The organism is Kitasatospora sp. NPDC030952, from assembly GCF_055571335.1.
The window spans coordinates 1-57,671 of sequence record NZ_JBVIFM010000026.1 but is presented as its reverse complement, the minus strand read 5'-3'; the positions used below and the strand labels follow the sequence as shown (position 1 = coordinate 57,671).

Genomic DNA, 57,671 nt, shown 5'->3' with positions numbered 1-57,671 from the left:
GCCACCCGGGCCCGCTTCGGCGAGTTCAGCGCCCAGGTCTCGCAGACCATCGCGGGGATGGAGACCGTCGACGCCACCGGCCGCCGGGCCGCCGAGCAGCGCCGGTTCATGGCGAAGGCGACCGCCTACCGGGACGCCTCGGTGCGCCAGGCCAAGGAGCAGGCGCTCTACCTGCCCACCCTGCTGCTGGTGGCCGCACTGGCGGCCGCCCTGCTGCACGGCGCCCACCTGGTCTCCACCGGCGAGCTGACGATCGGTCAGTTCGTTGCCTTCCTGGGCCTGATGAGCGCCCTGCGGGCACCCACCCAGCTGGCCTCGTTCAGCGTCGGCCTGATCTTCCTCGGCATCGCCGGCGCCCGGCGGATCCTGGAGGTGATCACCGACCGCTCCGGCACCGAGGACACCGAGGCCGGCCACCGGGCCGAGATCACCGGCACCGTGGTCTTCGACCGGGTCTCCTTCGGGCACGGCGACCAGCCGGTCCTGGCGGACGTCTCCTTCACCGTGCGGCCGGGCATGACGGTGGCCCTGGTCGGGCCGACCGGCAGCGGCAAGTCCACGCTGCTGCACCTGCTCAACCGCACCTACGCGCCGGACTCCGGCGAGGTGCTGGTCGACGGGGTGGCCACCACCGCCTGGCACGCCCAGACGCTGCGCTCGCAGATCGCGGTGATCGAGCAGGACGTGGTGCTGTTCTCCCGGTCCATCGCGGACAACCTGGCCTTCGGCGCGGACCGGGACCTCACCCGGGACGAACTGGAGCGGGCCGCGCGGGCCGCCCACGCCCACGAGTTCATCACCGGCACCGAGCACGGCTACGACACCATGGTCGGCGAGCGCGGCGCCACCCTGTCCGGCGGCCAGCGCCAGCGCATCGCCATCGCCCGCGCCCTGCTGGCCGACCCGCGGATCCTCGTCCTGGACGACTCCACCAGCGCGGTGGACAGCGCCACCGAGGAGAAGATCCAGCAGGCCGTGCGGCGGGCCGCCGCGGGCCGCACCACCTTCATGGTCACCCCCCGGCTGTCCCGGATCCGCAGCGCCGACCTCGTCCTGGTCCTGGACCGGGGCCGGATCGTCGGCCAGGGGCGGCACGAGGACCTGCTGGAGAGCTGCGAGCTGTACCACCGGATCTTCGCGCCGCACCTGCGGGAGACGGCCGGCCGGTCCGGAGAGGAAGTCCACTGATGGCAGACATACTCGACGGGATCACCGCCGACGACTACGACCGCGCCTACGGCGACCGGGAGTTGCTGCGCCGGATCCGTCCGCTGTTCGCCGCCAAGGGCGGCACGGTCGCGCTGATCGCGCTGGCCGTGGTCGGCGCGGCGGTGGCCGGGGCCGCGTTCCCCCTGCTGGTGGCCTCCATCGTGGACGACGCCGCCCGCGAGAGCGTCGGCGCGGCGGTGCTGCCGCTGGCCGCGGCCGCGCTCGGCACCGGCCTGGTCTCCTGGCTGCTGACCTTCTTCCAGCAGCGGGCCGTCGGCGTCCTGGTCGGCGACGTCGTCCTGGAGATGCGCCGCCGGGCGTTCGAGGCGGTGCTCCGGCAGTCCATGGCCTTCCACGACGCCCAGGCCTCCGGCTCGGTGGCCAGCCGGATCACCGCCGACACCCAGGCCTTCGGGACCCTCGCCACGCTCACCCTCGGGCTGGTCGGCCAGGTCCTGATGATCGGGCTGCTGCTGGTCGCGATGTTCGTCATCAACGTCCCGCTGGCGGCGGTCACCGCGGCCACCGCCGCCCTGATCGTGCTGGTCAGCCTGGGCTTCCGGTGGGTGTCGCGGCGCGCCTCCCAGCAGCAGCAGCGCTCGCTGGCGCAGATCAGCGGCTATGTGCAGGAGACCCTGCGCGGCATCGCGGTGGCCCGCAACTTCCAGCGGGAGGAGTCCACCCACGCCGGGCTGGTCGAGGTGAACCAGCGCTGGTTCCGGGCCACCGTCCGGCTGAACCGGCTGTTCAGCGGGATCTTCCCGCTGCTGCTGACGCTCACCGGGCTGGGCACCGTCGGCGTGGTGGTGCTCGGCGGGAGCCTGCTCACCGACGGCTCGGTCACGGCGGGGGAGTGGTCGCTGTTCCTGGAGGCCCTGATGCTGTTCTGGTTCCCGCTGACCAGCATCGCTTCCTTCTGGAACCAGTTCCAGCAGGGCCTGGCCGCCTCCGAGCGGATCTTCGCCCTGGTCGACGTGGAGCCCTCGGTGCGGCAGAGCGACGCCCGCCCGGTGCCCCGGCTGGAAGGCACCATCGAGTTCCGCGCGGTCGACTTCGGCTACCGCGCCGACCGGCCGGTGCTGACCGGGCTCGACCTGAAGATCGACGCCGGCGAGACGGTCGCCCTGGTCGGCCACACCGGCGCCGGGAAGTCCAGCGTGATCCGGCTGATCACCCGGGCCTACGAGTTCGGCGGCGGCGAACTGCTCGTCGACGGCCAGGACATCCGCACCCTGGACCTGGACGCCTACAAGAGCCACCTGGGCATCGTCCCGCAGGCGCCGTTCCTGTTCACCGGCACCGTCGGCGAGAACATCGGCTTCGGCCGGGCCGACGCCACCCCCGAGGAGATCCTGGCCGCCGCCCGCTCGGTGGCCGGCGGCGACTGGCTGGACGTCCTGCCCGAGGGCATCGACACCCCGGTCAGCGAGGGCGGCGGCACCCTGTCCGCGGGCCAGCGGCAACTGATCGTGCTGGCCCGGGTGATGCTCGGCAACCCGTCCCTGCTGGTCCTCGACGAGGCCACCGCGAGCGTGGACCCGCTGACCGAGGCCCAGGTGCAGGAGGGACTGGACGCGGTCTCCGCGGGCCGCACCACCGTGGTGGTCGCCCACCGGCTGCCCACCGTCCGCAAGGCCGACCGGATCCTCGTCGTCGACGCCGGCCGGATCGTCGAACAGGGCACCCACGAGGCCCTGTTGGCGGCCGGCGGCCGGTACGCGGAGCTGTACGACCACTACTTCCGCCACCAGGCGCTCGACTTCCAGGCCGCCGAGGAGGACGCCGATGCCGTCCGCAGCTGACACCCCGCGCACCCTGGGCGGCCTGCTGGCCGCCGCCGCCGAGCGCTGGCCCGACCGCACCGCCGTCGAACTCGCCGGCACCGCAATGGACTTCGCCACCCTGCACCGGCAGACCGAGCGGGCCGCCGCCCGGCTCGCCGAGGCCGGCGCGGCCCCGGGCGCCACCGCCGTCCTGCTGTTCGACAACACCCCGGACTGCCTGCTGGCCTTCCTGGCCGCCGCCCGCACCGGCGTCCGGCTGGTGCCCGCCGAGCCCGGCGCCACCCTCTCCCAGCTCACCGGGCTGGCGCCGGACGCCGCCGAGGCGGTGCTGATCGGCCGCTCCGAGCGGCTCACCGCGCTGGCCGGGGCCGGCGGCTGGCCCGGTCAGGCCGTGCCGACCGACGCACTGCCCGAGGCCGGTCCGGCCGACCGGCCGGCCCCGGCCGAGCCGGACGGCGACGCCCCGTTCCTGCACCAGTTCAGCTCCGGCTCCACCGGGGAGCCCAAGGCGGCCGTGCACACCCAGCACAACCTGGTGCAGGGCGGCCTGATCTACCGCGCCTCCTTCGGCTACGGCCCGCAGGACACCGTGCTGACGGCCGTACCGCTGCTGCACTCCTTCGGGATGGTCGCCGGCCTGGTCACCTCGCTGCTGACCGGCGCCCGGCTGGTGCTGCTCGGCCGCTTCACCCCCGGCCGGCTCGTCGCCGAACTCGACCGCACCGGCGCCACCGTGCTGGTCGCCACCCCGCTCGCCTGCGACCTGCTGACCCGCTCGGCCGGCGCCACCGCCCCGGCCGGCCCGCTCCCGCTGCGGCTCTGCCTGTCCTCCGGCGCGGCCCTGCACCCGGACACCGCCGACCGGTTCGCCGCGCGCTTCGGCGTCCGGGTCAGCGAGGTCTACGGCTGCACCGAGGCCGGGATCATCGCCTGCCGCCGACCGGAGGCCGACGCCCCGGGCGCCCCGGCCACCGCCGACGGGGTCGGCCGGCCCGTCCCCGGCGTGGACCTGCGGCTGGTGGACGACGCCGACCAGGACGTCGCCCCCGGCGCGGAGGGCCTGCTGCTGGTCCGCACCCCCGCGATGTTCCTCGGCTACCTGGACCGCCCGGAGACCACCGCCGCCGTACTGCACGACGGCTGGTACCGCACCGGCGACCTCGCCCGGCTCGACCGGGCCGGCCGGCTGCACCTGATCGGCCGCAAGGACACCTTCGTCAACGTCGGCGGCAAGAAGGTCAACCCGGTGGAGGTCGAGCGGGTCCTGCTGGACCACCCGCTGCTGGCCGAGGCCGCCGTGTGGGGCGAGACCCTCGCCGACGGCGGCCAGCGGGTCCGGGCCACCGTGGTGGCCACCGGGCCGCTCACCGCGGCCGAACTCAGCGCCTGGTGCCGGGACCGGCTCCAGCCGCACCAGGTGCCCGGCGGCGTCGAGTTCACCGCCGCACTCCCGAAGACCTCGTCCGGCAAGATCCGCCGCGCCGAGGTGGCCGCGGCCGCCGGCCGCCCCGGCCCGACCACCCACCAGGGGGGACCCCGCCGATGACCTCGACCCTCGTCGGGCTGCTGCGCGGCCGGGCCGAAGCGGCCCCGGAGCGCACCGCCTACCGCTTCCTCGGCGACGGCGACGCCGCCGAGACCATCAGCTACGCCGAACTCGACCGCGACGCCCGTACGGTGGCCGGCCTGCTGCGCGAACAGGGCGCCGCCGCCACCGACCGCGCCCTGCTGCTCTACCCGCCGGGCCTGGACTACATCAGGGCCTTCTTCGGCGCCCTCTACGCCGGCGTCGTGCCCGTCCCGGTCTACCCGCCGCGCTCGCTGCGCAACGCCTCCCGGCTCGGCACGATCGCCGCCGACGCCCGGGCCGGCTTCGCCCTGACCGTCACCCCCGTGCTCGACCTGCTCGGCCGCGACGGCGACGGCCTCGGCCTGGACGGGCTGCGCACCGCCGCCACCGACGGACTGGACACCGGGCTCGCCGAGCGGTGGAGCGGCCACCGGCCGGACGCCGACAGCCCCGCCTTCCTGCAGTACACCTCGGGCTCCACCGCGGCGCCCAAGGGCGTGGTGCTCAGCCACGGCAACCTGCTGCACAACCTCGGCACGATCAGCGCGGCCTTCGACTGCCACGAGTCCACCAGCGCCGTGGTCTGGCTCCCGCCGTACCACGACATGGGCCTGATCGGCGGCATCCTCACCCCGCTGTACGCGGGCTTCCCGGTCACCCTGATGTCCCCGATGAGCTTCCTGCGCCGCCCGATGCAGTGGCTGCGGGCCATCTCCGCCGAGGGCGCCGAACTCAGCGGCGGCCCCAACTTCGCGTACGAGATGTGCGCCCGGCTGGCCACCGACGCGGACCGCGCCGAACTCGACCTCAGCAGCTGGCGGGTGGCCTTCAACGGCGCCGAGCCGATCCGCGCCGCCACCCTGGACGCCTTCGAGGCGGCCTTCGCCGACTGCGGCTTCCGCCGCAGCAGCTTCCTGCCCTGCTACGGCATGGCCGAGGCGACCCTGTTCGTCACCGGCACCCCGGCCGCCGCCGAGCCGACCGTCCTGGCGGTGGACGCGGCCGGCCTGGAGGCCGGCCGGGCCGAGCAGCCCGGCACCGACCGCCCGGCCCGCGCCCTGGTCGGCACCGGCCGGCCCGCCGCCGACCAGCAGCTGCTGATCGTCGAGCCCGACTCCCGGCAGCCGCTGCCCGAGCGCCGGGTCGGTGAGATCTGGGTGCACGGCCCCAGCGTCGCCCAGGGCTACTGGGACAACCCGGACACCACCGCCGAGGTCTTCGCCGCCCGCCCGGCCGGCCAGGCCGACGGCGACCCGCGCACCTGGCTGCGCACCGGCGACCTCGGCTTCCTCGCCGACGGCGAGCTGTACGTGACCGGCCGCAGCAAGGACCTGATCATCGTCCGCGGCCGCAACTTCTACCCCACCGACGTCGAACTCGCCGTCGAGGGCGCCCACCCCGCCTTCCGCTCCGGCTGCGGTGCCGCCGTCGCCGCCGAGCACGACGGCGAGCAGGTGCTGGTCGTCCTCCAGGAGGTCGAGGGCCGGGCGCTGGCCACCCTCGACGTCGCCGGGGCCACCGCGGCCGTGCGCGCCGCGGTGATGGACCGCTGCGACGTCGCCGTCCACGAGGTGCTGCTGCTCCGGCCCGGCACCGTGCCCAAGACCACCAGCGGCAAGATCCAGCGTTCGCTGAGCCGGCAGCGCTACGCCGCCGGGGAGTTCGAGCCGCTCGGCGGCGGCCCGGCCGAGCCGGCCGCTGAGACCCTGCCCGGCCCGGCCGAGGTGGCCGCGCTGGCCCCCGCCGAGCGCACCGCCCTCGTCCGCCGGGTGCTGCGGCAGCGGATCGCCGACGCGCTGGGCGGCGCCGCCGGGCAGGTCGCCACCACCGGGGTGCCGCTGACCAGCCTGGGCATCGACTCGCTGGCCGCCGTGCTGCTCGCCAACCGGATCCGCGAGGACCTCGGCGTCGAACTGCCGCTCAGCCTGATGCTCGGCGGCGCCGACCTCGACGCCCTGGCCGCCGCGGCCACCCCGCTCGACGAGCCGCGCCCCGACGCCGACGGCGCGCAGGACGAGAACCCCGGCATGACGCTGGGCCAGCGCTCCATCTGGCACGTCCAGCAGCAGGACCCGGCCGCCTCCGCCTACAACATCCCGGTCGCCCTGGAACTCACCGGCCCGCTGGACCGGGAGGCGCTCGGCACCGCCCTGCGCCAGGTCGCCGACCGGCACGAGACGCTGCGCACCCGCTACCGGGTCAGCGGCGGCGAGACCGTCCCCTTCCTCAGCGCGGACCCGGTCGAGCTGAGCGTCACCGACGCCACCGGGGACGACCCGGAGCAGCTGTCCGAGCGGCTCTCCGCGCTCGCCCGCCGCCCGTTCGACCTCGCCCACGACCCGGTGCTCCGGGCCGACCTGCTGGTCCGCGCCGAGGACGCCCACGTCCTGCTGCTGACCGTCCACCACATCGCCGCCGACCTCTGGTCGATGGTCAACCTGACCGCCGAACTCGGCCGCCGCTACACCGCGCTGGCCGCCGGCGAGGCCCCCGAGCAGAGTGCCCCGGCCGGCCGCTACGCCGACCAGGTCCGCCGCGAGCGCCGACTGCTGGCCGGCCCCGCCGGTCAGGCCCTCCAGGCCTACTGGCGGGAGGAACTCGCCGGGCCGCTGCCGCTGCTCGACCTCCCGCTGGACGCGCCCCACCCGGCCGCCCCCAGCTACCGGGGCGCCCGGATCCCGTTCCGGGTCGACGCCGAGCGGACCGCCCGGCTGCGCGCCCTCGCCCAGGAGACCGGCACCACCCTCTACACCGTGCTGCTGGCCGCCTTCCAGATCGCCCTGCACCACGCCAGCGGCCGGCCGGAACTGATCGTCGGCACCGCCGCCGCCAACCGGGGCGCCAAGGAAGCCGAGTCCACCGTCGGCTACTTCACCAACATGGTCGCCGTCCGGGCCGCCTTCGAGGACGGCGTGACGCCCCGCGCCTTCACCGGCCGACTGCACCGCACCGTGCTGGCCGCCCTGGACCACCAGGCGTACCCGATGTCCCTCGTCCTGGAGACCGTCCAGCCGCGCCGCGAGCCCGGCCGCAACCCGCTGTTCCAGGCGGTGTTCGTGCTGCAGCGTCCGCACGCCCACGCCGAGACCGCCGGGTTCGTCCTCGGCACCGCCGGCGACGCCGCCGTCCAGTGGGGGCCGCTGCGCCTGGCGCCGTACCCGCTGGCGCACCGCACCGCCCAGTACGAGCTGATGCTCACCCTCGTGGACGCCGGGCCCGAACTGCACGCGGCCCTGGAGTACAGCACCGACATCTTCGCCGCGGCCACCGCGGAGCGGCTGGCGGCGCACTACCGGACCGTCCTGGACGACCTCCTGGAGCGGCCCGACACCCCCGTCGCCGAGCTCTGCCCGGCCGAACTGCTGACCCGGCGCGCGGCCCGCGACGCCGCAACCGAGGAGGAAGCCCTGAGCGGCTACGTGGCACCCCGCACCGACACCGAACGCGCCCTGGCCAAGATCTGGTCCGAGGTGCTCGGCGTCGAACCCATCGGCATCGAGGACGACTTCCACGACCTGGGCGGGCACTCGCTGCTCGCGGTCCAGCTGATCTCCGGAGTCCGGGACGCCCTCGGCGTCGACGTCCCGGTCCGCAGCGTGATGCAGACCCGCACCGTCGCCCAGGGCGCCGCGATCATCGACGCGCTGCTGTGGGCCAAGGAGGGCGCCGCCGCCGACGCGTCCCGAGAGGACGGCGAGCTGTGACCGACCCCGGCGGCCACCTGGTGCCCCTGCCGTCCGGCGACTGGCGGATCTGGCGGACCATGGGCCTGCGCGGCACGGGCTTCCCGGCCGGGCAGGTGCTCGACCTGGCCGCGCCCGGCGCGGCCGAAGCCGCCGACCGGCTGCTGCGGGTCCGCGACCGCGCCGCGGCCGCCCGGGACGGCGCGCTGGACGCCCTGCGGACCGCGCTCGACGAGCTGCGCGCCGCCGGGCAGTGGGACGACACCGCCCTGCGCCGCCCGCTGCTGAAGGCGATCAGCCGGCTCAACAAGGGCGGCCTGCCGGGGCCCGAGTTCGCCGCACTGCCCGCGGTGACCGCGCTGGTCGAGGCCGAGGAGCGGGTCGCCGACGCCGAACGCGAGCTGGACAAGGTCTTCGCCGAGGACCTCGGCCGGCTCTCCGCCGTGCTCGACCGCACCGCCGCCGACCCGCGCTTCCGCGAGGCCGTGATCTGGCAGAACCGCAAGGCCTACGCCGACGGCGTGCGCAAGGTCGGCGGTGACGGCCGGCGCAACTCCCGCCGGCGCGAGCACGAGGCGCTGGTGGCCGGCTACCTCCAGCGCTACACCGTCAAGAACGACTCCATCGGTTTCTTCGGACCGGTCGGCTGGGCCGAGGCCGTCCCCGCCGGGCCGGCCCTGGCCGTCACCCCCGGCGAGGGCCTGGTGGCCCGCCGCGAGGTGTACTTCGAGCAGTGGTGCCTGGACGCCCTGGTGCGCTCCCTGGGCACCGGCCCCGAACTGCGCCGCTGGTTCCCGCCCCGGCGGCTGCCCTCGGCCGCCCTGGAGGGCGCCACCCTGCGCCTGCCGGGCCGCACCGTCGACCTGCCGCCGGCCAAGGCCGCCGTGCTGCGCGCCGTCCTCGCGCTGTGCGACGGCAGCCGCACCGCCGTCCAGGTCGCCGCCGACCTCGGCCTGGCCGAGGCGGAGGCGGTCGCCCTGCTGGAGTCGCTGTGCGCCACCGGGCTGATCGCCTGGGACCTCGAACTCCCGGTGCAGCCGCGCCCGGAGCTGGCCCTGCGCGAGCAACTGGAGCGGATCGGCGACCCGGCGCTGCGCGCCGACGCCCTGGCGCGGCTCGACCGGCTCACCGGCGCCCGCGACCGGGTGGCCGCCGCGGCCGGGCGGCCCGACGAACTGGACCGGGCGCTGGCCGACCTGGAGTCCGTCTTCACCGAACTGACCGGCGCCGCCGCCACCCGTGCCCACGGCGAGACCTACGGCGCCCGCACCCTGGTCTACGAGGACTGCCGGCGGGACGGCCGGGTCGAGGTCGGCCCCGAACTGCTCGCCGAACTCGGCGGCCCGCTCTCCCTGATGCTGGACTCCGCCCGCTGGCTGACCGCCCGGGTCGCGGAGGCCTACCGGGAGGAGTTCCGGCGCACCTACGACCGGCTGGTCACCGACCGCCCGGACACCGAACCCCGGCTGACCGACATCTGGGCCCGGCTGCAGACCGCCCTGCTCGGCCCCGACCAGCGGATCGTCGACCAGGCCGTCACCGAACTCCAGGAGCGCTGGAGCAGCGTGCTCGGGCCGCTCGACGGACGCCGGGTCGACTTCACCACCGAGCAGCTGCGCCCGTTGGTGGACCGCGCCTTCGCGGCCGATGCCCCCGGCTGGCCCGGCGCCCGCTACCAGGCGCCCGACGTGATGATCGCGGCGGCGAGCCCGGAGGCCGTCTCGGCCGGCGACTACCAGCTGGTCATGGGCGAGCTGCACGTCGGCGTCAACACCCTGCGCAACCTGCTCTTCGTCGACCAGCACCCGGACCCGCAGGCGCTGGAGCGGGCCACCCTGGCCGACATGACGGCGCCCAGGGTCCAGCCGGTGCTGCCCAAGGAGTGGTTCTACTCCACCCGCACCACCACCCGGCTGTTCACCGACCGGGACCACCGGCTGCTGCTCGGCGACGAGGCCTCCTGGCTCACCGGCCACCCCCGGGCGCTGAACGCCGCCGAGGTCCGGATCGGCCTGCGCGACGGCCGGGTGGTGGCCCGCACCGGCCCCGGCACCGGCCCCAGTACTGGCACCGACGGCACCGACGGCACCGACGGCATCGAGCTCGACCTGGTCGAACTCCTCGCCGAGGCCATCGGCTTCAAGGTGACCAGCCGCTTCCAGCCGATGCCCGCCCGCCGGCACACCCCCCGGGTGACCGTCGACCGGCTGGTGGTCGGCCGCGAGTCCTGGCGCTTCAGCCCCGCCGAACTCGCCTTCGCCCGGGAGAAGGACGAGGCGGCCCGGTTCACCGCCGCCCGCGCCTGGGCCCGCGAGCACGGCATCCCCCGGTTCGTCTTCGTCAAGGCCGCCCACGAGAGCAAGCCGTTCTACGTCGACCTGGACAGCCCGCTGTTCGTCAACGCCTTCGCCCACGTCGTCCGCGGCGCCCCGGAACAGCCGGACGGCCGGCTGACCATCTCGGTCGGCGAGATGCTCCCGACCAGCGAGCAGACCTGGCTGAAGGACCGTCAGGGACACAGGTACACCAGCGAGTTCCGCGTCATCGCGGTGGACAAGTAAGGAGTGCGACGCACCATGTCGCTGATCGATCTGCTGGCCCGCCTGCGTGAGCAGGACATCCACCTGCGGGTGGAGGACGGCAAACTGCGCTACAGCGCCCCCGGCGCGGGACTCCCCGACGGGCTGCGCGCCGAGATCACCGCGCACAAGGGTGAGCTGATCGCCTTCCTCGCCGCGGGCACCGCCACCGACGGGCCGCGGCCGGTACCGCGCCGCCCCGACGGCACCCTGCCGGCCTCGCCGGTCCAGGAGCGGCTGTGGCTGCTCGACCGGATGGAGCCCGGCAACCCCTCGTACCACATGCCGGCGGCCGTCCGGCTGACCGGCGAGCTGGACGCCGCCCTGCTGGAGCGGGCCGTCAACCTGATCGCCGCCCGGCACGAGGTGCTGCGCACCTCCTTCGAGGACCACGGCGGCCGCCCCCGCCAGCGGGTCGACGCCGAACGGCACATCCCGCTGGTCCGGCACGACCTGCGCGACCTGCCCGAGCCCGAGCGCACCGCCGAGGTCACCCGCCGCTCCGAGGCCGAGGCCGCCGCTCCGTTCGACCTCGCCGCGGAGCCGCTGCTGCGCACCACCCTGCTGCGCACCGGCGACGACGAGCACGTGCTGCTGCTCACCCTGCACCACATCGTCGCCGACGGCTGGTCGGTGTCCGTCCTCGCCGACGAACTCGCCGCCCACTACCGGGCGTTGACCGAGGACCGGCCCGCCGAACTGCCGACCCTGCCGGTCCAGTACGGCGACTACGCCGCCTGGCACGCCGAGTGGCTGGACAGCGACGCCTGCGCCGCCCAGCTGGACCGCTGGCGCACCCGGCTCGGCGGCGAACTGCCCGACCTCAACCTGCCGCTGGACTTCCCCCGGCCCGCCGTCCGGAGCTTCCGGGCCGGCCGCGCCGAGCGCGGCGTCCCGGCCGCGACCGCCGACGCCCTGAACCGCCTCGCCCAGCAGACCGGGGCCACCCGCTTCACCGTCATGCTGGCCGCCTTCAAGGTGCTGCTGCACCGCCTCAGCGGCCAGGACGACCTGATCGTGGGCATCCCCGAGGCCGGCCGCACCCGCTCCGAGATCGAGCCCCTGGTCGGCTTCTTCGTCAACACCCTGGCGCTGCGCACCGACCTCTCCGGCGACCCGGCCTTCCGCGAACTGCTCGGCCAGGTGCGGGACACCGCCTACGACGCCTACGCCGACCGCGACCTGCCGTTCGAGCGGATCCTGATCGACCTCCAGCCGAAGCGGCGGCTCGACCGCACCCCGGTCTTCCAGGTCTTCTTCAACATGGTCCCGTTCGCCGAGCAGCGGCTCGAACTGCCCGGCCTGACCGCCCGGTTCCTGCACGTCCCGGACGCCGGCGCCAAGTTCGACCTGACCCTCTACGCGGGCCTGGACGGCCGCGACCTCACCCTCGTCCACAACGCCGACCTCTTCACCGAGGAGCGGGCCGCCCAGCTGCTGGAACAGTACGTCGCCCTGGTCGAGCAGATCGCCGCCGACCCCGACCGGCCCGTCTCGGCGTACAGCCTGGTCACCGACCGGGCCCGCGCGGTGCTCCCCGACCCGGCCCGCCCGCTGGCGGCCGACTGGCACGGCGGCCTCGCCGAGGCCTTCGCCGAGCGGGCCCGCACCGCCCCGGAGCGGATCGCCGTCGAGCAGCCGAGCGGCCCCTGGACGTACCGGCAGCTGGCCGAGCACGCCGACCGGCTGGCCCACCGGCTGCGCGCCGCCGGGGTCGCCCCCGGCGAGGTCGTCGCCCTGTACGGGCCGCGCGGCGCCGAACTCGCCTGCGCCATGCTCGGCACCCTCGCCGCCGGAGCCGCCTTCCTGGTCCTGGACACCGCCGAGCCCGCGGCCCGGCTCGCCGAGCAGCTGGCCCTCGCCGCCCCGGCCGCCCTGGTGCACACCGACGGCGCCCAGGCCCCGGCCGAACTCCTGGCCCGGCTCGGCGCCGCCCCGGTGCTGCCCTGCCGCGACGAGCTCGCCGAACCGCCCGCCGAGGCACCGCGGTTCACCCCCGGCCCGGACTCGCCCGCCTACCTGGCCTTCACCTCCGGCTCCACCGGCCGCCCCAAGGCGGTGCTCGGCACCCACGGGCCGCTGGCGCACTTCACCGCCTGGTACCGGGACGAGTACGCGCTCACCGCCGAGGACCGCTTCGCCCTGCTGTCCGCCCCCGGCCACGACCCGATGCTGCGCGACGTGCTCGTCCCGCTCGCCCTCGGCGCCACCATCTGCGTCCCCGACCACGCCACCCTGCCCGGCCGGTTCGCCGACTGGGCCGAGGCGCAGCGGATCACCGTCGCCAACCTGACCCCGGCGACCCTGGAGTACCTGCTGGCCGGCCGCCCCGCCGCCCGCACCGCCCCCGCCCTGCGGCACCTGTTCTTCGGCGGCGACCGGCTGCGCGGCCAGCACGTCACCCTGGCCCGCTCGCTGAACCCGGACGTGAACTGCGTCAACTTCTACGGCGCGACCGAGACCCCGCAGGCGATGAGCGCCCACCGGGTGCCGGCCGGCGAGCCCGCGGCCGAGATCCCGCTCGGCCCCGGCACCCCCGGCTCCCAGCTGATCCTGCTCAACCCGGCCGGTGCCCCGGCCGGCGTCGGCGAGCTCGCCGAGATCCACGTCCGCTCGCCCCACCTGTCCGCGGGCTACCCGGCGGACGCCGTGCTGACCGCCGAGCGCTTCCGCACCAGCCCGGTCACCGGGGACCCGGCGGACCGCTGGTTCCGCACCGGCGACCTCGGCCGCTACCTGCCCGACGGCACCATCCGGTTCTGCGGCCGCGCCGACCGCCAGATCCAGATCCGCGGCTTCCGGGTGGAGCCCGCGGAGGTGGAGGCCCGGCTGCGCGAGCACCCCGGCGTCGCGGACTGCGTGGTCGGCCTCCAGGGGGCCGAGGACACCGGGAGCGGGGAGAGCGGCGCCGGCGGCCCGCGCCTGATCGCCCACTGGACCCCGGCCGGGGCGGCCGCGCCGACCGCCCGGGAGCTGCGCGAGCACGCCGGCGCCGTCCTGCCCGACCACCTGGTGCCCGCCGCCTTCGTCCGGCTCGACGCGCTCCCGCTGCTGCCCACCGGCAAAATCGACCTGGCGGCGCTGCCCGCCGCGCCCGCCGCCGAGCGTGACGCGGACGAGCCGTACGCCGCCCCCGTCACCGAGGTGGAGAAGGCCCTCGCCGCCATCTGGGAGGACGTCCTCGGGGTCGAACGGGTCGGCCTGAACGACGACTTCTTCGCCCTCGGCGGCCACTCGCTGCTGGCCACCGTGGTCACCCACCGGGTGCGCGAGGCGCTGGGCACCGAGATCGCCGTCCGCGCCCTGTTCGAGGACCGTACGGTGGCCGGCCTGGCCAAGCTGGTCGAGCAGCAGGGCGACGCGGTGAGCGCCGGCGCCCCCGGCCCGATCCGCTCGGTGGCCCGCACCGACGCCGGCCTGGACGACCTGCTGGCCCGGCTGGGCGCCCTGACCGACGGGGAGGGCTGACCGGATGCGCTGGACCGAGAAGCTCGCCGCCCTCGCCGCCGCCGACCGCAACCGGCTGGGCCGGCTGGTGGAGCAGGAGGGGAGCGTCATGAACCTCTTCCCGCTCTCCTACACCCAGGAGTGGGTGTGGTGGAACAGCCGCCTGCAGCCCGCCTCGCCGATGCACAACGTCTCCGCCACGCTGCGGCTCGACGGCCCGCTCGACCCCGCCCTGCTGGACCGGGTGCTGCGCGAGATCGTCACCCGGCACGAGGTCCTGCGCACCGGCTTCCACGTCCTCGGCCGCACCGCCGTCCAGGCCGCCGAGGAGCCCCCGGCCGGCCCGCTGATCACCGAGCGCGACCTGCGCGCGGTGCCGGAGGGCGAGCGGGCGGCGGAGGTCCTCGCCCTGGTCGGGCAGGAGCGGGCCCGCCCGTTCGCCCTCGCCGAGGGCCGGCTGCTGCGGGCGCTGCTGCTGCGCACCGCCGACGAGGGCTCGCTGCTCGTCCTGACGACGCATCAGATCGCGTTCGACGACTGGTCGATCGGCATCCTGGTGCGCGAGGTGGGCGAGCTGTACGCGGCCTTCCGGGCCGGCCGGCCCTCCCCGCTGGCCCCGCTGCCGGTGCAGTACTCGGACTTCTCGCTGTGGCAGCGGCAGTGGATGGACGAGGCCCGGATGGAGGCCGAGTTCGGCTACTGGGAGTCCCGACTGGGCGGCCTGCCCGCCCTGCTGGACCTCCCGGCCGACCTGCCCCGGCCCGCCCAGCGGTCCTTCCGCGGCCGGGTCCTCGACCTCCCGCTGGACGAGGCCGTCACCGAACGGCTGCGCGCGCTGTGCCGCGGCACCGGCGTGACCACGTACATGGCCCTCACCGCGGTGTTCCACCTGCTGCTCGGCCGCGCCACCGGGCAGCCCGCGTTCGCCACCAGTACGCTCACCGCCTACCGGACCCGTCCGGAGGTGGAGCACGTGATCGGCGACTTCGGCAACATGATCGCGGTCGTGGCCGCCCCGAACGGACCGGGCACCACCTTCACCGATCTGCTGGCGGCCACCCGCGGCGCCGTCCTGGAGGCCCAGGAGCACGCGGACATGCCCGCCCACCGGATCACCGGCCGGCTGCGGCCGCGCCGCGAGGACAGCCACAACCCGCTCACCCAGGCGATGTTCCTCAGCGTGCACGCGATGAACTCGGTGGCCGGCGCGGACCTCGGGGAGCTGCGGGTGGGCTTCGCCCGGATCGGCGAGCCCACCGCCTCCAGCGCCTTCGACGTGGAGGTCCGGCTGGTGGAGAAGCCTTCCACCCTCACCGTGCAGTTCGTGCTCGCCGAGGACCTCTTCACGGCGGAAGGCGCCGCCCGGCTGGTCGGCCAGTACGAGCAGCTGCTCACCGCCGCGCTGGACCGCCCGGACGCCCCGACCGCCGAACTGGCCGCTCCTGCCCAGGAGTTCCCGGCCTCCGAGCCCGCCGCGTCCGTCGAGTCAGCTGAGGGCGTCGCCGACGCGGTCCGTCGCACCGCCGAACTGCGCCCGCAGGACAAGGCGCTGGAGACCGCGGCCGGCCCGCTCGGCTACCGCGAGCTGTGGCAGCTGGTCACCGAGGTGCCCCAGGGCTCCCCGGCGGACGGCCCGCTGGCGCTCGCCGGGATCGCGCCCACCCCGGCCGCCGCCGCCCGGCTGCTCGCCGCGCTGCGCGACGGCCGGGCCGTCGACCCCGGCACCGGCCCGCTGCTGGAGCCCGCCGTACTGGCCGAGCTGGCCCGGCTGTGGGCCGGCCGCTGCCAGGCCGGGCCGGGCACCCGCTGGCTGGCCGCCGCCCCCGCGGGCACCGTGACCGCCCTGCTGGAGCTACTGGCACCGCTGGCGGCCGGTGCCGTGGTCGTCCCCGCCGGGGCGGCCGGGCGGCTGCCCGAGGACGGGGGAGTGGACGTCGCGGTGCTGCCCGCCGAGGCCCTGCACCGCACCGCCCCGGCCGCCCTGGCCCGGCTGCGCACCCTGGTGCTCACGGGCGGGCACGGCCGGCTCCCGGCGCCCATGTCCGACGCCGCCCACCCGACCGTGCTGCGCGCCGTCGGCCCGGCCGGCCTGGAGCTCTGGCCCGTCCCGGCCGGCGCCGACCGGGGCCGCGGACCGGCCCTGGCCGTCGCCGCCGGATCCGACCGGCTGCGGCTGTGGCCCGCGGACGCCGCCGGCCGCCGGGTGCTGCCCGGTGCCGTCGGCGAACTGCGCCTGGGCGGACCGGCGGTGCCCGGTGGCGAGCTGGCCACCGCACTGCTGGCCCGGGAGGCGGCCGACGGCGGCATCGAACTGCTCGGCGCCGCCGCCGAGCAGCGGATCGACCCGGCCGGCTACACCGTCCGGCCCGCCGAGAGCCGCTGGGCGCTCAGCTCGCTGCCCGAAGTCGCCGACGCCCGGGTGGAGTTCGACGAGGACGGCAAGCTGACCGCCCGGATCACCCTTCGGCCGGCCGAGGGCGCCGACCAGGCCTCCGACGCGGCGGCGCTCACCACACGCCTGCGCACCCTGCTGCCCGGCTACTTGCGCCCGGCCCGGCTGGTCCTGGACCGGCCGGACACTCCGTAACCCGCACCACCGAACGACGCCGAGAGAGAAGCGGTGAACGCATTGAGCAAGGCCGACCACGGCGGCGGGACGACTCCCGCCGTACCCGATCCGCGCGACTGGATCGTGCTCCGGGGAGTACGGGAGCACAATCTGCGGATCGAGGAGCTGGCCGTGCCGCGGCACGGAGTCACGGTGTTCACCGGCGTCTCCGGCAGCGGCAAGTCCTCGCTGGCCTTCGACACCATCTACGCCGAGGGTTACCGGCAGTACCTGGACAGCCTGTCCGCGTACGTCCGCCGGAAGCTGCCCAAGGTGCCCAAGCCCGCGGTGGAGTGGATCAGCGGCCTCAGCCCCACGGTGGCCATCGAGCAGCGCACCATCAGCCGCAACCCGCGCTCCAACGTCGGCACCATCACCGAGATCTCGGACCGGCTGCGGCTGCTGTTCGCCCGGGCCGGCCGGCACGAGTGCCGCGGCTGCGGACAGCACATCCACCCGCGCGACGTCGGCGAGCACCTCACGGCGCTGGCCCTGGCCGCCGCCACCGAGCCGGTCGAGCTGTACCGGCCGGCCGCCGGCGAGGAGCCCGGCGGGCGGGTACTGCTGCTGCCCGCCGCCCCCGACGAGGAGGACCTGGCCCGGGCCCGGCAGGCCGTCGAGGCGGCCCACCGCGACGGTGGCCCGCTGGTCGCCCGGCGCGACGGCGCCACCGTCCGCCACCTGACGGCCGGCTGGATCTGCCCGGACTGCGGCACCGAGGCCCGCGCCACCTCCTCGCACTGGTTCACCCCCAACTCCCCGGCCGGGATGTGCGAGGAGTGCCAGGGCCTCGGCTTCACCTACCAGGTCGACCCGGCGCTGCTGGTCGGCGACCCGGAGGCCTCCGTCCGCTCCGGCGCGCTGACCTTCTTCGGGGACCGCACCCGCAGCAAGAAGACCTGGTGGCCGCTGCGCGAACTGCCCACCGTGCTCGAACTCGCCGGGGCCGGCCTGGACACGCCCTGGCGGCTGCTCCCCGAGGGGGTGCGCGAGCTGGTGCTCACCGGCGCCACCGCGCACCCGCTGCCCGAGCCGCTCGCCCGGGAGCTGGCGCGCAAGCCCTTCGACGGGCTGGCCCAGCACCTGGAGCGGCTGTTCCGGGAGGCGGACTCGCCCGAGCGCAAGTCCTTCTACCAGGTGTTCATGGCGGCCCGCGGCTGCACCGCCTGCGGCGGCACCCGGCACCACGCCGAGGCGCTCGCGGTGCGGCTGGCCGACCTCAACATCGCCGAGGTGAACGCCCTGCCGGTGGCCCGGCTGGCCGAGTGGCTGGCGGCGGTGCGCGCCGAACTCGCCACCACCTTCCTCGCCGAGCTGGCCGAGGAGCTGCTGGTCCAGATCGGCGCCCGGCTGACCTTCATGCTCGACGTGGGCCTGGGCTACCTCTCGCTGGACCGCTCCGCGCCCACCCTGTCGGCGGGCGAGGGCCAGCGGCTCCGGCTGGCCCGGCAGCTCGGCTGCGGGCTGGTCGGCGTCACCTATGTGCTCGACGAGCCGTCCATCGGCCTGCACGCCAAGGACAACTCCCGGCTGATCGCCCTGCTGAGGCAGCTGGCCGACGCGGGCAACACCGTGCTGGTGGTCGAGCACGACCAGGAGACCATGGAGACCGCCGACCACCTGGTGGACCTGGGCCCGGGCGCGGGCGTCCGGGGCGGCCGGGTGATCGCGGCCGGCCCGACGGCCGAGGTGATCGCCCACCCGGAGTCGCGCACCGCCGCCTACCTGCGCGGCGAGCTGGTCGTCGGCTCGCCCCGGGAGGGCCGGCGCAGCCCCGGGGAGCACTGGCTGAGCATCCGCGGCGCCCGGCTGCACAACCTGCGCGGGGTGGACGCCGCCATCCCGGTGGGCCTGCTGACCTGCGTCACCGGGGTGAGCGGCAGCGGCAAGAGCTCGCTGATCACCCGCACCCTGCAGCCCGCCCTGGAGCAGGCGCTGACCCACCGCCGGGCGCCGGTCGGGCCGTTCGCCGAGCTGTCCGGCTGGGAGCGGTTCAGCCGGGTGGTGACCGTCACCCAGGAGTCCATCGGCGCCTCCTCGCGCTCCACCCCGGCCACCTACGTGGGCGTCTTCGACGAGATCCGCAAGCTGTTCGCGAAGACCGAGGAGGCGGTCCGCCGCCGCTGGTCCACCGCGATGTTCAGCTTCAACACCGAGAAGGGCGGGCGCTGCGACCGCTGCTCGGGCAAGGGCACCATCCGGATCGAGATGCTGTTCCTGGCGGACTTCTCGGTGCGCTGCCCCTCCTGCGACGGGCGCCGCTACCACCCGCGGGTGCTCGAAGTCACCTACCGGGGGCGGGACATCGCCCAGACCCTGGACCTCGAGGTGGCCGAGGCGCTGGAGGTGTTCGGGGACGTCCCGGCCGTCGCCCACCCGCTGCGGATGCTCTGCCAGGTGGGGCTCGGCTACCTCGCGCTCGGCCAGGACACCACCACCCTCAGCGGCGGCGAGGCCCAACGCCTGAAGCTCTCCCGGGAGTTGATGCGTCGGGACGACGGCCGGACGCTCTACCTGATCGACGAGCCGACCACCGGACTGCACTTCTCCGACGTGGAGGTGCTGCTGGGGGTCGTCCACGACCTGGTGGACCTGGGCAACACCGCGGTGGTCATCGAGCACAGCGTCGAGTTCGCGGCGGCCTGCGACTGGATCGTCGACCTGGGCCCCGGCGGCGGCGAGAACGGCGGCGAACTGGTCGCCGCCGGGCCGCCCGAGGAGGTGGCCGCCCACCCGAAGAGCGCGCTGGCGCCGTATCTGGACCGCCAGCTCCACGTCATGAAGAGCAGAGGAGGCAACAGTGCCCGCACCGAGCGCTGAACCGGTCATCGACGTCGTCGCCGCGTTCGAGCGGTGGGCGGCCCGCGAGCCCGGGCGGCCCGCCGTCACCGGCGAGGGGCGCAGCTGGACGTACGGCGAACTGGGCGCCGCCGCCGACCGGGTGGCCGCCCACCTGCGGGCCCTCGGCATCGGCGCGGAGAGCCGGGTGGCCGTGCTGGCCGGCCGCAGCCCGGAGATGCTGGCCGCCCTGGTCGGCGTCCTCAAGGCGGGCGCCGCCTACGTCCCGCTGGACCCGGCCTACCCCCAGGACCGGATCGGCTACATGCTGGCCGACTCGGGCGCCGCGGCGGTGCTGGCCGAGCGGCGGCACGCCGGCACCCTGGCGTACGACGGCCCGGAGCTGGTGCTGGAGGAGCTGGTGCGGGACGGGCCGGCGGCCCCGGCGGCCGGCGCCCCACCGGTGTCGGGGGACCAACTCGCCTACGTGATCTACACCTCGGGCTCCACCGGCCGGCCCAAGGGCGTGCTGGTGCCCCGGGGGGCGATGAGCGAGTTCGTCGCCGCCGCGGTGGCCCTGCTGGGGCCGGTCGCCTCGGCCACCATGGTGGCGACCTGCCCGACCTCCTTCGACTTCTCGGTCTGCGACATCTTCGGCCCGCTGTACGCGGGCGGCCATGTGATGCTGGCCCAGGACGTCTTCTCGCTGGTCGAACCGGACGGCTGGGTCACCGGTGACGCGGTCTGCGCGGTGCCCTCCGCGCTGGCCCAGATGGTCGCCCTGGGCGGCCCGCCACCGCGGGTCAAGGCCGTCCTGACCGGCGGCGAGGCGATGCCCAGGGCGCTGCTCGCCGAGCTGCGGGCCCGCGGGGTGACCCAGGTGTTCAACATCTACGGGCCGACCGAGACCACCGTCTCGGCGGCCGCCTGCCTGCTCGACTGGGACGACCGGTTGGTGTCCATCGGCGAGCCGTTGCCCGCGGTGCGCGCCTACGTGCTGGACGAGGAGCTGCGTCCGGTGCCCGACGGCACCTCCGGCGAGCTGTTCGTCGGCGGCGAGCAGGTCACCCGCGGCTACCAGGGCCGCCCCGGGCTGACCGCCGAGCGCTTCCTGCCGGACCCGTTCTCCGGCCTGCCCGGCGCCCGGATGTACCGGACCGGGGACCGGGTGTGCCGGCGTCCGGAGAGCGGTCTGCTGGACTACTTCGGACGGCTGGACGCGCAGGTCAAGGTGCGTGGCTTCCGGGTCGAACTCGGAGAGGTCGAAGAGGCGTTGACATCGTGCCCCGGTGTCGTACAGGCTGCGGTAGTACTCCGTGACGATCTTCCCGGCGGTCCCCGCCTGGTGGCGTACACGGCCCCGGCCGGCCCCTCCGCGCCGAGCGGGGAGCAGCTGCGGGACCACCTCCGGCGCAGCCTGCCGGAGCACATGGTGCCCAGTCAGTTCGTCCCGCTGGACGCACTGCCGCTCACCCCCATCGGCAAGCTCGACCGCAAGGCGCTGCCCGCGCCGGCCCTGCGCCGGTCCCGGGCCGAGGTGCTGCCGGGCCGGTGACCGCGGGCGGTCCATTCCGTGGAAAAGCCGGAATTCCAATTCCCACCTTTCTTGCACGAGCCGGACACGATAAGCTCGCCGCATACTGACCAGGGCTCCTGGAAATCAATTCCCGAGCCTGTTGGAGGTTGAATACCTGTGCGCCTTCTCGCGATCGAACGGGACCAATTCGAGGACCGTCTCAGGGAGATGTTCGGGCCGCGGATCACGCCGGTCGAGGAATCCTTCGACACCATCCAGAAGTACAAGGACGGCTCGTTCGCCATGGGTCACATCGGCCTCATGCTCTACGCGAACGGCTACAACCTCCGCGGCGCCAGCAGCAAGTACCCGAACGGGCTCGTCTACCACGACGGGACCAACATCTTCGGGGTCGGGTACTTCAGCAAGGAGGGGCACGTCGCCAAGCACCTCCACATCGTCGCCCCGAAGGGCCCGACCCGCTTCGAGGCGGTCCGGGAGTTCATCGCCACCGTCCGCGCGGCCGGCCTGGCCCGGGAGTCGGTGTACGTCCGGCACCTGTCGGCCGAGGACCGGGACGCCTTCCTGGCCGCCGGGTTCGACGGGATCGACACCGACCCGTGGCACCTCGGGGCCCCGGAGGAGGACGAGACCTACCCGAACCGCGTCTACTACCTGGACGAGGTGTTCGACCAGGCCGAGGACGGCACGCTCCAGGTCGCCAAGCTGGCCGGCGAGGAGCGGCGGAAGTACAAGAACAAGAACAAGATGGCCTACCGGCGCTTCCAGAACTTCCTGGAGCGCAACCCCCACCTCTCCTTCCAGATCGAGCCCTACCACTACTCCGGGCCCGAGAAGGAGAGCGCCCGCGGCGTCGTGGAGAGCTACTTCCAGGCCCGCCGCGAACAGGGCACCGTGGTCGGTTCGACCCCGGAGGACTACCTCGCCATCGTCCGGGTGCGGCCCGGCGGCGACAACGAGAAGGACTATTTCTCCTACCTCGGCAACATCGTCACCGAGGACGGCGAGAAATTCCCCGCGATGTTCTTCGCCGGGGAGCGCATCGGGGAGCAGCGGGCCGCCCTCTACTGCACCATGACCATGCGTTTCCGGGAAAGGCTGACCGGGCTCTTCAAGGACAGCACCGGATTCACCGCCATTCCGCAGTACGTCTGGCTGACCGTGTTCCGGCTCATGTGGGAGCAGGGCATCCGCGAGGTCGACGCGGGCGGTTCCGAGGTCAAGGGCCTCGACGACCAGAAGCGCCAGCTGGGCGGGAAGCCGGAGAAGACCTTCTGGGTCGTCGGGCCCGCCGCCGGCGACCCGTCGACCGCCTGATGCCACCCGTTCCGAACCCGAAGGGGAAGTGATGGAGTCAACCATGTCCAATGCCGACTACGACGTCTGTGTCGTGGGTCTGGGGTACGTCGGCGTCACGCTCACCGCGGCCCTGCTGAAGACCGGCAAGAGCGTCCTCGGGTACGAGTACAACAAGGCGGTCGCCGAGGACCTCGACGCGGGCGTGCTGCAGCTCGCCGAGCCCGGCGTCGAGGAGGTCTTCCGGGAGGCCGCCGGCGGCCGCCGGCTGAAGGTCACCTCCGAGCTGGCGGCCGGCGCGCTGCCGCCGGTGGTCATCATCTGCGTCGGCACCCCGATCGAGGTCGACGGCACCGACCCCAACCTGCGCCACCTGGAGGCGGCGGTCGAGACCATCGCCGACGGGATCGACGAGAACACCCTGGTGATCGTCCGCAGCACCGTGCCGGTCGGCACCACCCGCAACCTGGTGCTGCCCGCGCTGCGCCGCCGGGTGGCCGAGCCGCTGGTCGCCTTCTGCCCCGAACGGACCATCCAGGGCAAGGCGTTGGACGAGCTGCTGTCGCTGCCGCAGATCGTCGGCGGGATCAACGACGAGGCCGTGCGCCGCGCCACCGAGCTGTTCGGCTCGCAGACGCCCACCGTGGTGCCGGTCTCCTCGGTCGAGGCCGCCGAGATGATCAAGCTGATCTGCAACTGCCACACCGACCTGATCTACGGGTACGGCAACGAGGTGGCGCTGATGGCCGAGAAGCTCGGCCTGGACGCGGTCGAGCTGATCAAGAACGCCAACTTCGGCTACCCGCGCCCCGACCTGAGCCTGCCCGGCTTCGTCGGCGGCAGCTGCCTCACCAAGGACCCGTACCTGCTGATGCACGCCCTCAAGCCGCACGGCCACACGCCGGGCATGATCGCCGCGGCCCGGCAGCTCAACGAGTCGCTGCCGCGCCGGATCGGCGAGCGGGTGCTGGCCGCGCTGTGGGAGCAGGGCTGCGACCCGGCCACCGCCCGGGTGCTGGTCTCCGGCTTCGCCTACAAGGGCCAGCCCGAGACCGACGACCTGCGCGGCTCCGCCTACGAGGGCCTGCTGGAGGTGCTGCGCGACCGGGTCGGCGAGATCGTCGGCCACGACTTCGCCGTCCCGCACGAGCGCCTCGCCGCCCTCGGCGTGCGCCCGGTCGACCTCGCGGAGGGCTTCGAGGGAGCCCACGCCGCGGTCATCCTCAACAACCACCTCTCCTACCGCGACCAGGACATCGACGCGCTGGTGGCCACCATGGCCCCGCCCGCCGTCGTCTACGACACCTGGCGCATCCTCCCCGCCACTTCCGACGTAATGAGGCTCGGCCATGCGTAAGAAGATCCTGATCACCGGCGGCGCCGGATTCATCGGCATGCACCTGGCCCGCCGGCTCGCCGACGAGCACGACGTCACCGTCGTGGACGACTTCAGCCGCGGCCGCCAGGACGACGAGCTGGACGAACTCCGCTCCAAGGTCACGGTCTTCACCCACGACCTGACCCTGCCGCTGCCCGCGGAGCTGCCCCGCGACTTCGACGAGGTCTACCACCTCGCCGCCGTCGTCGGCGTCGTCTACTCCAACCAGGAGCCGCAGCGGGTGCTGCGCACCAACCTGCTCTCCACCATCCACGTCCTGGACTGGTTCAAGGAGCTGGACGGCGCCACCCTCTGCTTCGCCTCCTCCTCCGAGGCCTACGCGGGCAGCGTCACCGCCGGCGTGGCCCCGGTGCCGACCCCCGAGGACGTCCAGCTGGTCGTCTCGGACCCGACGGTGGCCCGCTCCTCGTACGGCTTCAGCAAGATCGCCGGCGAGCTGCTCTGCCGCAACTACGCCCAGGCGTACGGCTTCCCGCTGCGCATGGTCCGCTTCCACAACGTGTACGGGCCGCGGATGGGCTACGAGCACGTCATCCCGCAGTTCATCGAGCGGCTGCTCGGCGGCGCCGACCCGTTCGAGATCTACGGCGCCGACCAGTTCCGGGCGTTCTGCTACGTCGAGGACGCCGTCGCGGCCATCGCCGAGCTGACCGCGCTGCCCACCGAGGACACCCTGCTGGTCAACGTCGGCAACGACCGCGAGGAGATCCGGATCGACGACCTCGCCCGGGTGGTCTTCGACGTGGTCGACCGCCACCCGGAGCTGGACGTGCACCCCGCCCCGCCGCTCTCCCCGGAGCGCCGCGTCCCGGACATCTCGCTGCTGCGCTCGCTCACCGGCTACGAGCCGAAGACCGACCTGCGCGAGGGCGTCCGCCGCACCTACGAGTGGTACGCCCGCGACCGGGCCGCCCGCGAGCAGCGGTCATGACCCACGTGCGGATCGTCCACCGCGGCTACTTCCCGGCCCGGGCCGGCGCGGAGGCGATGGCCCAGAACCTCGCCGAGTCGCTGGCCCGGCGCGGCCACCGGGTCGGGCTGTACTGCAGCGGCACGGACGAGGAGTCGGCCCGGTGGATGGCCGGCGCCGGGGTCGAGGTCGGGGTGCTGCCGGACTCGACCCCGCCCGCCGACCGGCCCGACGTGGTGCACGCCTTCGACAGCGTCTGGCCGGACTACCCGCAGGCCGCGCTGCGGCTGGCCCGCGAGTGGGACGTCCCGCTGGTGTTCACCCCGGCCTCCGCCGCCGGCGTGTGGCAGGACCGGGAGGCGGTGCTGGACGTCGCCCGACAGGCGGACGCCGTCTTCGTGCTCACCGAGGCCGAGCGGCGGCTGTTCGTCGAGGCCGGCGTCGACCCGGCGGCCCTGCACCTCAACGGCCAGGGCCCGCAGTTGGACGTCACCGCGCTGCCCGACGGCGCGGCCTTCCGGGCCCGCCACGGCATCGACGGGCCGATGGTGCTCTTCCTCGGCCGCAAGATGCGCAGCAAGGGCTACCACCTGCTGCTCCAGGCCGCCCGCAAGGTGTGGGCGGAGCACCCCGGGGCCCGGTTCGTGTTCGCCGGCCCGGACTGGGACGAGGACTGCGCGGAGGTGTTCGCCGCCCACCGCGACCCGCGGATCCTCGACCTCGGCATGGTCGAGGAGGACGAGAAGGCCGAAGCCCTCGCCGCCTGCGACGTGTTCTGCCTGCCGTCCACCGTGGACATCTTCCCGCTGGTCTTCGTCGAGGCCTGGGCCAACGGGAAGCCCGTCGTCTCGGTCCGCTTCGACGGCGGCGAGGAGGTCGTCCGGCACGGCGTGGACGGACTGCTCTGCGAGCCCGACCCGGACGCCGTCGCGGCCTCGGTGCTCCGGCTGCTCGCCGACCCCGCCGAGGCGGCGGCCCTCGGGGCGGCCGGCCGCACCCGCACCGAGCGGGAGCTCAGCTGGGACGCGGTCACCGACCGCTACCAGGCCGTCTACGACCGGCTCACCGCACACCCCGCCGGCCGGCCCGGCACCCCTTAGGGCCGCACCTTCCGGCTCCCGCCCGACCGCGGGGCCGAGGGGGCGACCCGCGCGTGCTGCCGAGCGGCCCACCGCCGGCACCACCGCACCGTGCCCGATGCACACGCACGCGGCACCCGAACGAACACCGCGCACCACAGGCGCGCGGGGGGATGGTGGATTCAGAGATGTCCGACTGGAAGGTAAACCTGTACCGGCCCCGGCTCGGCGAGGCCGAGGCCGACGCCGTGGCGGCGGTGCTGCGCTCGGGCTGGCTGTCCAACGGGCCCGTGACCAGGGAGTTCGAGGAGGCCTTCGCCCGCGCGGCGGGCGCCGAGGACGCGGTCGCGGTCAGCAACGGCACGGCCGCCCTGCACCTGGCCTTCCTCGCCCTCGACCTGGGCCCCGGCGACGAGGTCGTCCTCCCGTCGCTGAGCTTCGTCTCCGCGGCGGCCATGGTCACCCTGTGCGGCGCCACCCCCGTCTTCGCCGACATCACCGGCCCGGACGACCTCTGCGTCGACCCGGCCGACGTCGCCGCCCGGATCACCCCCCGGACCAAGGCGATCGTCGCCATGCACTACGGCGGCCACGCGGCCGACCTGCCCGCGCTCGCCGCCCTGGCCCGCAAGCACGGCATCGCCCTCGTCGAGGACTCCGCGCACGCCCCCGCGACCCGCTCCGCGCACGGTGTGCTGGGCACCGTCGGCGACATCGGCTGCTACAGCTTCTTCGCCACCAAGAACCTCGCCACCGGCGAGGGCGGCATGGTCGTCGCCCGCGACCCCGAGGTGCGCGAACGGATCCGCCGGCTGCGCTCGCACTCGCTCACCGTCAGCGCCCAGGACCGCCACCGCGGCGGCCCCTCGCTCTACGACGTCGACTCCTTCGGCCTCAACTACCGCCCCACCGAGCTCGGCAGCGCGATCGGCCTGGTCCAGCTCGCCGACCTGCCGCAGCGCCAGCTGCGCCGCCAGGAGATCGTCACCCGCTACCGGCAGGGCCTGGCCGGCACCGAGGGCCTCGGCCTGCCCTTCCAGGACCGCCCCGCCGAGCTCGCCGCCCACCACCTGTACGCGGTGCTGCTGCCGGACGGCGACTCCCGCGGCGCGATCCAGGACGCGCTGCGCGCGGCCGGCGTCCAGAGCGGCGTGCACTACCCGCCCAGCCACCTGTTCACCGCCTACCGCAAGCGCTTCGGCCACCGCGAGGGCGACCTCCCGGTCACCGAAGAGGTGATGGACCGCCAGCTCTCGCTGCCGCTGCACGTCGACATGACCGACCAGGACACCGACCTGGTGGTCCAGGCCCTCCGGGACGCCCTGGCCGACGTCCCCGGGGCCGGCGCGTGAGCCCGTCCACCGCCCACCGCTACACCCTCGTCGACGGCGGGTTCCGCCGCGACGGCGAGCCGTACTTCAGCGTGGGCTTCAACTACCACCCGTCCACCGCCGGTTGCGACTACTGGCGGGACTGGGACGCCGAGCGGCTGGCCGCCGACTTCGCCCGGATGGCCGAACTCGGCTTCAACACCGTCCGGTTCTTCGTCTTCTGGGCCGACTTCGAGCCCGAGCCCGGCGTCTACGACCCGGTGGCCACCGAGCGGCTGCGCGAGTTCGGCGCGCTCGCCGCCCGGCACGGGCTGCAGTGCCTGCCCTCGCTGCTCACCATCTGGATGAACGGCCAGCGCTTCGACCCGCCCTGGCGGGCCGGCCGGGACCTCTGGCACGACCCGGAGATGACCGAGCGCCAGCTCGGCTTCGTCCGGCACGTGGCCAAGGCCCTCGGCGGGGTCGCCGACGTCCTCGCCTACGACCTCGGCGACGAGGTCATCCACGTCGACCAGGCCGCCTCCGGCGCGCTCGGCCCCGACGGGGTCCGCCGCTGGTGGGGCCTGCTCGCCGAGGCCGTCCGGGAGGCCCACCCCGGCGCCCTGGTGCTCCAGGCCAACGAGGCGTCCGCGATCACCGGTGCGCACGCCTTCCGGCCCGAGCACGCCGAACCGCTCGACCTGGTGGGCCTGCACGGCTTCCCGGTGTGGACCCCGTTCCACATCGAGTCCGTCGCCGCCCCCAAGGCCACCGCCCTGGTGCCCTACCTGGTCCGCCGCGGCCGGGCGCACCGGCCGGTGCTGGTCGACGAACTCGGCAGCTACGGCTGCGACGAGGCCACCGCCCGGGACTACCTGCGGGCCGCCGCCCACGGCGCGCTGGCCGCCGGCGCCTGCGGGGTGATCGTCTGGTGCTGGCAGGACTTCACCACCGAGGCCAAGCCGTACGCGCTGCGCCCCAACGAGCGCTTCGTCGGCCTGCTGCGCGCCGACGGCACCGCCAAGCCCGCCATGGCGGCCTTCCGGGAGTTCGCCGACCGGGCGACCGGCGACCTGGCCGGGTTCCGGCCGCTGCCCGCCCCCGTCGGCGTCCACCTGCCCGAGCACCGGGAGGACGGCGACGCCGGCTACCTGGCCTCCGGCGGCTCCGCGGCGGCGGCCGGCTTCTACGCCGCCCAGCTGCTGCAACGCGCCCACCTGCGGTACGAGTTCACGGCCGGCCCGCCGGCCGCCCCGGGCACGCCCGGCGGCCACCGGCTACTGGTCTGCCCCTCCGTGCGGCACATCACCCTCGACGGCCAGCGGGCCCTGGCCGACTACGTCGCGGCCGGCGGCGTGCTGCTCTACACCGGCGGCGACCTGCTGCACGGCTTCGGCGGCGAGGAACTGTTCGGCGTCCGGATCACCGACTTCACCCTGCGCGCCGAGGACGCCGACTCCTTCAGCTGGCAGGGCACCCGCTACCCGCTGGCCCGAGAGGCTGGCCAGCTGCCGGTGCTCGCCGCGACCACCGCCACCGTGCTCGCCGTCTTCCCCGACGGCTCGCCCGCGCTCACCCGCAACCGCCACGGCCGGGGCGTCGCCTACCACCTCAACGCCCCGTTCGAGCAGCAGCTGAACGCCCCGCACCGGCTGGACGAGCAGCCCTGGCACCGGCTCTACGCGGACGTCGTCGCCGCCGAGGGCCTCACCGAGGCACTCGTCGGCCGGCCCACCGTGGACAGCCCCGAGGTCGAGGTCACCGTGCTGGGCCGCGGGGACGAGCGGCGCGCGCTGGTGGTCAACCACGCCCCCCGCGTGGTCCGCACCACCCTGCACCACGCCGGCGGGGCCGCCGAGATCCTGGAGCTCGGCCCCAAGGCCGTGCACCTGACCGGCTGGACGCACCGAGGGGAGGCCGACGCGTGATCATCGACGCCCACGTCCACGCGGGGGAGTACTACCGGCACTACACGGCCGCCTTCGCCGAGGAGATGATGGCCACCACCGGCATGCCGCCGCAGGCCCTCACCGCGCCCGAGGCCGCGCTGCTCGCCCACATGGACGAGGCCGGCGTGGACCGGGCCTTCCTGCTCGCCTTCGACGTCCAGCGGATCGAGGGGTTCAAGGTCCCCAACGAGTTCGTCGCCGGGATCTGCGCCCGTCACCCCGACCGGTTCACCGGCTTCGCCTCGGTCGACGCCGGCACCCCCGGCGCCGCGGCCGAACTGCGCCACGCCGTCACCGAACTGGGGCTCGCCGGCCTCAAGACCGCCCCCTGCTACCTGCGGATGTCCCCCGCCGACCCGCTCTGGAACGACGTCTACGAGGTCGCCCAGGAACTGGACGTCCCGGTGCTGGTCCACACCGGCTACACCCCGGCGAAGAAGGCCGACCCGCGGTTCTTCAACCCCCGGCTGCTCGACCGGGTCGCCACCGACTTCCCCGGCCTGCGGCTGATCCTCGCCCACCTCGGCACGCCCTGGACCGACACCGCCCTGGAGATGATGGCCCGGCACCCCCGGGTGTACGCCGACCTGTCCATCTTCAGCTGGTACCGGCCGGCCCCCACCGTCGCCGCCGCCCTCGCCCGGGCCCGGAGCCTCGGCGTCATGGACCGGCTGATGTGGGGCACCGACCACCCCTTCTGCACCATGACCGACTCGGTGACCCGGATGCGCGAACTCGCCACCGACGACTCGCTCTGGCCCGACGGCACCGCACTCACCCCGGCCGAACACGCCTCCCTGATGGGCGGCGCGGCGGCCGGGCTCCTCACCGCGACCCAGGGGGGAACGCACCCGTGAAGACCCTGCAATGGCACGCCCCCCACGACGTCCGGATCGTCGACGCGCCCGTCCCCGCGCTGACCGGCCCCGGCGACGCGCTGGTCCGCGTGGTCCGCTCCGCCGTCTGCGGCACCGACCTGCACCCCTACCGCGGTGAGATACCCGGCTTCACCCCCGGCACGGTCACCGGCCACGAGTTCACCGGCGTGGTCGAGCAGGTCGGCGCCGCGGTGCGCGGCTTCCGCCCCGGCGATCGCGTCGTGGCCTCCGACGTGATCGCCTGCGGCACCTGCTGGTACTGCGAGCGCGGCTGGCACTACCAGTGCGCCGAGGTCGGGCTGTTCGGCTACGACACCGTGGTCGGCACCACCCCGGTGGCCGGCGGCCACGCCGAGTACGTCCGGGTGCCGTTCGCCGACACCGTGCTGTCCGCGATCCCCGACGAGGTCACCGACGAACAGGCCCTGTTCGTCGGGGACATCCTCGCCACCGGCTACGCCGCCGCCGAACGCGCCGGGGTCCGGCCCGGCGACGTGGTCGCCGTGGTCGGCTGCGGCCCGGTCGGCCTGATGGCCGTCAAGGCGGCCCAACTGATGGGCGCCGCCGAGGTCCTGGCGATCGACCCGGCCGAGGGCAGACGGGCGACGGCCGCCGCCCAGGGCGCGCTGCCGCTGGCCCCCGGCGACGACCTCGCCGAGCGGGTCCGCGCCCTGACCGAGGGGCGCGGCGCCGACGTCGCCCTGGAGGCCGTCGGCGTGGACGCCTCGCTGCGCAGCGCGCTGGAGATCGTCCGGCCGCTGGGCACCGTCTGCGCCGTCGGCGCCCACGCCTCGGCGGCCATGCCGATGCCCACCGGCCTGGCCTTCGGCAAGGAACTCACCCTGCGGTTCGCCGTCGGGGACCCGATCAGCTCCCGCGACCGGCTGATGCGGCTGATCCGCACCGGACGCATCGACCCCACCTTCCTGATCTCCCACCGGCTGCCCCTGGCCGAGGCGGTGGAGGGCTTCGAGCTCTTCGACGCCGGCCACGCCATGAAGGTGGTCCTGGTCCCGTGAGCACCCTCCTCCTCCCCGCGGCCGGGCCCGCCACCCTCCCCGCCCTGCTGGCGGAACGGGTCCGCCGCACGCCCGACGCCCCCGCGCTGGACTGCGGCGGCACCCGGCTCAGCTACCGGGAACTGGACCGGCGGGCCGGCCTGCTGGCCCGCCGGCTGCGCGGCGCCGGCGTCGGCCCGGACGTCCCGGTCGGCATCCACCTGCGCCGCTCGGTGGAACTGGCCGTCGCCCTGCTCGCCGTCCTCAAGGCGGGTGGCGCCTGCGTGCCGCTGGACCCGGGCTACCCGGCCGAGCGGCTCGGCTTCGTCCTCGGCGACGTCGGCGCCCCCGTCCTGCTCACCACCGCGGGCCTCGCCGACCGGCTCCCCGGGCACGACGCCCGGGTGCTGCTGGTCGACGAGGCCACCGACCCCGCCGACGGCCCGCTCGACGAGACCGGGCCGGGCGCGGCGGTGCACCCCGAGCACCTGGGCTGGATCGCCTACACCTCCGGCTCCACCGGCCGCCCCAAGGGCGTCCCGCTGGGCCAGGCCGCGCTGGCCGCACTGGCCCTCGGCATCGCCGGCCGGCTGGACCTCACCGGCACCGACCGGGTCCTCCAGTTCGCCTCCATCGGCTTCTCGGTGGCGGCCGAGGAGGTGCTGTCCACCTGGGCGGCCGGCGCCTGCCTGGTGCTGGACCCGGCCGAGGAACTCGCCGACAGCGCCCGGCTGCTCGCCCTGATCGAACGCGAACGCGTCTCGGTGCTCCAGCTGACCCCGTCCTACTGGTACGAGTGGCTGCGCGAACTCGACCGCGGACAGGGCCCGGTGGCCCCGTCCTCGCTGCGGCTGCTGGTCGTCGGCAGCGAGCCCGTCGCCGTCGACAAGGTCGCCGACTGGTGCGCCACCGGCGTCCGGCTGGTCCAGGAGTACGGCGCCACCGAGGCCACCGTCTCCCAACTGCTGCACGAGACCGCGGCCGGCGCCGAGGAGATCCGCGGCTGGGACCGGCTGCCCATCGGCACCCCGCTGCCCGGAACGCACGCCCACGTCCTGGACGAGCGGATGCACCCGGTGCCCGACGGCGAGCCGGGGGAGCTGTACCTCGGCGGCCCCGGCGTCTCCCGCGGCTACCTCGGACTGCCCGCCCTCACCGCCGACCGCTTCCTGCCCGACCCCTTCACCGACCGCCCCGGCGGCCGGATGTACCGCACCCGCGACCTGGCCCGCCGACTCCCCGGCGGCGCCCTGGAGTTCCTCGGCCGGATCGACTACCAGCTGAACATCCGCGGCATCCGGGTCGAGCCCGGCGAGGTCGAGAACGCCATCGGCCAGTTCCCCGGCGTCCTGGACAGCGCCGTGCTGGCCCGCCCCGACGACAACGGCGCCGAGCAGCTGGTCGCCTGCGTGGTGTGGGCGGGCGAGCCGGCGGTCCGGGCGCTGCGCGCCCGGCTGCGCGAGGTGCTGCCGCCGGCCCTGGTGCCGGCCCGGTTCGCCGCGCTGCCCGCGCTGCCGCTGAACGCCAACGGCAAGGTGGACCGGCGGGCGCTGCGCACCCTGGAGCTGGACCTCACCTCCGGCCGGCCCGGCCCCGGCGCGACCGCGCCGCGGACCGCGCTGGAGGCCGAACTGACCGAGGTCTGGGAGGAGGTCCTCGGCACGGCGCCGATCGCCGTCGACGACGACTTCTTCGAGCTCGGTGGCGACTCGCTGACCGCCGTCCGGCTGGCCGCGGCCTGCCGGGCCCGGCTCGGCGCCGACGTCCGCCAGCGCACCCTGTTCCAGGCGCCCACGGTGGCCGCGCTGGCAGCCGAACTCGACCGCGCCACCCCGGCGGACGGCCCGGCCGCCCCGCCGGCGGAGAGCGGCGGGGGCCCGGCCCCCACCTCCTACGCCCAGCAGCAGATGTGGCTGCTGCACAAGCTCGCCCCCGGCTCGCCCCGGTTCAACGAGCCGGTGGTGCTGCGGATCGCCGGAGCGCTGGACACCGCCGCGCTGCACACCGCGCTCGGCGGGCTGGTCGCCCGGCACGGCGCCCTGCGCACCGTGTTCGCCACCGAGGACGGCCTGCCCGTCCAGCTGCCGGGGGAGCCGTACCGGCCGGAGCTGCCGCTGCTGGACCTCACCGGCCGCGGCGCGGAGGCGGTGGCCGAGGCCGTCGCCGGGCTGGTGCGCGAGCCCTTCGAGCTGACCCGGGGCCCGCTGCTGCGCGCCACCCTGGTCCGCCGGGGCGCCGAGGACCACCTGCTGGTCCTGGTCCTGCACCACATCGTCTTCGACGGCCGCTCGATGGAGGTGCTGTTCGACGAGCTGGGCCCGCTGTACGCGGCCGCGCTCGCCGGCGCCGAGCCGCGGCTGCCCGCCCCCGCCGCGGACTACCGGGACTGGGCCCGCGCCCAGCGCCGGCAGGCCGCCGAGCTGGGCCACGAGGCCCAGCTCGGGTACTGGCGCAAGCAGCTGGCCGGCGCCCCGGCGACCACCCGGCTGCCCGCCGCCCCGGACGCCCCGGCCGCCGCCCCCGGGCGCGGCGCGGTGCACACCTTCACGGTGCCGGCCCCGCTCACCGCCCGGCTGCGGGAGCTCGCCGGGGCCGAGCGGGCCACCCTGTTCATGGTCCTGCTGAGCGCCTTCCAGGAGCAGGTCCACCGCGCCACCGGCGCCCGCGACCTGGTCGTCGGCACCCTCACCTCGGGCCGGGACCGGCCCGAACTGGACGGCGTGGTGGGCATGTTCGTCAACACCCTGGCGCTGCGGACCGAACTGGAGCCGCAGTGGCCGTTCCGGGAGCTGCTCGGCCGGGTGCGCCGCACGGTGGGCGAGGCGCTGGCCCACCAGGACGTGCCCTTCGAGCGGATCGTGGAGGAGCTGCGCCCGGCCCGCGGCCGTGGGCACAGCCTGTTCTTCCAGCTGATGTTCACCTTCGGCAGCACCCCCGCCCGGGGGCCCGAACTGCCCGACGCCGTCACCACGGTGGTGCCCTGCGACACCGGCACCGCGAAGTTCGACCTCAGCCTCGCGCTGGACGAGGACGGCGCGGGCGGCCTCACCGGCCGGCTGGAGCACGACCTGCACCGGCACGGGCCGCAGGCCGTCCGGCAGCTCGCGGACGACTACCTCGCGCTGCTGGAGCGGGCCGTGGCCGACCCCGGGCACCGGGTGGGTGCCGCATGAGCCGGCCCGCGCCGCGGTCAGACCGGGCGGTGTCCGTCCGGGGCGGGCAGCCGGCGGGCCACCTCGGCGACCAGCGCCCGCTCGTGCTCGCGCAGGTAGAAGTGCCCGCCGGGGTACGTCAGCACCTCGTGGCCGGCGGTCGTGACCTCGGCCCAGCTGTCCAGCTCGGCCACCGGGCAGGCCGGGTCGTCCTCGCCGCCGAACACGCTGACCGGCACGTCCAGCAGCTCGGTGGGCGCCTGCGGCCGGTAGCGGTCCAGCATGGTGTAGTCGGCGCGCAGCGAGGGCATCAGCAACTCCCGCATGTCCGGGTGCTCGTAGACGTCGGCGTCGCTGCCGGACAGCACCCGGACCACGGCGATCAGCGAGTCGTCGTCCAGTCCGGGCCGGCGGCGGTCGCCGTAGCCCACGTGCGGCGCGCCGCGGCCGGAGACCAGCAGTCGGGCCACCGGCTGCCCGTCCGCCCGGAGGCCGCGGGCGACCTCGTAGGCGACCGCCGAACCCATGCTGTGCCCGAACAGCACCAACGGCAGGCCGGTGTGGGCCTTGAGGGCGCGGGCCGCCCCGGCGGCCAGCTCCGGCAGGGACTCGATGCAGGGCTCGGCGATCCGGTTCTGCCGGCCCGGGTACTGCACGGCCAGTACCTCGACGTCGGGCGGCAGCAGCTGCGGCCAGCCGAGGTAGCTGGTCGCGGCGCCGCCCGCGTGCGGGAAGCACACCAGTCGCACCCGGGCGTCCTCGACCGGGTAACGCCGGAGCCACGGGTCGGAGTTGTCCACCTTCGGAAGCCGCGGCACGACCATGACCACCCCGTTCCGGACCGCGTCCCGCAGCCCCCGGTGAGCGGGAGGACGACCGGCCACTTGATCAACGGCGTCACCCTACCAACCGGCGCCGCGACGCCGACCGGTGACTTTCGCCCCGAGCCGACCTGGAGCACCGCATGAGCACGGTACCGACCGACCACTGGACACCCTGCACGGTGATCGACCAGAGCCGCCTGTACGACCTCTACACGTCCGTCCCGACGCCGGAGGGGTACCGGGAGATGGCCGGGATGGAGGAGCGCTGGATCGGCGCGATCGCCGAGGGCCACCGTCGCACCGCCCCGGAGTTCGCCTCGCACACCGAACTCCTGCGGGAGCTGTCCGCCTTCCTGGCCCGGGAGGGAACGGCCGCCTCCGACGGCCACCGCTTCCTCGCCGAGGAGGCCACCCTCGACCAGTTCCGCGTCGTGGTCGGCGAGTTCGCGATGGACGGGCTCACCGAATCGCTCAACCTGCTGCCGGTGGTGCCGCGGCTGCCGTACAAGGCCGGCATGGCCGTCTTCCGCGTGATGGTGGACGAACTCGGCTGCGGCAACGACGACCAGGCGCACTCCGAGCTGTACCGCGAGCTGCTGCGCGAACTGGACCTGCCCACCGAGGTGGCGGCGTACCGGGCCGGCTCCAGCCCGCAGGCCCACGCCTACGTCAACATGTTCCACTGGCTGGCCTCCCGGGCCGAGACCCCGGAGTACTTCCTCGGCGGCTACGCCTACTTCGAGGCCAGCGTGCTGTACGGGTTCCGCAGCTTCGCCCAGGCCGCCCGGCGGCTCGGCCTGAAGTCGGGCAGGTACTACACCGAGCACCTGTACATCGACACCTACCACAGCAAGCAGATGCGGGTGGCGATCCGGGAGACCCAGGCGGCCGGCGGACTGGACCTCGCCAAGGTGTGGGCGGGCGTCGAGCTGACCAGCGCCATCGTCGGCGACGCGACCGAGACCGCGATCGCCCTGGCCCGGGAGGCGGGACGCGCATGACCGAGACGATTCCCGGGGCCTCTCCCGGGGCCGATGCCGGGGCCGATCCCGTGGCCGATGCCGGGGCCGAGGTGGCTGTCGAGGAGGCCCAGGACCCGCGGGTCCTGCAGGTCAGCGAGCGGCTGATCCTGGTCGAGGCGGGCGGCCGGCGGCTGATCACCGACGCTGCCTGCCCGCACCGCAGGGGCCTGATGCGCTACGGGCACCTGGACGCCGACCGGATGCTGCTCCGCTGCCCGCTGCACCACTCCGCCTTCGACCTGCGGGACGGCGGACGCCGGGTGGCCGGGCCGGCCTGCGCCGCGCTGCGGATCCTCGCGGAGCTGCCGGAGGGCGCCCCGGTGCCGCCGGAGGCCGAGCTGCGCCGCCTGGAGGACCGGCTCGATGCGGCGGACTGACCCCGGCCGCAGGACGGCGGACCGGCTGGTGGCCGGTCCGCCGCACCGGGCGGTCGGCTCAGCCCGCGGCGACCGCGGCGGCGGGGCCGCCGTCGTGCTCGGCGAGCTCCGCGGCCAGGACGGCCCGCAGCTCCTCGTAGGTCGGCGCGAGCGCGCGCAGGCCGGCGATCACGGCGGCGTCGTCCTGGACGACCAGCGGGTACTGGATCCCGCCGAGGATCCGGGCCTGCCGGCCCAGCACCTCGGCCGCGTTCCGGAAGCCGATCCCGGCCAGGGCGGTCGAGGCGTCGGACAGCCGGCGGGCACCGGCCCGGACGGAGAACTTCTCCATCACCTGCCGGATGTCCGGGTCCAGGCCCTCGATCACCTGCTCGGCCAGCCGCTCCAGGCCGGCCGCGGTGCCGAGCGACCCGGGCGGCATCTCGGCGGCGCCGGCGCCCCGGCCGGCCAGCAGCTCCACGGCGCGCGGCAGCGAGGCCCGTACCGCCTCGGCCGCGGTGGTCTCCCGGACCACGGTGAAGCCGCTGCGCAGCACGAACGGCTGCTCCACGTAGTCGATCTTCTCCGCCTGCCAGGCGGCCAGGAAGGCCGGCACCGGCAGCGTCGCCCAGGGGTGGCCGTGCGGGTCGTGGAAGACCACGGTGTCCCCGTCGACCGCCACCACCAGCACGTAGTGGTCGGCGCCGATCGGCTCGCCGGAGCCGGGCTGCTGGAGCAGCAGGCCCATGTCCAGCGGTCCGGCCAGCGCCGGCCCCTGGGCGACGGCCGCGCGCAGCCGGCGCTCCGCGTCCTCGGGGTCGTCACCGGCGGTGCGGCGGCACTCCCGGCCCAGCAGCCCGATCGCCGCGTCCAGGCCCTGCTCCGGGTCCCAGCCGAAGGGGTCGAAGAACGGCAGCACCCCGTCGATCAGCTGGAATCCGAACGGTGACCCGGTCAGTACCTCCAGCACCTGCGGACCGGGCGTGTCCGGACCCAGCGCCATGGCGAGCGAGTTGGAGAAGCAGTACGGGCCGGAGCCGATGTAGGGGAACAACACGACCTCATCACCTGGAACTTGACAGCACGTTCCCGCTCACCTTAGGCACCCGCGCCTGACCTCCACCACTCGGCACGAACCGCACCACCCCAGCGGAAGGACTTGATCATGCACGCTTTCATCATGGCCGGCGGCAAGGGCGTCCGGCTGCGGCCCTACACCACCGCGCTGCCCAAGCCGCTGGTGCCGATCGGCGACCAGCACGCGATCCTGGAGATCGTGATGCGCCAGCTCGCGGCGGCCGGCTTCACCAAGGTCACCCTCGCGATCGGCCACCTCGGCCACATCATCCGCGCCTACGTCGGCGACGGCACCCAGTGGGGGCTGGAGGTCGAGTACGCGGTCGAGGACAGCCCGCTGGGCACCCTCGGTCCGCTGGTGATGATGCGGGACCGCCTCCCCGAGCACTTCCTGGTGATGAACGGCGACATCCTGACCTCGTTGGACTACGCCGCCGTCCTGGAGCGGCACCGGACGGCCGGCGCCCCGCTGACCATCGCCACCCACAACCGCCAGGTGAACATCGACTTCGGGGTGCTCACCACCACGGACGACGGGCACGTCACCGGCTTCAAGGAGAAGCCCAGCCTGGCCTACCAGGTGTCCATGGGCGTCTACGGCCTCAGCCGCGCGACCCTGGACGGCTACCTGCCCGGCCTGCCGCTCGGCTTCGACGAACTCGTCCTGGACCTGCTGGCGCGCGGCACCCACCCGGCCACCTACGCGTTCGACGGCTACTGGATGGACATCGGCCGCCCCGAGGACTACGACCGGGCGAACACCGAGTTCACCACCCACCGCGAACTGCTGCTGGGCAGCCGCTGACCCCGGTCCCCGCCCGTCCCTGCCCGCACCTGCCCCGCCCCGCGCGGGGCGGGTGCGGACGGGCAGGGACGGTCGCGGGCATGGTCATGGAGGGGGCGTTTAGGATCGATTCGTGCCCACACGTCGAAGCAGCGGACCGCTGTACCTCCAGATCGCCCGCCGGATCCAGGACCGCATCGACGCCGGTCAGTACGCCCCCGACACCCGGCTGCCGAGCGAGAACGAGTTCGCGGCCGAGTTCGGCGCCAACCGCCTGACGATCCGTCAGGCCGTCGCCGAGCTGGCCCGGGCCGGGGCCATCGAGATCCGTCGCGGCGTGGGCACCTTCGTCCGCCGTCCGGTGCTGCGGCACACCGTCGACGTCACGGTGGACCCGGCCAGTGCCAGGATCGACGTGGGCAACCGGAGCGGCGGCCTGCCGCCGACCGCACTGCGCGGCGCGGAGGAGCGGGTGCTGGGGCTCACCGCCGCCGCGACCGGCCCGGCCGATCAGCTCGCCGCTGTCAAACTCGGCTGCGCCGTCGAGGAGTTGACCAGGATCGACGCACTGGCCCGGATCGACCGGCGCCCCTGGGTGGTCAGCAGCTACTGGACCGCCACCGAACTGCTGGGCGAGGCCGCGGCGGAGCTGTCCGACCCCGGGGTGTCCCGGGACGTGACCGAGGCCGTCACCCGGGCGACCGGCCTCCGGCTGGAGGTCGACTGGCGGGGCTTCTCCGCGGTCGCGGCGGACATCGCGGACGCCGAGCGGCTCGACGTGCCGGCCGGTACCCCGCTGCTGGTCCGCGAGGGCGTCAACTGCGCCCCGGACGGTCGCCCCGTGCTCTACCTCCGGCGCCGGGCCATCGGCGACGGCACCACCTTCGTCCTCCACTACCGCGACGGCCGGGCCGCGCCCGCGGGCCGCGAGGGCTGACCGGTCCTGTCCATGCCCCGGCCGGTCTCCGGTGGGCGGGGTACGCACCACCCGTGCTGGTCACGGGCGCGTCCACTCCTATCGGTCGCGATACTCGGTGAGGCATTGACGTGACTAAGGACGCTGATACTCTTGCGATCATGCAGACAGCTCAGAGGTGCGCGCCGACTACCGGGAACGGGTCGGGCCGGATCTGAGCCCGGCTGGTCGACGGTACGTCAGGTCGCTTGATTCGCAGGCCTGTTGAGCCACCTCCGATCGGCCGCTGTCCGATCGTCCGGGGACACGGGGGTGCGTCGATGAAGGACATGGCCAGGTACGACGGGGGTGGTCTGCCGTCCGGCGCGGTCGCCGTGGTCGGCATCGGCTGCCGCTTCCCGCAGGCGGACGGGCCGGAGGCGTTCTGGCGGCTGCTGCGGGCCGGCGGGGACGCCGTCACCGACCGCCGGGGCGGCCGGGGCCCGGCCCGGGGCGGCTTCCTGGAGCGGGTGGACGGCTTCGACCCGGAGTTCTTCGGCATCTCGCGCCGCGAGGCCGCCGCCATGGACCCGCAGCAGCGGCTGGCCCTGGAGCTGGCCTGGGAGGCGCTGGAGGACGCCCGGATCCCACCCGGTGGGCTCGGTGGCAGCCGGACCGGCGTCTTCCTCGGGGTGATCGCCGACGACTTCGCGACCCTGCTGCACGGCCTCGGCCCCGAAGCGGTGACCGGGCACACCCTGACCGGGCTGCAGCGCGGGGTCACCGCCAACCGGATCTCCTACGCGCTGGGCCTGAACGGGCCGAGCCTGGTGGTGGACACCGGGCAGTCGTCCTCGCTGGCCGCCGTCCACCTGGCCTGCGCGAGCCTGCGCAGCGGCGAGTCCGAACTGGCGCTGGCCGGCGGGGTGAGCCTGATCCTCGCGCCGGAGAGCACCCTGGCCCTGGAGCGGGCCGGGACGCTGTCGGCGGACGGGCGCTGCTACACCTTCGACGCCCGCGCCAACGGCTACGTCCGCGGTGAGGGCGGCGGGGTCGTCGTCCTGAAGCCGCTGGCGGCCGCCGTCCGGGACGGCGACCGGATCCACGCCGTCATCCGCGGCAGCGCCCTGAACAACGACGGGGCCACCGAGACCCTGCCCACCCCCGGCCGGGCCACCCAGCAGCGGGTGCTGCTCGCCGCCTGCGCCGACGCGGGCGTCGCGCCGGGCGAGGTCCAGTACGTCGAACTGCACGGCTCGGGGACGCGGGCCGGCGACCCGGTCGAGGCCGCCGCGCTCGGTGCGGCGCTGGGCTCGGCCCGGGCGGCGGGCGACCCGCTGCTGGTCGGGTCGGTGAAGACCAACATCGGCCACCTGGAGGGCGCGGCCGGGATCGCCGGGTTCATCAAGGCCGTGCTCTGCGTGGGTGCGCGCGAACTGGTACCCAGCCTGAACCACACCGGCCCCGGCGGGCGGATCCCGCTGGACGAGCTCAATCTGCGGGTGAACACCGCCACCGGCGGCTGGCCGTCGCCGGAGCGGCCGCTGCTCGCGGGCGTCAGCTCCTTCGGGATCGGCGGCACCAACTGCCATGTGGTGCTGGCGGATTGGCCGGTCGCCGAGCAGGCCGCCGAGCAGGCCGCCGAGCAGGTCTCAGAGCAGGCCGCTGAGCAGGCCGCTGAGCCGGCCGTCGAGTCGGCCGTCGAGCAGGCCACCGGTGACCACCAGGCCGGCGTGCTGCCCTGGGTGCTGTCCGCCCGGGACGAACCCGCGCTGCGCGAGCAGGCGGAGCGGCTGCGGGCCCGGGTGGCCGAGCGGCCGGAGCTGGAGCCGGCCCCGGTGGGCCGCTCGCTGGCCGTCACCCGCAGCACCTTCGAGCAGCGCTGCGTCCTCCTCGCGGAGGACCGGGCCGGCTTCCTCGCCGAACTGGGCGCGTGGTCGGCCGGTCAGCCGTCGGCGGCCGTGGTGACGGGCCGGCACGACGGCCCGCCGGTCCGGCCGGTCTTCGTCTTCCCCGGCCAGGGCTCGCAGTGGACGGGCATGGCGGCCGGGCTGATCGCGACCTCGCCGGTGTTCGCCGAGCGGATCGAGGCGTGCGCCGAAGCCCTCCGCCCTTACGTGGACTGGTCGTTGACCGAGGTGCTGGCCGAGGCGCCGGGCGCCCCGGCACTCGCGGGCGACGAGGTGATCCAGCCCGCGCTGTGGGCCGTGATGGTCTCGCTGGCCGCGCTGTGGCGCTCGGCCGGGGTGGAGCCCGCCGCCGTGGTGGCCCACTCGCAGGGCGAGATCGCCGCCGCCACCGCGATGGGCGCGCTGTCGCTGGCGGACGGCGCCCGGATCGTGGCGCTGCGCAGCCGGGCGCTCCGGCGGATCGCGGGCCGCGGCGGGCTGCTGTCCGTCGAACTGCCGCCGGGCCGGGTCGAGTCGGGCCTGGCGGCGGTGGACCCCCGGCTGTCCGTCGCGGCCGTCAACGGCCCCGCCCACACCGTGGTCGCCGGGCCGGTGGCCGCGCTCGACGCGCTGGCCGCCCACTACGGGCCGCGGGTGCGCACCCGGCGGGTGCCGATCGACTACGCCTCGCACAGCCCCGCCGTCGAGGAGCTGCGGGCGGAACTGCGCACGGCCTTCGCCGGGCTCACCCCGCGGGCGACCGCGGTGCCGTTCCACTCGACCGTCACCGGGGCGCCGATCGACACCGCCGAGCTGGACGCCGGCTACTGGTTCCGCAACCTGCGCGAGCCGGTCCGGTTCGGCCCGGCCGTCGAGGCGCTGCTGGCCGCCGGTCACCGCACCTTCCTGGAGGTCAGCCCGCACCCGGTGCTGGCGATGGGCGTCCGGCAGGCGATCGAGGCGCGGGGCGTGGACGGCGCCGCGCTGAGCACCCTGCGGCGCGGACGCGGGGACCGTCGGCGCTTCCTGACGGCGGCGGCCGAGGCCTTCGTCCACGGGGTGGCGGTGGACTGGGCCGCGCTGCTGCCCGGTACGGCACCGCTGGTGGACCTGCCGACCTACCCGTTCCAGCGCCGCTCCTACGGGCCGACTGGGCTGCTCGGGGCCGGGCTGCTCGGGGCCGCGCCGGCCGGGGCCGTGCCGCAGACTCGCGAAGCGGCCCCGGCGCACGTCGCGTCGGCGGTGGACCCGCGGTCCGTGCTGGAGCTGGTCCGCAGTCACACGGCGGTGGTGCTGGGCGCCGGATCGGCCGCCGACGTCCGGCCCGGGCGGACGTTCCGGGAGCTGGGCCTGGACTCGGCCATGGCGCTCGAACTGCGCGACCGGCTGGCCGCCGCGACCGGGCTGACCCTGGAGAGCACCGTCCTCTACGACCACCCGAGCCCGGCCGCCCTGGCCGGTGCGATCGGGGGGCGGCAGGTGGGCGCGTCGGCGGACGCGCCCACCGAGCAGCCGCCGGTGGCAGCGCCCGAGCAGGCCGAGCAGGCCGAGCAGGCCGAGCAGGCCGTACCCGTGCCGGCCGGGTCTGAGCAGGCCGAGCAGGCCGAGGACGACGACCCGGTGGTCATCGTCGGCATGGCCTGCCGCTTCCCCGGCGGGGTCCGCTCGCCCGAGGACCTGTGGCGCCTGGTCGCCACCGGCACCGACGCCACCGGCGACTTCCCCGACGACCGCGGCTGGGACCTCGCCGCCCTGCACCACCCCGACCCCGAGCGGACCGGGACGTCCTACGTCCGCCGGGGCGGCTTCGTCCACGGCGTCACGGACTTCGACGCCGAGTTCTTCGGGATCAGCCCGCGCGAGGCCGCCGCCATGGACCCGCAGCAGCGGCTGCTGCTGGAGGTCGCCTGGGAGGCGCTGGAGCGCGCCGGGATCGACCCGACGACCCTGGCGGGCAGCCGGACCGGCGTGTTCGCCGGGGCGATGCACTCCGGCTACGGGCCCGGCATGGAGACGGCCGGCCCCGGCGTCTCCGGGCACCTGCTCACCGGCACCAGCGTCAGTGTGGTCTCCGGCCGGATCGCCTACCTGCTCGGCCTGAACGGGCCCGCGCTGACCGTGGACACCGCCTGCTCGGCCTCGCTGGTGGCGCTGCACCAGGCGGTGCGCTCGGTGCGCTCCGGGGAGTGCTCGCTCGCGCTGGCCGGCGGGGTCACCGTGATGGCGACGCCCGGCATGTTCGTGGAGCTCTCCCGCCAGCGGGTGCTGGCCGCCGACGGCCGCTGCAAGGCCTTCTCCGCCGAGGCCGACGGCACCGGGTGGGGCGAGGGCGCGGGCATGCTGGTGGTCGAGCGGCTCTCGGACGCCCGCCGGCACGGCCGCCCGGTGCTGGCGGTCGTCGCCGGCAGCGCCGTCAACTCCGACGGCGCCTCCAACGGGCTGTCCGCGCCCAGCGGCCCCGCCCAGCAGCGCGTCATCGAGGACGCCCTCGCCGACGCCGGGCTCACCCCGCGGCAGGTCGACGCGGTGGAGGCGCACGGCACCGGCACCGCGCTCGGCGACCCGATCGAGGCGAACGCCCTGCTGGCCGCCTACGGGCGGGAGCACGACCGGGAGCGGCCGCTGTGGCTGGGCTCGCTGAAGTCCAACATCGGGCACGCCCAGGCGGCGGCGGGCGTCGGCGGCGTGATCAAGATGGTCCAGGCGATCTCGCACGCGACGCTGCCCGCCACCCTCCACGTCGACCGGCCGTCCCCGCACGTGGACTGGACGGCCGGCTCGGTGGCCCTGCTGGACCGGGCCCGGCCCTGGCCGCGGACCGGCGGGCCCCGGCGCGGCGGTGTCTCCTCCTTCGGGATCAGCGGCACCAACGCCCATGTGATCCTCACCGAGCCCCCGGCCGCGCCGGGCCCGGCGGCCGAGCCGGTACGCCCGGCCGTGGTCCCGGTCGTGCTGTCGGCCCGCACCCCCGACGCGCTGCGCGCCCACGCCGGCCGGCTGGCCGACGCCCCGCTCGACCCGCTCGACGCCGCACCGGCGCTGACCGCCCGCGCCACCCTGGACGAACGCGCCGTGGTGATCGCCGCCGACCGGCCGGAGGCCGAGCAGGCGCTTGCGGCCCTGGCCCGCGGCGAGGACGTCCGCGGCGTGGTCACCGGCCGGGCCGGCGAACCCGGCCGGACCGTCCTGGTCTTCCCCGGCCAGGGCGGCCAGTGGCGCGGCATGGCGGCCGCGCTCGCCGCCGAGAGCCCGGTCTTCGCGGCCCGGCTGGCCGAGTGCGAACGCGCCCTCGCCCCGTACGTGGACTGGTCGTTGGCCGAGGTACTGGTCGGCGCCCCGCTGCTCGACCGGATCGACGTGGTGCAGCCCGCGCTGTGGGCCGTGATGGTGTCGCTGGCCGAGCTGTGGCGCGCGGCCGGGGTCGTCCCGGACGCCGTGGTCGGCCACTCCCAGGGCGAGATCGCCGCCGCCGTCGTCGCCGGGGCGCTCTCCCTGGAGGACGGCGCCCGCGCCATCGCGCTGCGCAGCGGCGTCGCCGTCGAACTGATGGGCCGGGGCGCGATGGCCGTCGTCCCGCTGCCCGCCGAGCGGGTGCGGGAACGGCTCGGCACGCTGAGCGTCGCCGCCGTCAACGGCCCGGGCAGCACCGCCGTGGCCGGGGCCCCGGAGGAGATCGCCGCCCTGGTCGAGGGCTACCGGGCCGAGGGCGTCGAGGCCCGGGTGATCCCGGCGGCCTTCGCCTCGCACTGCCCGGCGGTCGAACCGATCCGGGAACGGATCCTGGCCGGGCTGGCGCCGCTGGCCCCACGCCCCGGCGGGACGCCGCTGATGTCCACGGTCACCGCCGACTGGCAGGACGGCGCCGCACTCGACGCGGGCTACTGGTACCGCAACCTGCGGCACACCGTGCGCTTCCAGGAGGCCGTCGAGGCGCTGATCGCCTCCGGCCACACCACCTTCGTCGAGGTCGGCCCGCACCCGGTGCTGACCGGCAGCATCGGCCGGATCCTGGCGGAGGCCGGCACCGACGGGATCGTCACCGGCTCGCTGCGCCGCGAGGACGGCGGCCTGCGCCGCTTCCTCACCTCCGCCGCCGAGGCCCACGTCCGCGGCCTGCCGGTCGCTTGGGAACGGCTCACCGGCACCGCCGCCGACCCCCACCCCGAGCTGCCCACCTACCCCTTCCAGGGGCGCCGCCACTGGCTCACCGCCACCGCCGGACCGGCCGCCACCGCCGGACCGGCCGGCACCGCCGACCTCGGCCAGGCCCCCGCCGACCACCCGCTGCTCGGCGCGGCCGTCGAACTCGGCGACGGCGAAACGGTGTTCACCGGACGGCTGGCCACCCGCAGCCACCCCTGGCTGGCCGAGCACGCCCTCGGCGGGGTCACCGTCCTGCCGGGCACCGCGTACCTGGACCTGGCCCGGCACGCCGGCGCCCGGGCCGGGGCGGACCGGATCGAGGAACTGACCGTCACCGTGCCGCTGGCACTGCCCGAGGACGGCGCCGTCGAGCTGCGGGTCAGGGTCTCCGGCGCGGACGGCAACGGGCTGCGGACCTGCCGGATCCTCGGCCGGGCCACCGGCGGGGAGTGGACCGAGCACGCCACCGGCACCCTCGGCCCCGGCACCCTCGGCACCGGCACCCTCGGCCCCGGCACCGCCCCGGCGGCCGACCCCGCCGCGGCGGCCGCCCCGGTGGCCGTCGCCTGGCCGCCCGCCGGTGCGACGCCCGTCCCGGTGGAGCGCGTCCACCAGGACCTCGCCCTGCACGGCCACGCGTACGGACCGGTGTTCCAGGGCCTGCGGGCCGCCTGGCGGCGCGACGGCGAGCTGTTCGCCGAGGCCGAGCTGCCCGAGCCGGCCGCCGCCGGGGCCGGCGCCCACCGGCTGCACCCCGCGCTGCTCGACGCCGCCCTGCACGGCCTGCTGGCCGACGCCCCGGGCCGCCCGGGGCGGTGCCTGCAACCGCTGCGCTGGCGCGGGGTGTCGCTGACCGGCGCCGCCGGCCCGACCGCCCTGCGGCTGCACGCGGCGCCCGCCGGGGACGGCTTCCGGCTGACCCTGACCGATGCCTCGGGAGCCCCGGTGGGGCTGGTCGAGTCGCTGGAACTGTGCCCGGTCGCGACCACCGGCGGCCCGGTCGACCCGGCCGCCGCCGCGCGCGACGCGCTGTTCGCGCTGGACTGGCAGCCGCTGCCCGGGGCGCCGGCCGCGCCGTCGGCGGCCGGGCTCCGGCCCGTCCGCTGGGACGCCCTCGACCCGGCCGCCCGGCCCGCGCACACCGTGGTGGCCTGCCCGACGGGCGAGGACGGGACCGACCCGGCCACGGCCGCCCGGACCGCCACCCGCCGCACCCTGGAACTGCTCGGCCGCTGGCTCGCCGAGGACCGCCCGGCCGGCTCCCGGCTGGTGCTGGTCACCCGCGGGGCCGTCCCCGTCCGCCCCGGCGAGAGCGTCCGGGACCTCGCCCAGGCGGCCGTCTGGGGCCTGGTGCGGACGGCCCAGGTCGAGCACCCGGGCCGGTTCGTCCTGGTCGACCTGGCGCCGGACGCCCCCGAGGTGCCGGCCGCGGCGCTGACGCCGGCGGAGGACCAGCTCGCGGTCCGCGGCGACGCCGTCCTGGTGCCCCGGCTGGTGCCCGCCGCGGGCGACCCCGCGCTGCGGCCCCCCGAGGACGCCACCGCCTGGCGGCTGGAGCCGTCCGAACGCGGCACCCTCACCGGCCTGGCACTCCGGCCCTGCCCCGAGGCCGCCGCCGAACCCGGCCCCGGCCTGGTGCGGATCGCGGTCCGCGCCGCCGGGCTCACCTTCCACGACGTGCTGGGTGCCCTGGACCTGCACCAGGACGACCCCGGCCCGCTCGGGTCGGCCGCCGGACGGGCCCTGGGGCTGGAGGGCGCGGGCGTGGTCACCGCGACCGGCCCCGGGGTCACCGGCCTGGCCGTCGGCGACCGGGTGATGGGCCTGATCCCCGCCGCCTTCGGCACCGTCGCCCACGCCGACCACCGCACCCTGGTCCGGATCCCCGCGGACTGGTCGTACCCCCGGGCCGCCGCCGTGCCCGTCACCCATCTGACGGCCCTGCACGCCCTGGTCGAACTGGGCGGGGTGCGCGCGGGCGACGCCGTCCTGATCCACGCCGGCGCGGGCGGCGTCGGCACGGCCGCCGTCCGGCTCGCCCGGCACCTGGGCGCCGAGGTGTTCGCCACCGCCGCCCCCGCCAAGTGGCCCGCGCTGCGCGCCCTCGGCCTGGACGACGACCACCTCGCCTCCTCCCGCGAGCCCGGCTTCGGCGCCCGCTTCGCCGAGCGGCTCGGCGGGCGGCACGGCGGGCGGCACGGCGGGCGGCACGGCGAGCGGCTCGGCGGCCGGGGGATGGCCCTCGTACTGAACTCGCTGACCGGCGAACTCCTCGACGAGTCCCTGCGGTTGCTGCGCCCCGGCGGCCTGCTGGTCGACCTCGGCCGGGCCGACCGGCGCGACCCCGCCGCGGTGGCCGCCGCCCACCCGGGTGCCCGCTACCACGCGATGAACCTGCTCCGGCTGGCGCCCGAGCACCTCGGCCGGCTGCTGCACCGGGTGGTCGAGCTGTCCGCCGAGGGAGCGTTCGGCCGACCCACCGTCACCGACCTGGACGTCCGGCGCGCACCCGAGGCCTTCGGGCTGCTGCGCCGGGGCGGCCACATCGGCAAGGTGGTGCTGACCGTGCCGCCCGTCCTCGACCCGGACGGCACCGTCCTGATCACCGGCGGGACCGGCGCCATCGGCCGGGCCCTCGCCCGGCACCTGGTCACCGCGCACGGCGCCCGACGGCTGCTGCTGGCCGGGCGCCGCGGCGGCACCGCGCCGGGAGCCGCCGAGCTGGCGGCCGAACTGGCCGGGCACGGCGCCGAGGTGCGGTTCGCCGCCGTCGACGTCGCCGACCGGGCCGCCGTCGCCGCGATGATCGACGCCGTCCCCGCCCGGCACCCGCTCACCGCCGTGGTGCACGCCGCGGGCGTGGTGGACGACGCCCCGATCGGCACACTCACCCCCGAACAGGTCGACCGGGTGATGCGCACCAAGGCCGACGCCGCCTGGCACCTGCACGAACTGACCGCCCGCCACCCGCTCACCGCCTTCGTGCTGATCTCCTCCGTCATGGGGACCCTCGGCGGCGCCGGCCAGGGCGGCTACACCGCCGCCAACGCCTTCCTCGACGCGCTCGCCCGGCAGCGCCGCGCCGAGGGCCGGCCCGCCCTCGCGCTGGCCTGGGGCCTGTGGGACGACCCGGACGGCATGCTCGGCGCCCTCGGCGACGCCGACCGCGCCCGCTTCGCCCGCGCCGGACTGGTCGCGATGGCGCCCGGCCTCGGCCTGGCCCTGCTGGACGCGGCGCTGCCCTCACCGCACCCCGCCCTGGTGCCCGCCCGGCTGGACCGCGCGGCGCTGCGCGAACTCGGCGCGGACCTCCCGCCGGTGCTGCGCGAGGTCGTGGCGGCGGCTCCGGCGGACCGGACCGGGGTCGCCCCCGCCCGGCGGCGACCGATCCGGGAGGAGCTGGCCGGGCGGTCTGCCGGTGAACGCGCCGATGTGCTGGCCGAGTTGATCCGCGCCCAGATGTCCGCCGTACTGGGCTGCCGGCCCGAGGCGGTGCCCGCCGACCGGCCGTTCGGCGAGCTCGGGTTCGACTCGCTCACCTCGGTGGAGTTCCGCAACCGGCTCGGCGCGGCCACCGACGTCAAGCTGCCCGTCACCCTGCTGTTCGAGGCGCCGACGCTGCCGGAACTGGTCGCCGTACTGGACGCCGAACTCGCCCCGCCGGCCGCCGGGCCCGCGGCGGTCCCGGAGCCTTCGGCTGCGAAGTCCGAGGAGCCCGAGGAGCCCGAGGAGCCCGAGGGGCATGAGGTGCCCGCGGTGGTCCCGGAGCCGCCGGCCGACCCCGGGGCGGACGTGGCGGCGCTGGTCGAAGCCGCGAGCGCCGAGGAGCTGTTCGCCTTCATCGACCGCCAACTCGCCTGACCCCGCCCTGACTTCACCCCGACCCCCAGCAAGGACCGATCCGTCATGGCATCAGCACCAGCCGCGGCAGCCGACGAGAAGCTGCTCGGATACCTCAAGCGCCTCACCGTCGACCTGCACCAGGCCCGCGAGCGCCTGCGCGAGCTGGAGGAGGGGGAGCACGAGCGCGCTCGCGAGCCGATCGCGATCGTCGGCATGGCCTGCCGCTACCCGGGCGGGATCGACTCGCCCGACGCCCTGTGGCGGCTGCTGGCCACCGGTGGCGAGACCGTCGGCGCGTTCCCCCGGGACCGCGGCTGGGAGGACGGCCTGCACGACCCCGCCACCGGCGACGGCCGCAGCCTGACCGGCACCGGCGGCTTCCTGCACGACGCGGCGGACTTCGACGCGGCCTTCTTCGGCATCAGCCCGCGCGAGGCCCTGGCCATGGACCCCCAGCAGCGGCTGCTGCTGGAGACCGCCTGGCGGGCCTTCGAGGACGCCGGGATCGACCCGGAGTCGGTGCGCGACACCGAGACCGGGGTGTTCACCGGGCTGTCCTGCCTCGACTACGGGCAGGGGCGCGGCGAGGTGCCCGAGGAGGCCGAGGGCTTCCTGACCACCGGCTCGGTCGGCGGCGCCGCCTCCGGCCGGCTCTCCTACGCGCTGGGTCTGCGCGGGCCGTCGCTCACCGTGGAGACGGCCTGCTCGTCCTCGCTGGTGGCGCTGCACCTGGCCGTCCAGTCGCTGCGCCGCGGGGAGTCCGCGATGGCGCTGGCGGGCGGCGCGACGGTGATGGCCACCCCGCAGCTGTTCACCGAGTTCACCCGGATGCAGGGCCTGGCCCCGGACGGCCGGTGCCGCCCGTTCTCGGCGGCCGCCACCGGCAGCGGGCTCGCCGAGGGCGTGGGCGTGCTGCTGCTGGAGCGGCTGTCGGACGCCCGGCGGCTGGGCCACCCCGTGCTGGCCGTGGTGCGCGGCACCGCCGTCAACCAGGACGGCGCCAGCAACGGCTTCACCGCGCCCAGCGGCTCCGCCCAGCAGCGGGTCGTCCGGCAGGCGCTGGCCGACGCCCGGCTGTCGCCCGGCGACGTCCAGGTGGTCGAGGCGAGCAGCACCGGCACCCCGCTCGGCGACCCGATCGAGGCGCGCGCCCTGCTGGCCGCCTACGGGCGCGACCGGGAGCGGCCGCTGCGGCTCGGCTCGCTCAAGCCCAACATCGGGCACACCCAGGCGGCGGCGGGCGTCGCGGGGGTGATCAAGACGGTGCTGTCGATGCGGCACGGGCGGCTGCCCGCCACCCTGCACGTGGCCGAGCCGACCCCGCACGTGGACTGGTCGGCGGGGGCGGTGGAACTCGTCGCGGCGGAGTGCGCCTGGCCGGAGACCGCCGGGCCGCGCCGGGCCGGGGTGTCCTCGCAGGGCATCACCGGGACCAACGCCCATGTGATCCTGGAGGAGGCTCCGGCCGTCCCGGAGGCTCGGTCCGAGCCGGAGGCCCGGCCCGAGCACGAGGACAGCCCCCGGCTGCTCACCCTGTCGGCCCGGACGCCGGCCGCCCTCGCCGAACTCGCCGCAGACTACGCCGAGTTGCTCTCCGACCGCGCCGCCGCTCCGTCGCTCGCGGCGATCTGCCGGACCACCGCCCTCGGGCGGGCGCACTTCGCCCACCGGCTCACCGCCGTCGCCTCCTCCCGCGCCGAGCTGCGGGACCGGCTGGCCCGGGCCGGCGCCGGCGGGCAGCCGCCGTCCGGCGTCCGCCGCGGGGTGCGCGGCCCCGAGGGCGGCCGGGGGCCGGTGTTCCTGTTCACCGGCGCTCTCGATCATCAACTCATCGACTCCGCCATGGAGTTGGCCGAGTCCGAGCCCGTCTTCCGGAGCGCCCTGGAGTGCTGCGCCGAGGCGCCCGGCGACCGGCCCTCGTCGTTCGCCGTGCAGTACGCGCTCGCCGAGCTGTGGCGCTCCTGGGGCGTGCGGCCCGCCGCTGTCCTCGGGTACGGCGACGGCGAGCCGCCGGCCGCCTGCGTCGCGGGCACGACGAGCCCGGAGCAGGCGGCCCGGACCGCGGTCACCACCGCCGTACCGGAGCGGTTCGCCGAGGGCCTGGCCGCACTGCTGCGCGACGGGCACCGCACCTTCGTGGAGATCGGGCCGGCCTCGCCGCTGCTCGACCCGGCCCGGACGGCCGGGGACGCCGAGTTCCTGCCCTCCCTGCGCGCGGGGGAGGACGCCCGGCACACCCTGCTGGACGGCCTCGGCGCGCTGTACGTCCGGGGCGCGCGGATCGACTGGGCGCGGGTGCACGGCGAGCCGGTCGGACCGCCGGTGCCGCTGCCCGGCTACCCGTTCCAGCGCGAGCGGTACTGGCTGTGGAGCGGAAACCCCCGCCGGGACGAGGCGCCCGCACCGGCCGGTGGGCCGCTGGTCGCCCAGGTCCGGCTGGTCGGCGCCGACGGCACGCCGGTGGCGCTGGCCGAGGGCGTACGGCTGGAGGCGGTGGCCGCACCCGAGGGCGCGCCCCAGGCCGCACCCGAGCCCGCACCCGAGCCCGCACCCGAGCCCGCACCCCGGGGCACCCCGCCGCCGGACGAGGACGTCGACGCGCTGGTGGCCGGCATCGTCGGCCGGGCGCGCGGCGCGGCCGTCACCGGCGAGGACCTTCGACTGCCGCTGCGCAGCCTCGGCGCCGACTCGCTGATCGCGATGGACATCCGGCAGACCCTCGCCCGCCGGCTCGGCGTCGACCTCCCGCTGCCCGACCTGCTGGACGGCCGCAGCGTCGCCGACCTCGCCCGAAGCGTCCGGGCCGCCCGCGACGCCCGCGACGCCCGCGACGTCCGCGACGTCCGGGCCGCCGACGCGGACCAGGCGGAGCGGTCCGGCCCGGCACTGGTCGCCGACCCGGCGGCCCGCTACGAGCCGTTCCCGCTCACCGACCTCCAACAGGCCTACCTGGTCGGCCGGACCGACGCCTTCGAGCTCGGCAACGTCCCCACCTCCTTCCTGGTCGAGGTCGACCTGACGGACACCGACCTCGACCGGCTCGCCGCCGCCCTGCGGCAGCTGATCGACCGGCACGACATGCTCCGCGCGGTGGTCTCCCCGGACGGCCACCAGCGAGTGCTGGCCGAGGTCCCCGACTACCGGATCGCCACCGTCGACCTGCGGGCCCACGACGAGGCCGAGCGCGCCCGCCGGCTCGCCGGGATCCACCGGGAGTTGCGCGACCAGGCCTTCGACACCGAGGTCTGGCCGCTGTTCGACGTCCGGGCGAGCCTGCTCGACGACCGCACCACCCGGCTGCACCTCAGCTTCGACGCGCTGATCATCGACGGCCGCAGCTCCGGCCTGCTGTTCCGGGAGTGGGCGCAGGCCTACCGCTCCGGCGCCCCCGGGACGCCCGCCCCGGGCGTCAGCTACCGCGACTACGTCCTCGCCGCGGCGCGGCCGGACACCGAGCAGCGCGCCCGGTCGCTCGCCTACTGGCAGCCGCGCCTCGCCGCCCTGCCGCCCGCGCCCCGGCTGCCGCTGCGGCCCGGCCCGGCGCCGCGCCGGCCGGTGTTCGGCCACCGCACGGCCCGGATCGAGCCCGCGGCCTGGCAGCGCTTCCGGGCGAACGCCGATGCGGCGGGCGTCTCGCCCTCGGCCGCCCTGTGCGCCGCCTACGCCCAGGTGCTCGGTGCCTGGAGCGAGTCGCCGCGGTTCACGCTCAACCTGCTGGCCTTCCACCGGCGTCCGCTGCACGAGGACGTCGGCCGGGTCCTCGGGAACCTCAGCTCGACCACCCTGCTGGAGGTCGACGCCGCCCCCGCCGAGGGCTTCGCGGCGGGCGCCCGGGGGCTGCAGCACCGGCTGCTGACCGACCTCGACCACGGGCACGTCAGCGGCGTGGAGGTGCTGCGCGAGCTCAACCGCACCCGCGGCGGGACGGGCCTGGCGAGCATGCCGGTGGTGTTCACCAGCACGATCGGCTTCTCGGGCCGGGGCAGTGCAGGTGCGGGCGGCGGAGGTGCGGCCGGCGGAGGTGCGGGCAGCGGCGGCGCAGGCGGCGCGCTCACCGCCCTCACCACGCTCGGCACCTCCGGCTGGCTGGCCTCCAGCTCGGTCCGCACCCCGCAGGTGTGGCTCGACCACCAGGCCCTGGAGGAGGCCGGGGAGCTGGTCCTGAACTGGGACGTGGTCGAGGAGGTGTTCCCCGACGGCGTGGTCGACGGGATGTGGCAGGCCTACCAGGACCTGGTGCGGGAGCTGTGCGACGAGGCGGCCTGGCGCCGCCCGGCGACCGTACCCGTCCCGGCCGCCGACCTCGCGCTGCGACGGGCCGTCAACGCCACCGACGCGCCCGCCCCCGCCGAGCTGCTGCACGACGGCTTCCTGCGGCAGGCCGCGGCCCGGCCCGAGGCGCCCGCCGTCATCACCGCCACCCGGACGCTGAGCTACCGCGAACTGGACCGCCGCTCCGACCGGATCGCCCGCCGGCTGATCGAGCACGGCGCGGGCCCGGGCGCGCTGGTCGGCATCGTGACCGACAAGGGCTGGGAGCAGGTCGTGGCCGCCCTCGGCATCCTCAAGGCCGGCGCCGCCTACGTACCGGTGGACGCCGCGACGCCCGCCCGCCGGCTCCGGCTGATCGTCGAGACCGCCGGAATCGACCTGGTGCTGACCCGCTCGGCGCTCGCCGACGGCCTCGAACTGCCCGACGGCACACGACACGTGAACGTCGACACCGAGCCCGAGTGCAACGGCGCGGACGGCCCGCTGCCGCCCTCCCCGGCCCGCCCCGAGGACCTCGCCTACGTCATCTTCACCTCCGGCTCCACCGGCGTCCCGAAGGGCGTGATGATCGAGCACGCCGGCGCGGTCAACACCGTCCGGGACGTCAACGACCGCTACGGCGTCACCGCCGAGGACCGCGTCCTCGCCCTGTCCGCGCTCAACTTCGACCTCTCGGTCTACGACCTGTTCGGCCTGCTCGCGGCCGGCGGGGCCGTCGTCCTGCCCGACGAGTCGGCCCGCCGCGAACCGGCCGCCTGGCTGGACCTGGCGGAACGGCACCGGGTGACGCTCTGGAACAGCGTCCCCGCGCTGATGGAGCTGTTCACCGAACACCTGCGGGCCGTCGGCGGCGCGCCCCCGCTGCGCCAGGTGCTGCTGAGCGGCGACTGGATCCCGGTCACCCTCCCCGCCACCATCGCCGCACTCCTGCCGGGCGCGCGGACCAGCAGCCTGGGCGGCGCGACCGAGGCGTCCATCTGGTCCATCGAGCACCCGATCGACCAGGCCGACCCGGAGCGCGCGAGCATCCCCTACGGCCGGCCGATGCGCAACCAGCGCTTCCACGTCCTGGACGAGGCACTGCGGCCCCGCCCGGCCTGGGTCCCCGGCGAGCTGTACATCGCCGGCACCGGCCTGGCCCGCGGCTACCTCGGCGACGAGGCCAAGACCCGCGCGGCCTTCCTGCGCCACCCGGTGACCGGGGAACGGCTCTACCGCACCGGCGACCTCGGCCGCTACCTGCCGGACGGCGACATCGAGTTCCTCGGGCGCGCCGACTTCCAGGTCAAGATCCAGGGGCACCGGATCGAACTCGGCGAGGTCGAGGCGGCGCTGCTGCGCACGCCGGGCGTCCGGGCCGCCGCGGCGGTCGCCGAGGGCGAGCGGGGCGGGCCCCGGCGGCTGGTCGGCTACGCGGTGGCGGGCCACGGCGCCACGGAGGAGCAGCTGCGCGAGGCCCTCGGCCGGGAACTGCCCGGCTACCTGGTGCCCGCCCGGATCGTCCTGCTCGACGAACTGCCGCTCACCGACAACGGCAAGGTCGACCGCCGCCGGCTGCCCGCACCCGGCGAGACGGCCCCGCGCTCCGCCGAAGCCGTCCCGCCGCGCGACGCCGCCGAACGTCAACTCGCGGAGATCTGGGCCGAGTTCTTCCCGCCCACCGGCCAGCCCACCGGCCAGCGCACCGGCCAGGGTGCGAGCTGGAGCATCGGCGTCACCGAGAACTTCTTCGACCTCGGCGGCGACTCGATGCTCGCGGTGCGGATGATGGCCCGGATCCGGCAGCGAACCGGCCGCGCGCTGCCGGTCGCCACCCTGCTCGCCCGGCCGACCGTCGAGGCCCTCGCCGAGGCGCTGCGCGAGCAGCCGACCGGCGACGAGGGCCGGGCGGCGCTCGTCCCGGTCCGGCCCGGCGGGACCAGGCCGCCGCTGTTCCTGGTCCACCCGGTCGGCGGCGACGTGCTCTGCTACGCCGGGCTCGCCGCCCTGCTGGACCCGGACCAGCCGGTGCACGCGCTCCAGTACCCCGACCTCGAACCCGCTTCAGGGACCGTGACCGAACTGGCCGCCCACTACGCCGACGCGATCACCGCCCGGTTCCCGGACGGCCCCTACCGGCTCGGCGGCTGGTCCATGGGCGGCGTGATCGCCCTGGAGGCCGCCCGGCTGCTCACCGACCGGGGCGCCACCGTCGAACTCGTCGCCGCCATCGACCTGCTCGAACCGCCCGGCCGCACCGAACCCCTCCCCGACCCGGCCCTGCTCGCCCACTTCGCCCGCGACCTCGCCGGACTCGCCGGCCGCGACTGGAACCCCCGGCCGGCCGAGTTCGAGCCCACCGGCGGACGCTCCCCGATCGCGGAACTGCGCACCCGCGCCCGGCAGGCCGGCGTCCTCCCGGACGACCTCGACACCGCCACCCTCGACCGCCTCACCGGCCGCTTCCTCCACCTCAGCCGCGCCCTGGCCGAACACCGACCCACGCCGTACCCCGGCCGGGTCCGGCTGCTGCGCGCCATGGACGGCGCCACCACCGCCACCACCCGGCAGTGGCTGGACCTCCTCGGCGACCGCGCCGAGGCCGTCGACCTGCCCGGCGACCACTACAGCGTCATGCGCGCCCCGTACCTCCGGACGCTGGCGGCCGAACTCGACAAAGCGCTGACCGACCTGTGAACCCCCGTCAGGAGAACTGGATGACCATCGTCGAACTCCCGTCCCGGGCAGCTGAATCGGGTCTCACCGAAGCCGAACCGGGTCTCGCTGAACCGGGCCTCGCCGAATCGGGTCTCACTGCCGCCACCGTGCTGGCCCGGGTCCAGGCCTACGCGGTAGGCCTGCCGGCCGGCGCACCGGACACCGAGCGGCACGGCCGCATCCCCGCCGAAGTCCTCGACGGCCTCAAGGCCACCGGCCTGCTGCGCGCCGCCCTGCCGCCCGCCCTCGGCGGAGTCGAACTGACCGCGCCCGAACTCACCCGCGCCATCGACCTGTTGGCCGAAGGCGACGCCTCGGTGGCGTGGTGCGCGGCCGTCGCCCTGAACGCCTCCCTGGCGGTCGTCTCGCTGTCCGCCGAGACGCACGCCGAACTCTTCCCCGACCCGGACCTCATCACCGCCACCGTGCTGCCCCCCACCGGGCGGGCCGTCCGGCACGGCGACGGCTACCTGCTCACCGGCCGGTGGACGCACGCCAGCGGCATCACCCACGCCGACCGGGTGCTGGCCGGCTTCCGGACCCCCGACGGCACCCCGCGGATCGCCGTCCTCGACGCCGCCGACGTCCGGATCCTCGACACCTGGCACACCACCGGCCTGCGCGGCACCGGCTCCCACGACATCGAGGTCACCGACCTCCCCGTCCCGGACCACCACACCTTCGCACCCCCGCCCGCCGGCACCGGCCACCACCAGCCGCTCCACCTGCGCGCCGACAACCTCGCCCTCAAGATGGCCGGCATCCCGCTCGGCATCGCCCGCTCCGCCCTGACCTGCACCCGCGACCTCCTCACCGGCCGCCGCGGCAACCTCCCCAGGCCCTCCGCCCCGGCCGACCTCGCCCACGCCGAAGCCCTCATCGGCGCCGCCGACGCCTACGTCTACACCACCCTCGACCGCGCCTGGGCCGCCCAGGCGGCCGGCCGCACCCCCGAGCGCGGCACCGCCGCCCTCGCCCGCCAGTTCGCCCACCGCGCCTGCCGGGAAGCCGTCCAGCTCCTCTACGACCTCGCCGGATCCGCCGCCGTCTACACCGACCGCACCCCCCTCGACCGCAACCTCCGCGACCTCATCACCGCCACCCGCCACATCGCCTCCGCCGAACCCCTCCTCGACGCCATCGGCGACCTCCGCCTCGGCGGCACCCCACCCTCCCCCCACCTCTGACAGAACCTCGAACCCCCACGAATCCGCCCCCGCCCCGGGAGTCCCGGGGCGGGGACGGTATCAGGGGCACCTCCCGGCCGACGGCTGGGTGAGCGGCGCCCCCGCCCGGCAGCGCGGTAGCCCCCAGCCACCGAAGCCCGGCGGGCGTTCGGGAAGCCCAGCGCCCCCGCCCGGGAACCTCGGGTGGGGGCGGTTCTGTTGGCCGAGGTGAGGAGGCCACAGTGGTGGCCTCCTGGGATGCGGGGCTCCTCCCGGCAGGCGGCCGGGCACCGGCGCCCCGCAGCCGCGAGGTCGCACCCCGCGCCGCCGACGCTCACCGCCACCCCGCGCCCGCCACCCCGCGCCCGCCACCCCGCCCCCGCCGGCGCGGGGCCCTCCAGGCGCCGAAGTCCAGTAGGCGTTCGACACGACTGGCGCCCCTGCCCGGGAACCTCGGGTGGGGGCGGTTCTGTTGGCCGAGGTGAGGAGGCCACAGTGGCGGCCTCCTGGGATGCGGGGCTCCTCCCGGCAGGCGGC

27 protein-coding genes (1 of these 27 running past the window's edge) are annotated in these 57,671 nt (G+C 75.7%); 25 read left to right on the top strand and 2 right to left on the bottom strand.

Annotated features, from left to right (window positions below):
* From ACZ47G_RS33045 to ACZ47G_RS32960, 18 genes are all read left to right on the top strand, one after another.
* Positions 1-1,188, top strand: partial view of an ABC transporter ATP-binding protein gene (locus tag ACZ47G_RS33045; RefSeq protein WP_465749090.1) — the 3' portion only. Its footprint begins 615 nt before the window's first position; 1,188 of the gene's 1,803 nt are visible here — the last part of the coding sequence; the start codon falls outside the window, past its left edge; it ends in the stop codon at positions 1,186-1,188.
* Entirely contained in the window at positions 1,188-3,011 is a 1,824-nt protein-coding gene (locus ACZ47G_RS33040) for an ABC transporter ATP-binding protein (RefSeq protein WP_465749088.1), read from the top strand. Before ACZ47G_RS33045 ends, ACZ47G_RS33040 begins: the two co-directional genes overlap by 1 nt.
* Positions 2,995-4,539: a class I adenylate-forming enzyme family protein gene (locus ACZ47G_RS33035; protein WP_465749086.1), complete on the top strand. Its 1,545-nt coding sequence runs from the start codon at positions 2,995-2,997 to the stop codon at positions 4,537-4,539. Before ACZ47G_RS33040 ends, ACZ47G_RS33035 begins: the two co-directional genes overlap by 17 nt.
* Complete coding sequence (locus ACZ47G_RS33030; RefSeq protein WP_465749084.1) at positions 4,536-8,267, top strand: condensation domain-containing protein; 3,732 nt, start codon at positions 4,536-4,538, stop codon at positions 8,265-8,267. The genes ACZ47G_RS33035 and ACZ47G_RS33030 overlap by 4 nt, the downstream gene beginning before the upstream one ends.
* Entirely contained in the window at positions 8,264-10,807 is a 2,544-nt protein-coding gene (locus ACZ47G_RS33025) for a lantibiotic dehydratase (protein WP_465749082.1), read from the top strand. The genes ACZ47G_RS33030 and ACZ47G_RS33025 overlap by 4 nt, the downstream gene beginning before the upstream one ends.
* Before the next feature lie 15 nt (positions 10,808-10,822).
* Positions 10,823-14,293 carry an amino acid adenylation domain-containing protein gene (locus ACZ47G_RS33020; protein ID WP_465749080.1) on the top strand — a complete coding sequence of 1,157 codons (3,471 nt, stop codon included), beginning with the start codon at positions 10,823-10,825 and terminating at the stop codon, positions 14,291-14,293.
* A 4-nt stretch (positions 14,294-14,297) separates the two neighbouring features.
* The gene (locus tag ACZ47G_RS33015) at positions 14,298-16,859 is read left to right on the top strand and encodes a condensation domain-containing protein (RefSeq protein WP_465749078.1); all 2,562 of its coding nucleotides are present in this window, start codon (positions 14,298-14,300) and stop codon (positions 16,857-16,859) included.
* Positions 16,860-16,892: 33 nt separating this feature from the next.
* Complete coding sequence (gene uvrA, locus ACZ47G_RS33010) at positions 16,893-19,700, top strand: excinuclease ABC subunit UvrA (protein ID WP_465749076.1); 2,808 nt, start codon at positions 16,893-16,895, stop codon at positions 19,698-19,700.
* A complete protein-coding gene (locus ACZ47G_RS33005; protein ID WP_465749074.1) occupies positions 19,681-21,213 on the top strand; it encodes an amino acid adenylation domain-containing protein in 1,533 nt (510 codons plus the stop codon). The genes uvrA and ACZ47G_RS33005 overlap by 20 nt, the downstream gene beginning before the upstream one ends.
* Positions 21,214-21,351: 138 nt before the next feature.
* A complete protein-coding gene (locus tag ACZ47G_RS33000) occupies positions 21,352-22,512 on the top strand; it encodes a hypothetical protein (protein WP_465749072.1) in 1,161 nt (386 codons plus the stop codon).
* Positions 22,513-22,555: 43 nt separating this feature from the next.
* Positions 22,556-23,848: a nucleotide sugar dehydrogenase gene (locus ACZ47G_RS32995; protein WP_465749070.1), complete on the top strand. Its 1,293-nt coding sequence runs from the start codon at positions 22,556-22,558 to the stop codon at positions 23,846-23,848.
* Positions 23,841-24,821 (top strand): NAD-dependent epimerase/dehydratase family protein, encoded by a 981-nt coding sequence (locus tag ACZ47G_RS32990; protein WP_465749068.1) that lies wholly within the window; start codon positions 23,841-23,843, stop codon positions 24,819-24,821. Before ACZ47G_RS32995 ends, ACZ47G_RS32990 begins: the two co-directional genes overlap by 8 nt.
* The gene (locus tag ACZ47G_RS32985; protein ID WP_465749066.1) at positions 24,818-25,900 is read left to right on the top strand and encodes a glycosyltransferase family 4 protein; all 1,083 of its coding nucleotides are present in this window, start codon (positions 24,818-24,820) and stop codon (positions 25,898-25,900) included. Before ACZ47G_RS32990 ends, ACZ47G_RS32985 begins: the two co-directional genes overlap by 4 nt.
* Before the next feature lie 167 nt (positions 25,901-26,067).
* A complete protein-coding gene (locus ACZ47G_RS32980; protein ID WP_465749064.1) occupies positions 26,068-27,231 on the top strand; it encodes a DegT/DnrJ/EryC1/StrS family aminotransferase in 1,164 nt (387 codons plus the stop codon).
* On the top strand, positions 27,228-29,117 hold the full coding sequence (locus tag ACZ47G_RS32975) for a hypothetical protein (RefSeq protein ID WP_465749062.1): 1,890 nt from the start codon (positions 27,228-27,230) through the stop codon (positions 29,115-29,117). Before ACZ47G_RS32980 ends, ACZ47G_RS32975 begins: the two co-directional genes overlap by 4 nt.
* Complete coding sequence (locus tag ACZ47G_RS32970; protein WP_465749060.1) at positions 29,114-29,995, top strand: amidohydrolase family protein; 882 nt, start codon at positions 29,114-29,116, stop codon at positions 29,993-29,995. The genes ACZ47G_RS32975 and ACZ47G_RS32970 overlap by 4 nt, the downstream gene beginning before the upstream one ends.
* Positions 29,992-31,035 carry an alcohol dehydrogenase family protein gene (locus ACZ47G_RS32965; RefSeq protein WP_465749058.1) on the top strand — a complete coding sequence of 348 codons (1,044 nt, stop codon included), beginning with the start codon at positions 29,992-29,994 and terminating at the stop codon, positions 31,033-31,035. The genes ACZ47G_RS32970 and ACZ47G_RS32965 overlap by 4 nt, the downstream gene beginning before the upstream one ends.
* Positions 31,032-34,187, top strand: coding sequence for an amino acid adenylation domain-containing protein (locus ACZ47G_RS32960; protein ID WP_465749056.1), 3,156 nt, complete (start codon positions 31,032-31,034; stop codon positions 34,185-34,187). The genes ACZ47G_RS32965 and ACZ47G_RS32960 overlap by 4 nt, the downstream gene beginning before the upstream one ends.
* A 17-nt stretch (positions 34,188-34,204) precedes the next feature.
* On the opposite strand, the gene ACZ47G_RS32955 is transcribed toward ACZ47G_RS32960, so the two are convergent.
* Positions 34,205-34,990 (bottom strand): thioesterase II family protein, encoded by a 786-nt coding sequence (locus ACZ47G_RS32955; protein ID WP_465749054.1) that lies wholly within the window; start codon positions 34,988-34,990, stop codon positions 34,205-34,207.
* 140 nt (positions 34,991-35,130) lie between these two features.
* Here ACZ47G_RS32955 and ACZ47G_RS32950 point away from each other — a divergent pair, with 140 nt between their 5' ends.
* Positions 35,131-35,991: an iron-containing redox enzyme family protein gene (locus ACZ47G_RS32950; protein ID WP_465749052.1), complete on the top strand. Its 861-nt coding sequence runs from the start codon at positions 35,131-35,133 to the stop codon at positions 35,989-35,991.
* On the top strand, positions 35,988-36,389 hold the full coding sequence (locus tag ACZ47G_RS32945) for a Rieske (2Fe-2S) protein (protein WP_465749050.1): 402 nt from the start codon (positions 35,988-35,990) through the stop codon (positions 36,387-36,389). Before ACZ47G_RS32950 ends, ACZ47G_RS32945 begins: the two co-directional genes overlap by 4 nt.
* A 58-nt stretch (positions 36,390-36,447) precedes the next feature.
* On the opposite strand, the gene ACZ47G_RS32940 is transcribed toward ACZ47G_RS32945, so the two are convergent.
* Positions 36,448-37,425 (bottom strand): hypothetical protein, encoded by a 978-nt coding sequence (locus ACZ47G_RS32940; protein WP_465749048.1) that lies wholly within the window; start codon positions 37,423-37,425, stop codon positions 36,448-36,450.
* Between the two features lie 108 nt (positions 37,426-37,533).
* Between ACZ47G_RS32940 and ACZ47G_RS32935 the strand changes: the two genes are divergently transcribed.
* The 5 genes from ACZ47G_RS32935 (at position 37,534) to ACZ47G_RS32915 (ending at position 57,155) form a co-directional block, all read left to right on the top strand.
* Positions 37,534-38,250, top strand: a complete 717-nt coding sequence (locus ACZ47G_RS32935) for a sugar phosphate nucleotidyltransferase (RefSeq protein ID WP_465749046.1) — start codon at positions 37,534-37,536, stop codon at positions 38,248-38,250.
* 112 nt (positions 38,251-38,362) lie between these two features.
* Positions 38,363-39,166 (top strand): GntR family transcriptional regulator, encoded by an 804-nt coding sequence (locus tag ACZ47G_RS32930; RefSeq protein ID WP_465749044.1) that lies wholly within the window; start codon positions 38,363-38,365, stop codon positions 39,164-39,166.
* 308 nt (positions 39,167-39,474) lie between these two features.
* Positions 39,475-49,017, top strand: a complete 9,543-nt coding sequence (locus ACZ47G_RS32925) for a type I polyketide synthase (protein ID WP_465749042.1) — start codon at positions 39,475-39,477, stop codon at positions 49,015-49,017.
* 45 nt (positions 49,018-49,062) lie between these two features.
* A complete protein-coding gene (locus ACZ47G_RS32920; RefSeq protein WP_465749040.1) occupies positions 49,063-55,947 on the top strand; it encodes a hybrid non-ribosomal peptide synthetase/type I polyketide synthase in 6,885 nt (2,294 codons plus the stop codon).
* A 20-nt stretch (positions 55,948-55,967) separates the two neighbouring features.
* Positions 55,968-57,155 (top strand): acyl-CoA dehydrogenase family protein, encoded by a 1,188-nt coding sequence (locus tag ACZ47G_RS32915; RefSeq protein WP_465749038.1) that lies wholly within the window; start codon positions 55,968-55,970, stop codon positions 57,153-57,155.
* Positions 57,156-57,671: the final 516 nt, after the last annotated feature.

Bases quoted from the DNA above. Each gene is read 5' to 3' on its own strand.
- ACZ47G_RS33030 (WP_465749084.1), top strand. From the start codon at position 4,536: ATGACCTCGACCCTCGTCGGGCTGCTGCGCGGCCGGGCCGAAGCGGCC.
- ACZ47G_RS32945 (WP_465749050.1), top strand. From the start codon at position 35,988: ATGACCGAGACGATTCCCGGGGCCTCTCCCGGGGCCGATGCCGGGGCC.
- ACZ47G_RS32990 (WP_465749068.1), top strand. From the start codon at position 23,841: ATGCGTAAGAAGATCCTGATCACCGGCGGCGCCGGATTCATCGGCATG.
- ACZ47G_RS32935 (WP_465749046.1), top strand. From the start codon at position 37,534: ATGCACGCTTTCATCATGGCCGGCGGCAAGGGCGTCCGGCTGCGGCCC.
- ACZ47G_RS32985 (WP_465749066.1), top strand. From the start codon at position 24,818: ATGACCCACGTGCGGATCGTCCACCGCGGCTACTTCCCGGCCCGGGCC.
- ACZ47G_RS33040 (WP_465749088.1), top strand. From the start codon at position 1,188: ATGGCAGACATACTCGACGGGATCACCGCCGACGACTACGACCGCGCC.
- ACZ47G_RS32955 (WP_465749054.1), bottom strand. From the start codon at position 34,990: ATGGTCGTGCCGCGGCTTCCGAAGGTGGACAACTCCGACCCGTGGCTC.
- ACZ47G_RS33015 (WP_465749078.1), top strand. From the start codon at position 14,298: ATGCGCTGGACCGAGAAGCTCGCCGCCCTCGCCGCCGCCGACCGCAAC.
- ACZ47G_RS32915 (WP_465749038.1), top strand. From the start codon at position 55,968: ATGACCATCGTCGAACTCCCGTCCCGGGCAGCTGAATCGGGTCTCACC.
- ACZ47G_RS32950 (WP_465749052.1), top strand. From the start codon at position 35,131: ATGAGCACGGTACCGACCGACCACTGGACACCCTGCACGGTGATCGAC.
- ACZ47G_RS32920 (WP_465749040.1), top strand. From the start codon at position 49,063: ATGGCATCAGCACCAGCCGCGGCAGCCGACGAGAAGCTGCTCGGATAC.
- ACZ47G_RS33020 (WP_465749080.1), top strand. From the start codon at position 10,823: ATGTCGCTGATCGATCTGCTGGCCCGCCTGCGTGAGCAGGACATCCAC.
- ACZ47G_RS33035 (WP_465749086.1), top strand. From the start codon at position 2,995: ATGCCGTCCGCAGCTGACACCCCGCGCACCCTGGGCGGCCTGCTGGCC.
- ACZ47G_RS32925 (WP_465749042.1), top strand. From the start codon at position 39,475: ATGGCCAGGTACGACGGGGGTGGTCTGCCGTCCGGCGCGGTCGCCGTG.
- ACZ47G_RS32980 (WP_465749064.1), top strand. From the start codon at position 26,068: ATGTCCGACTGGAAGGTAAACCTGTACCGGCCCCGGCTCGGCGAGGCC.
- ACZ47G_RS32995 (WP_465749070.1), top strand. From the start codon at position 22,556: ATGTCCAATGCCGACTACGACGTCTGTGTCGTGGGTCTGGGGTACGTC.